The organism is Gluconobacter sp. OJA (assembly GCF_039638325.1).
In the GTDB taxonomy this organism is placed as follows: domain Bacteria; phylum Pseudomonadota; class Alphaproteobacteria; order Acetobacterales; family Acetobacteraceae; genus Gluconobacter; species Gluconobacter cerinus.
The window spans coordinates 2,042,844-2,100,514 of sequence record NZ_JBDIWI010000001.1; the positions used below are offsets into that span (position 1 = coordinate 2,042,844).

48 protein-coding genes (2 of these 48 cut by a window edge) are annotated in these 57,671 nt (G+C 57.9%); 31 read left to right on the top strand and 17 right to left on the bottom strand.

Annotated features, from left to right (window positions below; translation table 11 throughout):
- The 4 genes from ABDK75_RS09280 to ABDK75_RS09295 all read left to right on the top strand — a co-directional run.
- Positions 1-124: the final stretch of a CarD family transcriptional regulator gene (locus ABDK75_RS09280; RefSeq protein ID WP_046899564.1), read on the top strand. Its footprint begins 464 nt before the window's first position; the window shows 124 of its 588 coding nt (coding positions 465-588); its start codon lies beyond the left edge, outside the window; the stop codon is at positions 122-124.
- 157 nt (positions 125-281) lie between these two features.
- A complete protein-coding gene (locus ABDK75_RS09285; RefSeq protein WP_064274068.1) occupies positions 282-1,082 on the top strand; it encodes an SDR family NAD(P)-dependent oxidoreductase in 801 nt (266 codons plus the stop codon).
- Between the two features lie 3 nt (positions 1,083-1,085).
- On the top strand, positions 1,086-1,466 hold the full coding sequence (locus ABDK75_RS09290) for a response regulator (RefSeq protein ID WP_099210234.1): 381 nt from the start codon (positions 1,086-1,088) through the stop codon (positions 1,464-1,466).
- A gap of 4 nt (positions 1,467-1,470) precedes the next feature.
- Positions 1,471-3,048 carry a tetratricopeptide repeat protein gene (locus ABDK75_RS09295; protein ID WP_346005665.1) on the top strand — a complete coding sequence of 526 codons (1,578 nt, stop codon included), beginning with the start codon at positions 1,471-1,473 and terminating at the stop codon, positions 3,046-3,048.
- Here ABDK75_RS09295 and ABDK75_RS09300 read toward each other — a convergent pair.
- Together ABDK75_RS09300 and ABDK75_RS09305 are read right to left on the bottom strand one after the other, a co-directional pair.
- Entirely contained in the window at positions 3,042-7,181 is a 4,140-nt protein-coding gene (locus ABDK75_RS09300; protein ID WP_346005666.1) for a translocation/assembly module TamB domain-containing protein, read from the bottom strand. The two genes, ABDK75_RS09295 and ABDK75_RS09300, sit on opposite strands and share 7 nt — an antisense overlap.
- Positions 7,181-9,292 carry a BamA/TamA family outer membrane protein gene (locus ABDK75_RS09305; RefSeq protein ID WP_211500145.1) on the bottom strand — a complete coding sequence of 704 codons (2,112 nt, stop codon included), beginning with the start codon at positions 9,290-9,292 and terminating at the stop codon, positions 7,181-7,183. The genes ABDK75_RS09300 and ABDK75_RS09305 overlap by 1 nt, the downstream gene beginning before the upstream one ends.
- A 215-nt stretch (positions 9,293-9,507) precedes the next feature.
- Between ABDK75_RS09305 and ABDK75_RS09310 the strand changes: the two genes are divergently transcribed.
- The 11 genes from ABDK75_RS09310 (at position 9,508) to ABDK75_RS09360 (ending at position 22,184) form a co-directional block, all read left to right on the top strand.
- The gene (locus ABDK75_RS09310) at positions 9,508-10,464 is read left to right on the top strand and encodes a 1-acyl-sn-glycerol-3-phosphate acyltransferase (RefSeq protein ID WP_086634078.1); all 957 of its coding nucleotides are present in this window, start codon (positions 9,508-9,510) and stop codon (positions 10,462-10,464) included.
- Positions 10,465-10,705: 241 nt separating this feature from the next.
- Entirely contained in the window at positions 10,706-12,115 is a 1,410-nt protein-coding gene (gene miaB / locus ABDK75_RS09315; RefSeq protein ID WP_083956298.1) for a tRNA (N6-isopentenyl adenosine(37)-C2)-methylthiotransferase MiaB, read from the top strand.
- Positions 12,109-13,293, top strand: a complete 1,185-nt coding sequence (locus ABDK75_RS09320; protein WP_046899571.1) for a PhoH family protein — start codon at positions 12,109-12,111, stop codon at positions 13,291-13,293. The genes miaB and ABDK75_RS09320 overlap by 7 nt, the downstream gene beginning before the upstream one ends.
- A complete protein-coding gene (ybeY, locus tag ABDK75_RS09325) occupies positions 13,262-13,750 on the top strand; it encodes an rRNA maturation RNase YbeY (protein ID WP_064274062.1) in 489 nt (162 codons plus the stop codon). The genes ABDK75_RS09320 and ybeY overlap by 32 nt, the downstream gene beginning before the upstream one ends.
- Positions 13,747-14,685, top strand: a complete 939-nt coding sequence (locus tag ABDK75_RS09330) for a hemolysin family protein (protein WP_064274061.1) — start codon at positions 13,747-13,749, stop codon at positions 14,683-14,685. The genes ybeY and ABDK75_RS09330 overlap by 4 nt, the downstream gene beginning before the upstream one ends.
- 58 nt (positions 14,686-14,743) lie before the next feature.
- Positions 14,744-15,373 carry a thioredoxin domain-containing protein gene (locus ABDK75_RS09335; RefSeq protein WP_086634075.1) on the top strand — a complete coding sequence of 210 codons (630 nt, stop codon included), beginning with the start codon at positions 14,744-14,746 and terminating at the stop codon, positions 15,371-15,373.
- Positions 15,374-16,012: a thioredoxin domain-containing protein gene (locus tag ABDK75_RS09340; protein ID WP_346005668.1), complete on the top strand. Its 639-nt coding sequence runs from the start codon at positions 15,374-15,376 to the stop codon at positions 16,010-16,012. It abuts the gene before it with no gap.
- A gap of 28 nt (positions 16,013-16,040) precedes the next feature.
- The gene (locus ABDK75_RS09345; RefSeq protein WP_346005669.1) at positions 16,041-20,564 is read left to right on the top strand and encodes an AAA family ATPase; all 4,524 of its coding nucleotides are present in this window, start codon (positions 16,041-16,043) and stop codon (positions 20,562-20,564) included.
- 113 nt (positions 20,565-20,677) lie between these two features.
- The gene (locus ABDK75_RS09350) at positions 20,678-21,364 is read left to right on the top strand and encodes a metallophosphoesterase (protein ID WP_046899576.1); all 687 of its coding nucleotides are present in this window, start codon (positions 20,678-20,680) and stop codon (positions 21,362-21,364) included.
- Entirely contained in the window at positions 21,354-21,668 is a 315-nt protein-coding gene (locus ABDK75_RS09355) for a chorismate mutase (RefSeq protein ID WP_046899577.1), read from the top strand. The genes ABDK75_RS09350 and ABDK75_RS09355 overlap by 11 nt, the downstream gene beginning before the upstream one ends.
- Positions 21,669-22,184 (top strand): histidine phosphatase family protein, encoded by a 516-nt coding sequence (locus tag ABDK75_RS09360; protein WP_339405319.1) that lies wholly within the window; start codon positions 21,669-21,671, stop codon positions 22,182-22,184.
- 18 nt (positions 22,185-22,202) lie between these two features.
- Here ABDK75_RS09360 and ABDK75_RS09365 read toward each other — a convergent pair whose 3' ends face one another.
- On the bottom strand, positions 22,203-23,948 hold the full coding sequence (locus ABDK75_RS09365; RefSeq protein WP_346005672.1) for a Hint domain-containing protein: 1,746 nt from the start codon (positions 23,946-23,948) through the stop codon (positions 22,203-22,205).
- Positions 23,949-24,212: 264 nt separating this feature from the next.
- Here ABDK75_RS09365 and ABDK75_RS09370 point away from each other — a divergent pair, with 264 nt between their 5' ends.
- Positions 24,213-25,514 (top strand): citrate synthase, encoded by a 1,302-nt coding sequence (locus ABDK75_RS09370; RefSeq protein ID WP_211496451.1) that lies wholly within the window; start codon positions 24,213-24,215, stop codon positions 25,512-25,514.
- Positions 25,515-25,539: 25 nt separating this feature from the next.
- Here the strand turns inward: ABDK75_RS09370 and ABDK75_RS09375 are convergent, their stop codons facing one another.
- Entirely contained in the window at positions 25,540-25,776 is a 237-nt protein-coding gene (locus ABDK75_RS09375) for a hypothetical protein (RefSeq protein ID WP_046899580.1), read from the bottom strand.
- Positions 25,777-25,950: 174 nt separating this feature from the next.
- Between ABDK75_RS09375 and ABDK75_RS09380 the strand changes: the two genes are divergently transcribed.
- Both ABDK75_RS09380 and murI read left to right on the top strand, forming a co-directional pair.
- A complete protein-coding gene (locus ABDK75_RS09380) occupies positions 25,951-26,697 on the top strand; it encodes an orotate phosphoribosyltransferase (RefSeq protein ID WP_016737749.1) in 747 nt (248 codons plus the stop codon).
- Positions 26,698-26,702: 5 nt separating this feature from the next.
- The gene (gene murI, locus ABDK75_RS09385; protein WP_346005673.1) at positions 26,703-27,539 is read left to right on the top strand and encodes a glutamate racemase; all 837 of its coding nucleotides are present in this window, start codon (positions 26,703-26,705) and stop codon (positions 27,537-27,539) included.
- A 49-nt stretch (positions 27,540-27,588) separates the two neighbouring features.
- On the opposite strand, the gene ABDK75_RS09390 is transcribed toward murI, so the two are convergent.
- The gene (locus ABDK75_RS09390) at positions 27,589-28,644 is read right to left on the bottom strand and encodes a polyprenyl synthetase family protein (RefSeq protein WP_346005675.1); all 1,056 of its coding nucleotides are present in this window, start codon (positions 28,642-28,644) and stop codon (positions 27,589-27,591) included.
- A gap of 147 nt (positions 28,645-28,791) precedes the next feature.
- Here ABDK75_RS09390 and ABDK75_RS09395 point away from each other — a divergent pair, with 147 nt between their 5' ends.
- The gene (locus ABDK75_RS09395) at positions 28,792-29,631 is read left to right on the top strand and encodes an SAM-dependent methyltransferase (protein ID WP_346005676.1); all 840 of its coding nucleotides are present in this window, start codon (positions 28,792-28,794) and stop codon (positions 29,629-29,631) included.
- Positions 29,632-29,649: 18 nt separating this feature from the next.
- Here the strand turns inward: ABDK75_RS09395 and ABDK75_RS09400 are convergent, their stop codons facing one another.
- Positions 29,650-30,675, bottom strand: a complete 1,026-nt coding sequence (locus ABDK75_RS09400; protein ID WP_046899852.1) for a ribonucleotide-diphosphate reductase subunit beta — start codon at positions 30,673-30,675, stop codon at positions 29,650-29,652.
- 266 nt (positions 30,676-30,941) lie between these two features.
- Between ABDK75_RS09400 and ABDK75_RS09405 the strand changes: the two genes are divergently transcribed.
- Positions 30,942-33,512: a hypothetical protein gene (locus tag ABDK75_RS09405; protein WP_346005677.1), complete on the top strand. Its 2,571-nt coding sequence runs from the start codon at positions 30,942-30,944 to the stop codon at positions 33,510-33,512.
- 66 nt (positions 33,513-33,578) lie between these two features.
- Here the strand turns inward: ABDK75_RS09405 and ABDK75_RS09410 are convergent, their stop codons facing one another.
- Positions 33,579-35,432 (bottom strand): ribonucleoside-diphosphate reductase subunit alpha, encoded by a 1,854-nt coding sequence (locus tag ABDK75_RS09410; RefSeq protein WP_232309134.1) that lies wholly within the window; start codon positions 35,430-35,432, stop codon positions 33,579-33,581.
- A 439-nt stretch (positions 35,433-35,871) separates the two neighbouring features.
- On the opposite strand from ABDK75_RS09410, the gene ABDK75_RS09415 reads away from it, so the two are divergent.
- Positions 35,872-36,303, top strand: coding sequence for an OsmC family protein (locus ABDK75_RS09415; protein WP_346005678.1), 432 nt, complete (start codon positions 35,872-35,874; stop codon positions 36,301-36,303).
- Positions 36,304-36,319: 16 nt separating this feature from the next.
- Here the strand turns inward: ABDK75_RS09415 and aroC are convergent, their stop codons facing one another.
- Together aroC and fabI are read right to left on the bottom strand one after the other, a co-directional pair.
- Positions 36,320-37,402, bottom strand: a complete 1,083-nt coding sequence (gene aroC, locus ABDK75_RS09420) for a chorismate synthase (protein ID WP_063902980.1) — start codon at positions 37,400-37,402, stop codon at positions 36,320-36,322.
- A 1-nt stretch (position 37,403) separates the two neighbouring features.
- A complete protein-coding gene (fabI, locus tag ABDK75_RS09425) occupies positions 37,404-38,255 on the bottom strand; it encodes an enoyl-ACP reductase FabI (protein WP_015074825.1) in 852 nt (283 codons plus the stop codon).
- Between the two features lie 291 nt (positions 38,256-38,546).
- Here fabI and pdxH point away from each other — a divergent pair, with 291 nt between their 5' ends.
- The 7 genes from pdxH to ABDK75_RS09460 all read left to right on the top strand — a co-directional run bounded on the left by pdxH (position 38,547) and on the right by ABDK75_RS09460 (position 45,220).
- Entirely contained in the window at positions 38,547-39,149 is a 603-nt protein-coding gene (gene pdxH, locus ABDK75_RS09430) for a pyridoxamine 5'-phosphate oxidase (RefSeq protein ID WP_086634064.1), read from the top strand.
- Between the two features lie 42 nt (positions 39,150-39,191).
- A complete protein-coding gene (locus ABDK75_RS09435; RefSeq protein WP_046899585.1) occupies positions 39,192-40,076 on the top strand; it encodes a universal stress protein in 885 nt (294 codons plus the stop codon).
- A gap of 75 nt (positions 40,077-40,151) precedes the next feature.
- Complete coding sequence (locus ABDK75_RS09440; RefSeq protein ID WP_346005679.1) at positions 40,152-40,862, top strand: polysaccharide lyase family 7 protein; 711 nt, start codon at positions 40,152-40,154, stop codon at positions 40,860-40,862.
- Positions 40,863-40,933: 71 nt separating this feature from the next.
- Positions 40,934-42,781, top strand: coding sequence for a glycosyltransferase N-terminal domain-containing protein (locus ABDK75_RS09445; protein WP_346005680.1), 1,848 nt, complete (start codon positions 40,934-40,936; stop codon positions 42,779-42,781).
- Entirely contained in the window at positions 42,778-43,761 is a 984-nt protein-coding gene (gene lpxK, locus ABDK75_RS09450) for a tetraacyldisaccharide 4'-kinase (RefSeq protein ID WP_346005681.1), read from the top strand. The genes ABDK75_RS09445 and lpxK overlap by 4 nt, the downstream gene beginning before the upstream one ends.
- On the top strand, positions 43,758-44,672 hold the full coding sequence (locus ABDK75_RS09455; protein ID WP_346005682.1) for a lysophospholipid acyltransferase family protein: 915 nt from the start codon (positions 43,758-43,760) through the stop codon (positions 44,670-44,672). The genes lpxK and ABDK75_RS09455 overlap by 4 nt, the downstream gene beginning before the upstream one ends.
- A 164-nt stretch (positions 44,673-44,836) precedes the next feature.
- The gene (locus ABDK75_RS09460) at positions 44,837-45,220 is read left to right on the top strand and encodes a hypothetical protein (protein WP_174694759.1); all 384 of its coding nucleotides are present in this window, start codon (positions 44,837-44,839) and stop codon (positions 45,218-45,220) included.
- A 116-nt stretch (positions 45,221-45,336) separates the two neighbouring features.
- On the opposite strand, the gene ABDK75_RS09465 is transcribed toward ABDK75_RS09460, so the two are convergent.
- Positions 45,337-46,617, bottom strand: a complete 1,281-nt coding sequence (locus tag ABDK75_RS09465; RefSeq protein ID WP_346005852.1) for a penicillin-binding protein activator — start codon at positions 46,615-46,617, stop codon at positions 45,337-45,339.
- Between the two features lie 149 nt (positions 46,618-46,766).
- Between ABDK75_RS09465 and rsmI the strand changes: the two genes are divergently transcribed.
- Positions 46,767-47,600, top strand: a complete 834-nt coding sequence (gene rsmI / locus ABDK75_RS09470) for a 16S rRNA (cytidine(1402)-2'-O)-methyltransferase (protein ID WP_046899856.1) — start codon at positions 46,767-46,769, stop codon at positions 47,598-47,600.
- 3 nt (positions 47,601-47,603) lie between these two features.
- Here rsmI and ABDK75_RS09475 read toward each other — a convergent pair whose 3' ends face one another.
- The 3 genes from ABDK75_RS09475 to ABDK75_RS09485 form a co-directional block, all read right to left on the bottom strand.
- The gene (locus ABDK75_RS09475) at positions 47,604-48,236 is read right to left on the bottom strand and encodes an outer membrane lipoprotein carrier protein LolA (RefSeq protein WP_346005683.1); all 633 of its coding nucleotides are present in this window, start codon (positions 48,234-48,236) and stop codon (positions 47,604-47,606) included.
- A 127-nt stretch (positions 48,237-48,363) separates the two neighbouring features.
- Positions 48,364-49,740 (bottom strand): glutamate--cysteine ligase, encoded by a 1,377-nt coding sequence (locus tag ABDK75_RS09480; RefSeq protein ID WP_346005684.1) that lies wholly within the window; start codon positions 49,738-49,740, stop codon positions 48,364-48,366.
- 75 nt (positions 49,741-49,815) lie between these two features.
- Entirely contained in the window at positions 49,816-50,556 is a 741-nt protein-coding gene (locus tag ABDK75_RS09485; RefSeq protein WP_346005686.1) for a 16S rRNA (uracil(1498)-N(3))-methyltransferase, read from the bottom strand.
- Positions 50,557-50,592: 36 nt separating this feature from the next.
- Between ABDK75_RS09485 and ubiA the strand changes: the two genes are divergently transcribed.
- Positions 50,593-51,504 carry a 4-hydroxybenzoate octaprenyltransferase gene (ubiA, locus tag ABDK75_RS09490; protein WP_346005687.1) on the top strand — a complete coding sequence of 304 codons (912 nt, stop codon included), beginning with the start codon at positions 50,593-50,595 and terminating at the stop codon, positions 51,502-51,504.
- A gap of 5 nt (positions 51,505-51,509) precedes the next feature.
- The gene (locus tag ABDK75_RS09495; protein WP_346005688.1) at positions 51,510-52,178 is read left to right on the top strand and encodes a 50S ribosomal protein L11 methyltransferase; all 669 of its coding nucleotides are present in this window, start codon (positions 51,510-51,512) and stop codon (positions 52,176-52,178) included.
- Here ABDK75_RS09495 and ABDK75_RS09500 read toward each other — a convergent pair.
- The 4 genes from ABDK75_RS09500 to ABDK75_RS09515 form a co-directional block, all read right to left on the bottom strand.
- A complete protein-coding gene (locus ABDK75_RS09500; RefSeq protein ID WP_046899597.1) occupies positions 52,147-53,535 on the bottom strand; it encodes an MFS transporter in 1,389 nt (462 codons plus the stop codon). The genes ABDK75_RS09495 and ABDK75_RS09500 overlap by 32 nt on opposite strands.
- A 6-nt stretch (positions 53,536-53,541) precedes the next feature.
- A complete protein-coding gene (locus ABDK75_RS09505) occupies positions 53,542-54,954 on the bottom strand; it encodes a sugar porter family MFS transporter (protein WP_346005689.1) in 1,413 nt (470 codons plus the stop codon).
- 184 nt (positions 54,955-55,138) lie between these two features.
- On the bottom strand, positions 55,139-56,530 hold the full coding sequence (gene der / locus ABDK75_RS09510; RefSeq protein ID WP_046899857.1) for a ribosome biogenesis GTPase Der: 1,392 nt from the start codon (positions 56,528-56,530) through the stop codon (positions 55,139-55,141).
- A gap of 4 nt (positions 56,531-56,534) precedes the next feature.
- Positions 56,535-57,671, bottom strand: partial view of a PQQ-binding-like beta-propeller repeat protein gene (locus ABDK75_RS09515; protein WP_099210287.1) — the 3' portion only. It continues 258 nt past the right edge of the window; 1,137 of the gene's 1,395 nt are visible here — the last part of the coding sequence; the start codon falls outside the window, past its right edge — the gene reads right to left on this strand; the stop codon is at positions 56,535-56,537.

Here is a 57,671-nt window from a genome sequence, read left to right on the forward strand (position 1 = left end):
CTTCTCCGAGCGTAAGCTTTTCGAAGCTGCACAGGAGCGCTTTGTTGCGGAAGTTGCCGTTCTCGAAAATACGGACCCCGCAACGGTCCTCGAGAGCCTGACCAAGACCATGAAGGCCGCCTGAGCCTTCCAGAATTCTGTGATGTTTTCGCGTAATTACGAAAACATCACAGTTTGAAAAGCATCCTTCAGGCCGTTTCCGCGTTGGCGACACGGAAGGCCGCTCCCGGATGCCCTATCCCATCTTTAAATCACTGACGTTCAAGGAGAGGTGAGGACCTATGCCCGCCCCTTACAGCAATCGTTTCGCCGGCAAGAAAGTACTCGTTACGGGTGCGTCCCAAGGTATTGGTGAGGCAACAGCCTTACGCTTTGCAGAAGAAGGCGCTCAGGTTGCGCTGAATGGCCGCAAGGAAGACAAGCTGATTGCTGTCCGCGACAAGCTTCCAAAGGTTTCTGGCGGTGAACATCCGATCGCCACGGGTGACATCTCCAAGGAAGAAGACGTCCGCCGCCTGATGCGCGAAAGCATTGAGGCCATGGGTGGACTGGATGTGCTGGTTTGCAATGCAGGCTATCAGATCCCTTCCCCGTCCGAAGACATCAAGCTGGAAGACTTTGAAGGCGTGATGGCCGTCAATGTGACGGGTGTGATGCTGCCCTGCCGCGAAGCCATCAAGTACTGGCTCGAAAACGGCATTCAGGGCGCGATCATCGTGAACTCCTCTGTGCACCAGATCATCCCGAAGCCTCATTATCTCGGTTATTCCGCCTCCAAGGGCGCCGTAGGCAACATCGTCCGCACGCTGGCTCTGGAATATGCAAGCCGAGGCATCCGCGTGAATGCAGTCGCACCAGGTGCAATCGTGACGCCGATCAACATGTCCTGGATCAACGATCCAGAGCAGTACAAGAACGTGGCTGACCACATTCCGATGAAGCGCCCGGGCGAAGGACGTGAGATCGCGGATGCCGTCACATTCCTGGCCGCCGAAGACAGCACCTACATCACGGGTCAAACCCTCTTTGTTGATGGCGGCCTGACGTTGTATGGTGACTTTGAAAAGAACTGGTCCTCGTAATTTATGACATCTTCCCTCACTGTTCTCATCATTGAAGATGATTTTCTGATCCGGACCTGTCTTGTGGAGTTTCTGCAAGACAGTGGGATTACAGTGAGGGAAGCCAGTAACTGCGCGGAAGCCATTGCCTGTATTTCCGCTGAACGCAGCCTTGATGCTCTCGTGGCAGATATGTCTCTTCCTGATGGCGACGGCATGAGCCTCAGCCATCAGGCCAGAGAAAAATGGCCTGATCTCCCCGTGATTTACATTAGTGGTCATGGGGACCTTCGGCGGGATGAAGCCTCTGACAATCCGGCTCTGGCCCGCTTTATCTCCAAGCCTTATTCGCTTGCAGCCATTCTGAAAGCACTTCGGGAGATGGCTGAACCTGTTTCAGGATAACACTGTGACGGCTAGCCAAAGTACTTCTACGACAGACGGTGAGGCCCTCACCCGCGCTGAAAACGCCATACAGGCAGGCTATCCGAAACAGGCACTGGACATTCTGGGGCCACTCCCCCCGAGTGACGCCGTTCATCTGGCGAAGGGCCGCGCTTTTTTCCGTTCCGCTCAGTACGCGCAGGCTGCGATAGAACTTGAAGCCGCGAGCAAGCCTTTCGGCGGCCATGCCATCACTGCCCTCATTGAGGAAGCAGCCTCTCTCCGTCGCCGGGCTGATCTGCTCCTGCTTATCAAGGAGTGCCGTCGCCTCTCCCCGCAAGACACACGTCTTCTGGATGCCTACGGCACAATTCTGATGCATATGGGGCGCTTCGATGAAGCCGATGTCGCCTTCCGCGAGAGCCTGCAAAGACGCCCTAACGATAAAAATACCCTTAATCTTCTCGTCATGAACCTGACGGAACAGGGCCGGTTTGACGAAGCGTTGTCCATTATGGATGACCTGCGCCGCCAGCATCCGGAAGATTGGAAGATCGGCTGCAATACAGCTGCGATCCTCAACAATATCGGTAGGCTGGAAGAGTCAGCTAACGTCTATCGAGAGACCATTCCGCTCGCTCCATACGAACCAGCCCTGCGACTGAACCATTCCATTGCCATGCTCAAGAGCGGTCGAATGGCGCAGGGATGGACAGAACATGAGTGGCGCTTTGGCGTCCCCGGGCACACCAACCTGCCCAAAGACACCCTCCTGCCCAACATTTCCCCGACTCTCAATCTTCAGGGCAAGCGCGTGCTCGTCACGCAGGAGGAAGGACTGGGTGATACGTTGATGTATCTTCGGTACATCCCTGCGCTGGCACGAACAGGCGCAGTGGTGCACATCTGGGGATCTTCAACACTGGCAGATCTGTGCCGTCGCGTTGAAGGGGTAGCCGTTGTTCAGCATGGCGGCGAGGCCCCTGCTTTTGACTATCACTGCCCCTTCATCAGTCTTCCCCGCGCATTTTCAGCCACACCTGACGCCATGGGCGCTCCCGTTCCTTATCTGACGGCTGATCCTGGCAAAGCGTCTCAGTGGAAGAAATCCCTGAAAGCTGATCGTAATCTGCGTGTTGGTCTGGTCTGGGCCGGAGGTGCACGCCCGGAAAACACTGGCGCGCAGATGGTGGACCGTCAGCGGTCAATGCCTCTTGCGGCGCTGGCACTGCTCGCGAATGTAGAAGGCGTTACGTTCTACTCCCTGCAGAAAGATGACGCAGCGCTTCAATGCCTGGATTTCCCGGCCCCGCTGGTGGACTTCATGCCCCAGTGTCTGGACATGGACGACACAGCCGCCCTGGTGTCGTGCCTTGATCTGATTATCTCCGTGGATACGTCCATGGTTCATCTGGCTGGGGCGTTAGGTAAACCGGTCATCATGATGGACCGCTTCAACAACTGCTGGCGTTGGCTCCACGAGCGCGAAGACAGTCCGTGGTATCCACAGATGCGGATCGTCCGCCAGACTCGTTTCCGGGAATGGTCGGACGTCGTGACCCGCGTAAAGGTCCTTCTGGAAGACGCCGTTCAGGCTCAGTAATCAAATCCGTAAGACAGACCCACACTTGAGCCGGGATCGTTCTCTGGCGTGGTAAAGCCTGTCACCTGACCGCCCGTCCCGACTGTCGTATTGAGCTTCAGCCGCTTGGTCAGATCAATCTGGACCTGAGCCTGCGTACCGGAGCCAGAGGTGGCCTGTTTTGCGCCAACATACACGCCCTTCATAACATATTTGCCCGCTTCCACGCTGGTCCCACCGTTATCAACGCCACCGCCGCCACCAACAGCCAGTCGGTCCAGGCCAAGGGCATTCCGCACCTTCCCAAGTGGATCGAATGATGACCCGCCAGCAAGCTGTGCGACGGCGGCAGCAAGCTCTGCAAGCTGCGTCGTGGAAAGTGAATGGGCATCCGTTCCGAACAGCAGAATGGCCATGACTTCATCACGAGGCTGAGTCGGTACAGACGAGAAGTCGATCTTCGGCGCACTGGCATAACCCGTGACAAGAAGGCTCGCGAGTGTTCCCTTGGCATTACGGTCCGCACGGAAATCCAGTGTCGGGTCCAGCTTGTGATTGACGCCCGTTCCGTTGAACGCGACGCGACCATGCGTGAAGTTCAGATTAATTCCGGCCAGATTGAAGTTGCCCCGCTTGAGATCGAAACCGCCTGTAATGGACGGGGCGCTACTCGTGCCGCGCACATGCAAGCGGCCCTGCATTTCCGCATCCAGGCCATGGCCCTGGACCACAAACTGTCCCGGCGAAATTACATCAATCCCCAGCCCGATGATGAGGCTGCTGGTATTGTCAGGCGCTTTCTGCCCCGGCCGGACTACGTCAAGCTGCGCGACCGATGCTGGCATCGAGTTTGGAATATTGACCGTCACGCTTGGCAGGACAATTTTCCCATCCACATCCACGCGTGTCGTAGCCTGCCCGTGAATGTGCAGGTCCGTGTTGATGACAGCTGTTACAAGATCACTTGAGACAGGGCGGGCCTTGTCGGAAATAACCTTGATGTCCACCGGCAGACCGGGACGGAAAATTCCAACCGTTCCATCAAGTGCGATCGTTCCGGGCCCGGCGTGAGCCAGAACATGCTCTAGGGTAAGGCTATCGCCCGAGGCGACAACGGCACCATTGATGTCCGTCAGACGAACACCCTGTGCATAGTGGTCAAATGAAACGTTCTGGAGCTCTACACGTCCCGTTGCTCGTGGCTGGCTGGCTGTGCCGGCGACGTTCAGATTGATGCCAACCTGCCCTTTCGCCGCCATTCCGCTTGCACCGAGCACGCCATTGGCAACGGAAAGATTGACATGACCTGTTGTCGCCAGTGCAATCGCTCCCTCCTTGGAAAGGGGCGCCGTTCCCCGAACAGCCAAGGCAACTTTCGGTCCTGCTCCAAGCGTCACATCAACTTTGGCCGTCTTTCCGGCCAGACCGATATTGGCCAGAATTTCGGCTGCTGGCAGTGATGCTGCGGGGCCTGTCTGCATTTTCAAGCCATGCGCCGTCAGCGCGACAGTCCCGGTAGGAGCGTCAATCGTTCCCGCCAGATTGGCCTTCGCAGAAATGACACCACTTGCAGCAAGTTCGGGGGCAAAGGGCTTGGCTATGGCCGGGGTCAGTCGGTCAACTGTCGCCGTTAGAGCCAGGCGAGGTTTGATGGAGCCGGCAATATCAATCGTCGCGGGCGCAACACCCTGTGGGGCCAGTGTCGCCCGCAGATGATCGACCCCCATGATATCTCCGAAAGAGACATTCGCAGGGCCACCCAGCCGGATATACTCTTCCTTGGCCATTGCCGTCAGACGGTCCACACGCACCGTCTTTTTGGGCAGGTTTAGCAGAACCGCCGCATCCACGTTGGCCGGAGAGCCCATGACGTTCTGAAAAGCGCCATTCAGGGTCACCGCCATGGCAGACTGAGGACCTTTGACTGTGGCATGAGCCTTGCCGGTGATGTCCTGAGAGCGGACACCCGTTAGATCCAGCGTCAGATCTGGAGCGGGATCGTCAATCGGGTTGGAAATCGTTCCTTTTAGATTGAGAGCCTGCACACTGGCCTGAGCCATGGCGAGGGCACCGTCCAGTCCCAGCTTGACCTGCGGTGGCGCGCCCTGCGGTTCAGTCGTATGGATGGACAGCGCCAGATGACCTTTGATGGCCTGCCCAATCAGTCGCTGGAAATCCGAAAGATTTTTAATGCTGACGTCCAGATCGCCCAGCGGCACTTTGGCGCCATTTGGAAGGCGGAGTTTCCCCTGACCCGTCAGGCTGTTCCAGCTCAACTTGTTCAGATCGAGATGGAAAGCACCGTCATCCGTTTTCTGAACAGCTGTATCCAGCGCCAGCGGGGCATGATCCAGTGTTCCATGTGCCGTCAGGGTACCTTGCGGCCGGCCGGGCAAATGCTGGAAATCAGCATCCAGCGCGACTGGGCCCTTGGCGACATCCTTGGTGCCGAACTCACCCTCAAGCCCTGCTTTGACAGCCAGATCATCGGTAGGCCCATCAGCCGTTGCCGTCAGGGTCATGTTGCCCAGAAGTGCTGGGCTGGCCTGCCGCAGATCAGGAAGAGCAACCGTTGCTTTGGTTTGCATCGTGTTGCCATGCGCCAGATCAACAACCGCAGACACCAGAAGATGAAGCGCCTGACCGTCCAGACCAAAACTCTTCACCGTCAGAACATTGGCGGGTGACTTGCTGAGCTGAAGCGCCAGATGACCATCCTTGCCAATCAGATGGAGAGCCTGTGGCTGACCACCCGTAACAGAGATCGTCCCTGAGCTCTCGAGTGTCAGATCATCATGGTCGGTCACTGGCATGGCGAAGTCAGCCGCAAGGGCCGCGCTACCACTCAGATCCGTACTTCCGATCGCTGCAAGAGGATGCAGATCTGGCAGCGCCAGTGTCACATGCCCCTTCGCCGCTGGCTTGACATCAACATTGGCCGCGACGTGCATCAAAGGATGGTCAATCCTGGCGACAACCGGAAGTGTCGTTGCCAGAGGATGAGCCGTCACATCCAGTGTCAGAGGCGCCGAAGCCAGAAGCGTTGGCTGGCTTCCGGGAATCCGCAGGCCATCCAGAGCAGCTTGCAAATGTGCAACGGTATCTTCTGGCTTTGCGGCTTCCGTGCCGTCGAACGTCGCGTGCAGATGGCCGATGGATGCGCCACCCGCAGTCAGAGCATCAATATCCAGCAGCCCCTGTCCGGCAGGAGCCTTGAGCGGACCATGTAGATCCGTGTTCAGGGCAATCGCATTCCAGCCAATGCCAGGCTTCAACGTCATCGCAGGGGCATTGGCCTTGACGTGCAGGTTTGCGATGTTGGTGTAGAGATTGATCTGCCCAGTTGAAGATGCCGTGATCGGTCCAGCACTCAGGCCGAAATCAAGGGCCGCCGCCGTGCGGGGGCCTGCAAGGTTCAGATGCATGTCCACAGGGTCAAGCTGCGGAAGCTGTCCGAGTGTGGTTGCAAAGCCGTTGACACCTTCCTTGAAGGTAACGGCGAGAGCCAAACGATCTTTCGGCGTCTGGGCTGAAAGCGTAAGTCCCCCGGCCGCATCCAGACGGGCCAGTTGCAGGGCAATGTCCATCTTGGGGAGTGTCTGCATCGTCACGCCATTCAGGAATGGCGCGATAGACGCAATATGAGCGTGACCGTTCAGGCTGAATAGCGTTGCCTTACCCGTGAAATCAGGACCAATTTCGATCCGACTGACTTTCAGGACATCCAGATCAACCTGAATATTCAGCTTTGATGGGCTGGAACTGGCTTGGGTTTCAGTCGTCTCTGCCGTTGTGTCAGAAATTGGTTTGCGCAGAAGAGCGAGGCGGTCAGCGCTCAGAGCCTTGACGTGTGCATCCATGCCCACAAGGGACAGGGGCGACCAGCGAAGTTCAAAATTATCCAGTTCGAGCCAGACGCCCTTGCTGTCCTTCACTGCAAGCCGCGCAAGCTTCAGATGCTGCGGAAGCGCACCGGACAGACCAGAGATCTGCACCATTCCACCCGTGAGTGGACTGACCTTCTGTTCAATCAGGCGTTGGCCCGGACCGATGTTGATCCCGATAAGGACGACAACCAGCGCCAGAACAACCAGCCCGAGCGGAACGCCAATGACGAGAGAGACGATCCAGAGAATAATCCTGCGGGCGCGCATCAGAATGTCTCTCCAAGACCAATATACAGTTCCCATTTGTCGCCGTAGGCCGGTCTGTTCATCGGCAGCGCGACATCGACACGAATTGGCCCGATAGGAGTGAAATAGCGCACCCCTCCGCCATAACCCACGCGAAGTGTTCCCTGTCCGGGGCGGGAACCTGTGCCGACCTGTCCGGCATCCACGAACCCTGCCAGACCGAGGTTCATGGGCAGTCTCTGCCTGAACTCAACTGTCCCAGCATCCAGAGAGGTGCCACCGATCGCATATTTCGTGTGACCATATTGCGGGCCTACACCCTGATATCGGAAGCCACGTACTGTCGCCGGTCCACCCGCATAGAGCCGTTGATCTGGCGGGATCTGATACGTCGAAGCGCCCTGCACAGACCCAACAGTTCCACGAACTGCGATAACGCTCTTGCCCGGCTTCGTCAGGCCGATCTTGGCCAGATCGAAATAAGTGGAGACCTGCGCGGACAGTAGTGTGAAGAACGATGTTCCGTTCTCCAGCGACACAGAAGGTGTGGCAGACAGAGAGGCCCGAACACCATGCGTGGCCGGATCAATCGGATTTTCCAGCTGGGTGCTATCGTAGGCCGCACTGAGAGGCGCCGATACGATGAAGTAACTCCGCGTGTCTCCGAACTGCTGGATCTGCTCCTGCATGCCCATCAGGCCGCCGGACACATACCAGAACTTGCCGAGACGACGTCCGATGCCACCACGGATGAGGAAGGCGGTCTGATGATAGGAGTACAGAAGCTGACGAATAGCTTCGACACGCAGACTCAGGTTTTGGTTCTTATGCAGGAAGTCCGGTTTGCTGAAGTCCGCATAAACGTCATAGCCCAGCCCCTGCTGCGCTGATCCTCCAAGACCCGTAATAAGAGCTGTGAGCTTGAGCTGCTCTGCATTGCCCAGCAGATTATGGTGCGTCCAGGTTGCACCGGCACGCCCACCGAGATCCGTCGAATACCCTGCCTGCACCGCAACAGTGCGTCTTTTTGCTTCCTTGAAGCTGAAATTGACCGGCATGGCCTGAAGAACGCCAGGCATGAGCGTCTGGCTTGCGGGAAGTGTGATGATGGGCGGCGCGTTATGCACCTGAACGGAAGAGAACACGCCGACTGCTGCCAGATCCTGACGGGCAGCTTCAATCTTGGAGGGCTGGTAAAGCTGCCCTTCCCGGATCGTCAGACGCCGCCGCAGAAAGGACTGATGCACACGCTTGAGGTCATCCATCCCGATTGGACCGATGACAACCTTCGGCCCTTTCCCCACACGGAAGACGATATCAAGGGTCTCATCATGCGGTTGGAGGTAGGCCAGCGGCGTAGAGACATCCGCGACGGCGTAACCCTCTTCCTGCAACTGGGTCAGCAGGTTGCCTTGCGCAGCCAGAACGTCCGAAGCAATAGCGGGCTGGCCCGCCTTGAGCTTAAAGGCCTTCTGTTCATCAGATGTAAGCTCGACCGGCACTCCCTGCCCCGCAGCCTGCCCGGAGGTATCAACCGCTCCCATTTTATCGGCAGTCTGAGCTTTACTCGAGACCGGCGCCGCACTTCCTTTGGGGGATGGCGCTGTTTTCGAAGCGCCAGAAACGTCCGGTTGAGGCTCTGCTTTCGGTGGCGGTGTCGTCAGGATAATTTTCCCAAGGCGGAACTGGTTCCCCTTGCTGACGGAAATCGTGATGGTAACTTTGGCGTCTTTGGGAAGAGTGTTCAACACGTCCGGCACGGCCGGATCACGTCCGTCTAACTCTCGTGCTCCCGCCTTGATAAGAATTGTAACCGTTCCGGCATAATACCCCTGAGACTGCAGTGCCGTGTCCACACGGTCATAATCTGACCGGATACGGCCAGCGAGGGCATAGGGCCCGACGGCATGCGTATTCTGAAGCGATTGCAGCTGGGAGGACGCATTTACAGCGGCATCAAGATCAGCATTCTTCGTTGGCTGTATCGTGACCTTGTAGGGAACAGCCTGTTCAGCAGTTTCGCCGGCGACAGGCGCCGTATCTGCCTTGGCCTTGGGCGCATGACAGCAGACTGCCATTGCCCCAATGGCAAGAGAAAGGGAAACAGCAGATGAGCGACCGCGTGACTTCACCGGAGGTCCTGATAATCCGTTTTGAGAAATGATCGACCCCGAAGAGGCCGAACCACGAAAAGCGAACCGATCGGATGTGGCCGCATACCCTTGTGGCAGTACCCCACGACGCACTGTCAAGTCCATGACAGAAAGACCTTTCGAGGCAGGTATACAATGTTCGTAAGACAAACGAGATTGTCTCCAGCGCCTGAAATCCTTATCACTCAGCACCCATGCCCCATCCTGATGCTCAGCCACCACTCGGCCGCCGTCGCCATAACCGACCGATCATTGACGAAAGTGTCAATTTTCCGGCCGAACAGGCAACGACCCAGTTCTCTGCTTTCAGCCGCACTGCCTGTGTGGCAAGGCTTGCAGCTGTTCTGATCTGGGCATTCTGGGTCTCTATCATCCAGTTCGTACTCATTCGCCTTCCTGGCTCCGGCAAGATTCGGGTGCCTCGGATCTTCTGGCGCATGATCAGCCGTATTCTCGGCTTGCAGATCCGCATCGTCGGCACGAGAGCCGGAAAAATCCTGAACGCCAAGGACGTCCAGCGCGGAGAACGTCCTATTATTTATGTCGCGAACCATTGCTCGTGGCTGGATATCCCTGTTGTTGGCGGCACGCTTCACACTGTTTTTGTTGCGAAAGGTGAAGTTGGCTCCTGGCCATTGATCGGCACCATCTCACGGCTGGGCAGAACAATATTTGTAAGCCGCAACAGGCAGAATACTGGCAAAGAGCTACAGGAAATGACCGAACATCTCTGGAATGGAGATGACATCGTTCTGTTCCCTGAAGGAACATCAACGGACGGCTCCCGTGTTCTGCCCTTTCTGTCCTCGTTCTTTGCTGTCGCAAAGCCTGGACGGCTTGATCAGGCTGGCATGCCAAAGCCTCCACCAACGCTCGTCCAGCCTGTGTCTATCGTTTATGATCGCCTGGAAGGGTTGCCAGTCGGCCGCAGTCGCCGATCCGTTTTCTCCTGGTATGGAGACATGGATCTGACGCCTCACCTGTGGTCTTTCTGCCAATGGCGCTCGATGCGGGCCACAATTCTGCTCCATCCACCACTAGACCCGGAAAATTTCCGTTCCCGGAAAGAGCTGGCAAACGCCACATTCAAGGCCGTCAGCGAGGGCGCGGCAAAGCTCAGACAGGGACTTGTTCCTGACGACCAGAACTGAGCCCGAGTTATCTTTGGACCAACCCAAGGTTTGTCTTGACTTGCAGGGGAGCGCCGCGTCACTTTCAGTTTCATTGATGGGAGCAATTCAGCGTCCATCCGGAGATGGTGATGCCGCTTCAGGCCAGTCTGACATGCCGGTCCAGTCTCATGTTTGACCTTTCCTCTGTCAGGATGGGCTTGACCCCGCTGCCCGCAGCCCTGATGTGTGTGCCTGATATTGCCAGCCCCGGATTGAAACCTTGACCACCGAGACTTCCGCCTCCGCGCCCGCCCCTGCCGAACGTGCCCGTCATGGCCTGCATGTTATTACGTGGGGCTGTCAGATGAATGTCTATGACAGCGCGCGTATGGCGGATGTTCTTCGCCCGCTGGGATATGGCCCTGTCGACACGCCTGAGGCTGCTGACATGGTGATTCTCAACACCTGTCATATCCGTGAGCGCGCAACGGAGAAAGTTTTCTCCGAACTCGGGCGTCTGCGCAAAATCCGTGATGAGCGGATTGAGAATGGTCAGGATCGCAGCATCATTGCTGTCGCTGGATGTGTGGCACAGGCCGAAGGAGAAGAAATCCTTCGCCGTGCGCCGTACGTCGATCTGGTGCTTGGGCCTCAGACGTACCATCGCCTTCCGGAAATGGTGGCTCGGGCCGCACGCGCTGGTGGCGCTGTCATCGAAACAGACTTCCCGGCCGAACAGAAGTTTGACTTCCTACCCGCCGAAGCTGCGCCGCAATCTTCAGGCAATCTCACTGCCTTTCTGACCATTCAGGAAGGCTGCGACAAATTTTGTTCCTTCTGCGTCGTTCCTTACACGCGAGGCGCTGAAACCAGCCGCCCCGTTGCATCGGTCATGGCAGAAGCCCGCCGGATGGTTGCTGCAGGCGTGCGGGAAATCACCCTGCTGGGCCAGAACGTCAACGCCTATCACGGTGACAATGGCCAGGGTGGAAGCGCGACACTGGCTGAGCTGGCTGCCGAGCTGGGCCAGTTGGATGGGCTGGATCGCATCCGGTACATGACTTCACACCCGCGCGATGTGGACCAGAGCCTCATTGACGCGCACCGTGATAACCGTGCCCTGATGCCGTTCCTCCATCTGCCGGTTCAAAGTGGTTCGGACCGCATCCTGAAAGCCATGAACCGTGGCCACACGGCGGATGAATATCGCGAGAGTGTCCGTCGCCTGAGGGAAGCTCGTCCAGATCTGGCACTGTCTTCTGATTTTATCGTGGGACATCCCGGTGAAACAGAAGAAGACTTTGAAGCGACAATGCAGCTTGTCCGCGATATCGGCTTCGCCATGGCCTACAGCTTCACATATTCCCCCCGTCCCGGCACCCCAGCCGCTGGCCAGCCTTTTCAGGTGGCCGAAGACGTAAAAACCCGTCGTCTGGCAGAGCTTCAGGCCCTTCTGCGTGAACAGCAGGATGCGTTCAATGCAGACATGGTCGGCACGGTTCAGGATATTCTCATTACGGGGAAAGGCCGCAAGCCAGGTCAGCTCTCTGGCCGGTCTCCGTATCTCCAGCCCGTTCATTTCGAAGGGCCGGACCATTTGATTGGCACCATCGCCAAGGTCGCCATCACCACTCGCATGACCAACTCACTTGGTGGAACCCTCATCCGGGAGACAGCCTCCGCTTGCTGACAACACCCCCGACGCGCTCCGTCGCCGCCCCTGGTGGTACCGAAGGCAATCGCACCGTCGCATTGCGCTTCAATGACAATATTCTCCTTCAGAGACTTCTGGGAGATCATGACAGACACCTCGTCCAGCTTGAGGAGGGGTTCAATGTCAGGCTTTCATGCCGCGGCAACAAAATCGCCATTTCAGGCGAAACGGATGCCGTAGGCCGCGCTCAGGCGGCTATCGTTGCGCTGTACAATCAGCTCGAACAGGGCGGCACCATCGACAGCTCGCAGGTTGATGGTGTGATCCGAATGACTGCGCTGCCTACACGGCATCACGAACGCCAACGCGCTGCTGTTCCCCCGGCCCCACCCTCCAGGCAGCAACAGCCTCGTCGCGAAGCAGGTCAGCACAAACCTGCCCCTCAAAATTTCCAGACCTCTCCGACGTCTGCTCCTCTGACCGATCTTCCGGCCATTCGCACCAAGCGCGGTGTGATTGCTCCGCGGTCTCATGGGCAGGCCGCATACATGGAAATGCTTGGTCGGACTGATCTGGTTTTCGGAATTGGGCCTGCCGGAACCGGCAAAACCTATCTGGCTGTTGCTCAGGGCGTTGCCATGCTTCTTGCCGGACAGGTGGACCGGATCATTCTTTCCCGCCCGGCTGTTGAAGCCGGCGAGCGTCTGGGCTTCCTGCCCGGCGATATGCGGGAAAAAATCGACCCCTATCTTCGTCCGCTTTACGATGCCCTGAATGACATGATGCCGGGTGACCAGGTCGTGCGACGGATGGGCACGGGCGAGATCGAAGTTGCCCCGCTGGCTTTCATGCGCGGCAGAACGCTCGCCCATTCTTTCGTCATTCTGGATGAAGCCCAGAACACGACCCCAGCCCAGATGAAGATGTTCCTGACCCGCATGGGTGAAGGTACACGCATGGCTGTTACAGGTGACCTCAGTCAGATTGATCTGCCCAACGGGGTATCATCTGGGCTAAGGGAAGCCGTCGAGACCCTGGAAGGTATCAAGGGAATCGGCATCACTCGCTTTACATCCGTTGATGTGGTGCGCCATCCGCTGGTCGCCCGTATCGTCGATGCCTATGAACAGAAAGCGCCTGCCCCCCTGGATAATTTCCGGGATCGGCCGCGCCGGGATAACAATGGAACCTCCAAGTCGTCACGCCGGTACTGACATCATCATCGAGGACGCCAGATGGCGCTCCTCGGTCTCTGATACAGAGCGCACGATCCATCGTGCGCTCACCGCCGTCGCCCGTCAGGGTGGCCCGGATTTCAGCCGGTCTCCTGCTCCGTCGATTCTTCTCTCGACAGATCGGATCGTAAAGCGGCTCAATGCCCGCTTCCGCAACAAGAACAAACCCACGAACGTTCTGACGTTCGAACCGGTCTCTCCCCTTCACGGCGGAGACATCATTCTGGGTTACGAGACAGTCCGGAAAGAAGCGGATGCTGCCCATCGCAGCATGCGCGCTCATCTGTCCCATCTCGTGGTTCATGGGGCCCTGCATCTTGCAGGATACGATCATTATCTTCCCGGCGAAGCCCGGGACATGGAAGGGGTTGAAACCCGCACGATGCGCCAGCTTGGTTTTGGCGATCCATGGCGACAGGCAGGAAGACGGGCATGAGCGAAGACATTACTGACCGTTCAGACGACGGTAGAAAGAATTCCCGCGGATTGTTCGGACTGTTCGGCCGCCGCAACCGTGATCAGGGTCTGCGCGAGTCCATCGCTACACTTGTCCACGAAGCCGCCCAGCCTTTCGAAGAGACGGGAGATGAGCCGGAACTGGACAGGCAGGAACGTGCCCTCATCATGAATGTCCTGCGCTTGCGAGACATCACGGCAGATGACGTGATGATCCCCCGCGCAGATATCATTGCCATGTCCGAGAGCATCTCCTTCAACGATGCCCTGGATCACATGCGTCGGGAAAACCATTCCCGTATGCCGGTCTATCGCGGCCAGCTCGACGATATCGCCGGCATGATCCATGTGAAGGATCTGGTGGCGTATGTTGATGACCCTGAGGCGTTCGACATCCGGCCGCTTCTTCGTCAGCCTCTGATGATTGCTCCGACCATTCCGGTGCTTGATCTGCTGCTACAGATGCGTCAGCGCCGGATGCACATGGCCCTCGTCATTGACGAATACGGCAGCATCGACGGCCTCGTCACGATCGAAGATCTGATCGAGACGATTGTGGGTGATATCTCGGACGAACACGACGACCCTGTCACGACCCCGTGGGTAGAACGCGCGGATGGCTCTTTCGATATTGATGCCCGTCTGCCCGTCCGTCAGCTTGAGGAACGGCTGGGGGCTGTTCTCACGGATGCTGAGCGCGAAGCCGAGATCGAGACGGTTGGTGGACTTGTCTTCCGTCTGGCGGAGCATGTGCCAGCAAAAGACGAAGTTCTGACCCATGAGAGCGGGCTGGAATTCCGCGTTCTGGATGCGGATGCGCGCCATATTCGAGCATTGCGAATGCGAGTACCGGAAGGCTGGGAAAAGAAGCCCCTGCCCGATACGGGACAGCAAGACGACGAACGCGGGTCTTGACGTCTGAGCCAGATCAGCGTTGTGAGTAGGACATCTTGTCCGTAGTGGAGCCTTGTCCATGACCCTTGGCCGTCGTGCATTTCTCGTTGCCGGGCCTGCCCTTGCGGCAGTTGCGTCATTTTCTTCTGCGCATGCAGAAGAAAATGGACTTCCCTCGACTGATCCCCGGATGGGTCCGCGCGTTCTGGGATCGCCAGATGCCAAGGTTCAGGTCGATGAGTGGTTTTCGCTCACCTGTTCTCACTGTGCTCACTTCGCACAGACCATCTTTCCCCAGATCAAGACCAACCTGATCGATACCGGAAAAATCCGGTATCGCTATCATGACTTCCCCTTGGATCAGGTCGCGCTTCTGGCCGCCATGCTAGCCCGGTCTCTTCCTGCAGATCGCTACGCCCCTTTTGTGGACGATCTCCTGCGGACACAGGATCAGTGGGCATTTGCTCAAAACATCGATCCCATACAGGAACTGAAGAAGCGCGCTGTCCTTGCTGGCATCTCAGCGGCTGAATTCGACAAGATCAATGCCGACAATGCCCTGCGTGAAGCCATTGTGAACCGTCAGGACCGCGATGGTGCTTTCCTTCAGATCCAGGGTACTCCTTATTTCCGCATCAATGACGTTCCGGCTCCGGATGTCGTCTCCAGCTATGATGCGTTCGCCAAAGCAGTTGCAAAGGCTTCCTGAATGACCCGTCCCATGATTTCCCGCCGTTTCATCCTGTCCGCAGCACCAGCGCTGGCTGTTGCTGGTACGGTAGCCCGTGCAGCAGATGCGCCGCCTGCCCTGCCTGCCAATGACCCGCGCATGGGACCGCGCATCATTGGCAATCCGAATGCCAAGGTGCTGGTGCAGGAATGGTTTTCCCTGACCTGCACGCATTGCGCCCATTTCGGAACGGAAGAATTCCCGAAGATCAAGGAACAGCTCATTGATACCGGTAAGATCCGCTATCAGTTCCATGATTTCTGCGGAGACCGCGTCGGCCTGACCGCCGCCATGGTAGCCCGTTCCCTGCCGGAAGACCGTTACGTGCCTTTCATTGGCGCGTTGCTTTCCAGCCAGATGCAGTGGGCCTTCGCTTCGGGTGGCGACCCGATGCAGCGGCTTCAGCAGATGTCGGCTCTGGCAGGCGTCTCTGCCGCGCAGTTCAAGAGCATCAGCGAAGACACGGCGTTCATGCAGGCCATGTTCAATCAGGTGCAGAAGGATGCGGACACCTATAGCATCCAGGGCACGCCGTATTTCCGCTTCAACAACACGCACTACGATCAGGACCCGGAAACCTACGAGAAGTTTGCCGATCTGGTTTCCAAGGCGTCCTGACCTCTTTCAGGGCGTTTCATAAACACCGATGTCAACTCACACCACGACGATCAGCCGCCTGACGATCGGCGGCTTCAAAAGCTTCGCCGATGAGGTACGCGTTGACATCCTTCCGGGCCTGACGGGCATTATCGGCCCGAATGGCTGTGGCAAATCCAATGTTGTCGAAGGCCTGCGCTGGGCCATGGGTGAGACGTCCGCCCGCGCCCTTCGGGGTGGCGAGCTGGACGATCTGATCTTTGCAGGAACAGGCGCACGTTCCGCCCGGAACATCGCTCAGGTCACGCTCCATCTGACCGGCGCGAAGGGTCTTGCCCCTGCTCCGTTTCAGGATGCTGAAGACCTCGAAATCACGCGTCGTGCAGAGCGTGGCTCCGGCAGCGAATACCGTATCAATGGCCGCGTCATGCGTGCGCGTGACGTACAGACGCTTTTTGCTGATCTGGCGTCCGGTGCGCGCAGTTCCGCCATCGTCAGCCAGAACCGTGTTGGCCAGCTTATCGCGGCCAAGCCGGAAGAGCGTCGCCTTCTGCTGGAAGAAGCCGCTGGCATCACCGGCCTTCATGCCCGCCGTCATGACGCGGAACTGAAACTCCGCCAGACCGAGACCAACCTCTCCCGTGCGGAAGATCTGCGCCTTCAGATTGAAGAGCGGCTCGGCAGTCTCGAAGAACAGACCGTTCAGGCGCGGAAATATCGTGAGCTCTCCGAGAAGCTACGTGAGGCCGAGGTTCAGCTTCATGCACTTCTTCATGCTCGCGCCAATCTCGCCGTGCAACGCAGCAAAGATGATCTGGCCAAAGCCCGAGAGGCCCTCTGCAAAGCCGAGCAGGAAGCCGAACATGCGACCATTGCGGAGTTCGAAGCCCGCAAGGCCACCCCACAGGCCAGAGAAGAAACAGACCGTCTTCGCAGCGCTCTTGAACGACTAAAAGTCCAGTCCGAAACGGCACGAGTGGACGTCACACGTGCGCGGGAAGCAGAGGCCGAAGCACTGGCGCGCTTCCAACAGGCGGAAGCGGATTTTACCCGAAGCACGGAACGGCTCTCGCAAGATCGAGCCGCCCAGGCGGCCGCTCTTGCAGATCTGGAAGCGCAGGAAAAGGAACACGCCCAGCTTCCTGAACAGCGCGCTCAAGCCACCGAAGAGCAGAACCGGCTCGCAGCACTTGAGCGAACTCAGGCAGCGTCTCTGGAAGAAGCGGTCCGTCTGCGAGACGCAGAAGCAATCCGTCGCGATGGGCTGAAAAGCGCTCTGGATGCTCTGACAACGCGGCTTGATGTTGAAACAGGCGCTCTTCAGGCACTTGAAGCAGAACTGACCGCGCTGGAGAAAAATCGGCCTAACGATGATGCTCTGGAGAGCCTGCGCCAACAGGTCGATGTCGCCATCAGTGAGGCTGAAGACGCCAGACAGATCGAAGCTGCTGCTCTCGCCACGCTTCAGGATGCGCGTCTGGCAATGGAATTGCAGGGCCGTACACTCGAAGACGGACGGCAACGCCTGACTGTTCTGGAAAAAACCGAGGCGGATCTGAATCGCCGCCTTCAGGCTACGACAGACCGCCTGACTCAGGACCACACCGCTCATGCCCTGACGGCCACCGCTCTACTGACGGATGCACAGCGCGCCGAGCTTCAGGCTCAGCGGGAAAAGACCCTGCAGGCATTGGAAGATATTTCCGCTCGGGAACGCGCAGCGCGGCAGGCTCTGGATGAGGCCAATGCGGCATGGCTTGAAGCCCGCGCGAAGGCTGAGGAAGGCGTTCAGCGCCATAAGGGTCTTCTGCGTGCGAAAGACAACGCCCAGCAGGTCGCCAGTCAGGCAGCGCAACGCGCAGAAACGACTCTTCGGGAGCGGGATACCGCCGCGAAAGCTCTCGTACCGGACACTGACGTAGCAGCCCTTAGAGCAGCTGTTACGGATCTGGAAACGAGACTGAATGCTCTTCAGAACGCTCTTTCCGAGGCCGAAAAAGCTCTTTTTTCCGCGTCCAAAGCGGAGAGCTCTACCCGTGAGGTCCTGACCCGCACAGAAAGCACGATCCTGCGCCTTCGTTCGGAATGTGAAGGGCTGGAACAGACACTTGCAGCCGTCGCCGCGCAGCCAGACCCGTTGGAAGACAGACTTGATATTCCGGCGGATCTGGCACGGGCCGTCGCTGCGGCATTGGCGGATGGGCTCGATGCCTCGCTCGCGCCCACGACCGTCGCAGCCGACCGTCGATGGCTTGCTCTCACAGCACTAGTAAGCCCACAGATTGACTCCTGCCCGCCCCTCTCGTCTCTGGTTGCGGCGCCAGACGCCGTTAAACGTTGTCTGGACGCCGTTTTCCTGTTGGATGATCCCGGTAGAGGTGCCGCTCTTCAAACACATCTCCAGCCCGGTCAGGCGCTTGTCTGCCGGAATGGTGCTCTGTGGAGATGGGACGGTTTCATTCGCTCGGGAGACGCGCCTGATGCCGGAGCCGCCCGTCTGGAGCAGAGACAACGTCTGACACAGGCCCGCGCCCTTCTCGCTGAGCAGGAAAACGGGCTTCCGGCCGCACAGAGCGCTTTCCAAGAAGCCCAGCGCACTCGCGTCGAAACGGAACAGACCTTGCAACGTCTTCGGTCGGAACGTTCGGGGCTGGAGCCTGAACTGAGCAAGGCCCGCACGCAGCTCTCGTCACGCGAACAGCAGGCTGCGCTGGCCAAAGGTCGATGGGACGAAGCAGAACGTCGTTTATCAGACGCAGAAGCCGCTGCGAAAAGCGCACGCTCGGACGCTGACAAAGCAGCGGCCGATTATGACGCTCATCCTTCTCCGGCAGCTCTGACGGACACGGCTGAACAGGCGGCTCAGGTCGTGGAGGAGGCTCGAACAGCTCTCACAGCATTGACGCGGGATCTCCAGACAGCCCGGACAGAGGCCGAACAGGCTGATCGTACTTTGGACCAGGCTGTTCTGCGTCATGAGACGGCACAGACACGCCTTCAGGAACTGGAAGAGGCCCTGAAAAGGCTGGAGCGGGACATTGATGCTCTTCAGACAGAACTTGAAGTTACAAGAACCGCCACAGACCGGCCGGATCTTCTGGATCTGGAGCGCCGTGACGCGGTCGCCCGTCAACAGCATCAGGACGCCCGGCAGAAGCTTGAAACCGCGAGCAAGACCACGGGCGACCTCCGACAGAAGGCAGATCGCCTTTCTGCCGAATTGCAAACCCTGGACCAGTCCGCCACGGCAGCCCTCGCCCGGCGCACGGCACTTGCTCCACGTGCGGCGGAGCTCAAAGCGCTCGTCGACAAGCTCACAAAGGACCATCAGGCACAGGACGCTGCCATTGCAGAGCGTCCAGACCCGGCGCTTCTGGAACAAAACGTACTAGGTGGCACCGCGGAACTGCAAGAAACCCGGAAGGCGCTTCAGGCGGTTCAGGAGAGCCTGTCTCGTCTTGCGCTGGAAGATATGCGCCTGAACGGGAGTATCGCGGCGCTCAGAGGACGGCTATCCGACCTTGAGGGACAGATTTCTCTGGCCGCTCAATCCCATGCGGAACTGGAAGAACGCCGGAACACGCTCGAAAACGCTTGGAACAAAGCAGCCCATAGTCCGGTTCGCCTCGAAGCTGCCTTAAAGCAGCAGGATCTGGATCTCGATAAGACTCAAGCGGCTTACGATGAAGCCCGCGCCAAAGACGAAGCCACCGATCAGGCTGGTCAGGCTGCGCAGGAACGTCGCCGAGAAGCTGATCTGGCCCTGTCCTCCGCACGCGAAGCCATTGCCCGCCATACGGAACGCGCCGAACAGGCCGTGGCAGCGCGTGAGCGTCTGTTGACGGAAAGCGACCCGCCAGAAGGGGGCGTTTATCCCTCTGATCTGTCCGAGCAGGCTGAAACGTCCACCCGCCGTCGGCTTTCCCGCCTCACCCGGGAACGGGATGATCTGGGCGCCGTCAATCTGCGGGCCGAGACAGAATATCAGGACGCAAAGCAGACCGCCGAGACCATCGCCCGAGAGCATGAAGAACTCACGGCCGCCATCAACCGGCTACGTGGCGGCATCGGAACCATCAACCGTGAAGGGCGCGAAAGGCTTCTGGCCGTCTTCACGGAAGTGGACCGGCATTTTCAGTCGCTGTTCTCACGAATGTTCGGAGGCGGTCGCGCACATCTGGGTATGGTCGGCAGTGATGATCCACTGGAGGCCGGCCTGGAAATCTTTGCCCAGCCGCCGGGGAAAAAGCTCTCTACCCTGTCCCTGCTCTCTGGTGGCGAGCAGGCTTTGACGGCCCTTTCTCTTATATTCGCGACGTTCCGCTGTAACCCTGCGCCAATCTGTGTGCTCGATGAAGTGGATGCTCCGCTCGATGACGCCAATGTGGAACGCTTCTGTTCCCTGTTGACCGATATGACTAAGGAAGCAGGCACGCGCTTCCTTGTCGTGACCCATCATCAGCTCACCATGGCGCATATGGACAGGCTTTATGGTGTTACGATGCAGGAACGTGGTGTAAGCCGGGTATTGTCGGTTGATCTGGGGCGTGCTGCCGCTCTTGTCGAAGGCTGAAGTCTTTTTTCTTCAATCGAAAATTGACGTTAAGGCGTTGAAGCCTTTTGATAGACAAAACGCCTTGAAAGACCGAACCCATTTTCGTCGAACCACCTCTCCCCGCCCCAATCATGACGCGAATCCGTGAACACGGTCTTCGTGTGGTGGGAGACGTGCACGGTGATCTCAACGCTTTCCGTCACGCGACAGCGACGGAACGTTTTATCATCCAGCTCGGGGATCTGGTGGATCATGGGCCGGACAGCGCAGGTGTGATGGAGCTCATGCTTGACCTGCTTGAAACCCAGCGCGGCCTCTTCATTCTTGGCAATCACGATCGGAAGCTCGGTCGTGCCCTGGAAGGGCGGCGTCTGCGCCGAGACCCACCCCTTGAAGAAACGCTGCGCCAATTTGCGCTTCCCGAGTACGAAGGGCTTCAGCAGCGCACTTATGACGCCATTGCGGCGGCCCCGACATGGCTCCAGCTTGGCCGCGCGCTGTTCGTACACGGCGGCTTCCATACAGCGATGCTCTCAGAACCCGCAGTCCCGGGTCTGGGCGAAATGTCCGCGCCCCTGTCCCGCGCCCTTTTTGGCGAAACCACCGGCCGCATGCAGCCGGACGGATATCCCGAACGCCGACTGACCTGGATCAACCGCATTCCGGACGGAATGACGGTCTATGTCGGCCATGACCGCCGCTCGACTGACGGACGCCCCTGGCGCCGGACGGGGCGTCTTGGCGGCACGGCTGTCTTCACGGATCTGGGCGCAGGAAAAGGCGGCCACCTTGCATGGATCGATATCAATGACTTCTGACAGCTCTTCCGCCCTCGCAGAACTTGAGCGCCTGCGTGCCAGCATCGACAATATCGACGCCGCCCTGATTCATATGCTGGCAGAGCGGTTCCGCTGCACCAAGGCTGTTGGCGAACTCAAGGCGCGTTCCAGCCTGCCCGCCGCAGACCCTAATCGGGAAGCCCGGCAAATCGAACGCCTGCGCCAGTTGGCACGAGACGCGCATCTGGACCCCGATTTTGCTGAAAAATTTCTCGCATTTGTCATTCGTGAGGTCATTCGCCACCACGAAGCCATCGCTGCCCAAGCCAACGGTACCCACTGAATGACCGAACGCCTGCTCCTCATCCTGCGGCATGCTGAAGCAGGCCCGCACCTTTATTCAGGATCGGGTGATATTGAGCGGCCACTGACACCAATGGGCCATCAACAGGCGGCCAGAATTGGTGCCCAGCTTGCAAAGCTGGAGTTACCAGGGCCTGTTCACGTGCTTTGCAGCCCTGCACGCCGAACACGGGAAACGGCAGAGGGCGTGCTCTCTGCTCTTCTAACCGCGGCTGTTCCACAGCTTGAGAGCAACCTCTATGGGGCTGGCCTCGACACGCTTTATGGCTTCATTCACGCCACACCAGCAGATATCCGGACGCTACTCCTGATTGGGCACAACCCGGCCATAGGAACACTGGCTCACGACCTTGCTGGGCCGGCTCTCCAAAGCGATACTTTTGCGGCTCTGAGACATGGTTACGCGCCGGCAACCCTAACTGTCTTTCAGACACAGGAAGACTGGATGAATATCCGGCCTTCCACTGTCAGAGCCAGTCAGGTTCTTACCCCCTGACTGGCGTACCCGACTCGCTCAGGCGCAAAGAAGACTGATGCGTTTTTCAGCGGCCTGAAGTTTTACATAGGGGCCAGCTTCAAGAATTTCGATCTCCAGAACACCCGCGTCAGTGGCCGAGCGTGCCCCGAGTTCGAGATGAGCATTGCCATTCGTCCAACGTATTCCTGACGGATCTGCTGGATACCATCCCTCAGCATCTGCGGGCTGGCGCGCCATAAGTTCTTGCATTCCATCTCCATCCCAAAGACGGATCGTGCGCGTCAAAACGCCGAGCATCCGGCGGTCATCCAGATAGGGACCAACCGAATCACACAGCCGAGACGCGCGTGACACCAGACGAACCGTGCGCGCACCCGTCGGAAGTGAAAAGAGGAGCCTTCCTCCGACCTGACGCATAGGAGCAATATGTTGCCCCGAACGTGTTTCAAGATGGAGATCATGTACCCACGTGGTCTCAGATTCAGACGCCACGTTCAGGCCAAGCTGTTCAGAGCGCTGAGCCAAACGAGCATGAACAGGCTCTACGACCAACCGATCCGTCACCAGTGGTGCAGAAGCGTCGTGCTCCCAGCTTTTTGCAACAGTCGAGAAGTGAGCAATGCTTCCTGGCTGAGCAAAGCTGTTGCGATTTCCTGTGTCGAGATAGCTCTCTGTCGTCAGACCGTTCGCCACAATCACATCATGGTTGGCTGTCTCGACATGGTAGTAGTCATAGGACGTGATGTCAGTTGCGTAGGCAATGCTGCTGCCATTCACGAGCATACGCACAGGAATGAAAACACCATTGAGATAAAGGCAATGCTCTGGCGTCAACAGCAGATCCGTATGAGGAACGCGCTCAGACACGGCCCCTTTGCAGATGCGGACCGGATAGCCAGCTTCATCCAGATGCGGCCCTTTACGAACCTGTGCTTTCTTGCGTCCTACCCAATTCAGACGTTCAACCTGCTCGGTGCCGTCCCGGATGACCACAACTTCGTCCCCGGCACGCAGATCTTCAACAACGACCTCACCACTCGGTGTCTGGATAAGGCTTCCTCCAAGAAAGCAGACCGGGCCTAGCGAAGCGATTGTTGAACCGTCATCATCTTTCGTCAGGGTCACGCCATTGCTGCTGTAATCGCCCTGCATCCGCGTGGAATAAACGACATTTCCACCAGAAGTCACGTTCAGATAATAAGCGCCTCCACTACTGACAAAGGTCGCTGTTTCCCCGTCCGAATAGCTGAGCCCATCAAGGTCAATCCGCCCGCCTGACGACAGGATCGTCTCGGTCAGGATGCCCCCGCTTTGCAGCGTCAGGACAGCGCCCGACGAAATAACGGTCGTATCTGCAACCGCTCCGGATGCAACGTAGAACGACGCTCCACTGCGAACTTCAGCATGGTCAACAATCGAGCCAGACAGAGCCGAGAGGGTAGCGCCGGGGTTCAGCTGTGTGTGGGTCAACTTCCCGCCCGAAGACGTAACCTGCATTCCCCCGCTGCTGACGGCTACATTATAGGCATGACCGCCGTTCGTAACAGCCTGGAGTCCCCCGGACAAAACAGTCGCGTTGTAGGAAGTACCCGCGGATCCGACTGTCAGGGTTCCACCATTGCTGATGGTCAGAAAACGATCTTCCCCTTCGTTAGAAACAGCACCACCGCTCACAACGGTCACTCTTTGAATAGAGCCACCATTTTCAACGGTCAGAATGTTACCCTCTCCGCTGACGGTACCCCCGGAGACTGCCTGACCTGAAGAAACTATCTGAGACATGAAGATCCTGTTTTGACGGAAAAAGAAATCGTAGGTTTTCTAAACCTGACGATGTGAAGAGCGCGGGTTGTAGCCGAAACGCATTCAAAAACACAATTTTATTAACAAAAACTTTAAGACGCGCAGTTTCACGGCGGTTTTTAGGTTTTTCCGCTTTTTTTTGAGGCCATCGACGGCCTGACAGATGGTGTCTCTGGACAGGGAAAACCCCTACACCCTAGACTTTAGTCCTTTCCGTCACTCTGCCAGACAGGCGCCTGTTCCATGCACGATCCAAAGTCCGAAACTGCTACCCTTCATGCTGGCGGCGCTTCCATGCAGGCGCCCCTCCTGAAAGGCACCATGGGGCCGGACGTCGCAGACCTGCGTGGAATCCAACAGAATCTGGGTATTTTTTCCTTTGATCCGGGCCTGACGGGAACGGCAACCTGCACCAGCAAGATCACATTCATTGATGGCGATGCAGGAACGCTTCTTCACCGCGGCTATCCCATTGAAGACCTCGCCCTGAATGCAAGCTTCACGGAAACAGCCTACCTGCTGCTTTACGGAGAACTGCCGACCACTCCGCAGTATCAGGCGTTTCAAGCTGACATGAACACCCACCGGCTGCTCAACGAGCAGATCCGCAATTTTTTCAACGGTTTCCGCCGTGATGCCCACCCGATGGCCATTCTATGCGGGACTGTTGGTGCGCTGTCCGCATTTTATCATGATGGTCTGGATATTTCACAGGCAGAAGACCGGGATCTCTCTGCCCGAAGGCTGATTGCCAAAGTGCCGACCATTGCTGCCTGGGCTTACAAATATTCCATCGGAGAGCCTTTCATCTATCCAGATGAAGAGATGTCGTTCTCCGAGAATTTCCTGCACATGCTTTTTGCCCGCCCGGGCAATCACTACCGGGTCAATCCGGTTCTGGCGCGCGCCATGGACCGTATCCTGCTCCTGCACGCCGATCATGAGCAGAACGCATCGACCACGACCGTTCGACTTGTTGGTTCTACCGGCGCGAACCCTTACGCCTGCATCTCGGCCGGTATTGCTGCGCTTTGGGGACCGGCTCATGGGGGAGCCAATGAAGCAGCATTGAACATGCTTCAGTCTATCGGAACACGTGAGGGCATCCCTGCTTTCCTGGAGCAGGTTAAAGATAAAAATTCCAGCGTTCGTCTGATGGGCTTTGGCCATCGCGTCTACAAGAATTTTGATCCTCGCGCGAAAATCCTACAGGCAACGTGCCATGAAGTGATTTCCGAGCTTGGCCTGGAGCGCGATCCTCTGCTCGACCTGGCTAAGGAACTGGAAAGAGTGGCCACAGAAGACGATTATTTTGTCAGCCGTAAGCTCTATCCGAATGTGGATTTCTACTCAGGTCTCATCCTGAAAGCTCTCGGGATTCCGACAAGCATGTTCACTGTTCTCTTCGCGGTTGCGCGGACAGTGGGGTGGGTCAGCCAATGGAAAGAAATGATTGAAGATCCGGCCGGGCGGATTACGCGCCCTCGCCAGCTTTATGTAGGGGAAACAAAGCGGGAGTTTGTTTCCATGAGTGACCGGGGCTGAAAGGCCCCCCGTCATACGGGCTGGATTAGCAATCGCAGCCCGGAGTCTGGCCATCAGCCTTGCGGACAACGTGATGGTCGATCCATTCCGCAACAAGGCGGCGTGCTTCCGTGATGGAAGATTCAGGATGATGGATGCGGTAAAGCGTCGTGCATGCAGCAAAGGCCTGCATGTCCGGCTGACCGACCTCACGCAGTTCCTGATAGGCTGTGACAACGGCACGTTCGCATTTCCGGCCGATCCGGCTGGTTTCGATGCTCACTTTTGATCCTGCTTCAGAAGAGGAAAAACGGTCTTACTCCTTAGGGGGCAAGGCCTGACTGCGCAAGCATAGATTGGGTCTCCCTATAACAGCAACAAGTGCGTACGAATTTGGCACTACCCTTTGTGTCTTGTGGCCGGTAAACCACAGAAAACGACGTCAGTGGAGAGCAGCATGACACAACATGGAGAGAGCCCGATCGCGGGTCGCACCCAGTGGGACCGGGACGCAGCCCTGACCACCGCCCGCATCCTTCTGGAGATCAAGGCAGTCAACTTCCGTCCGGAAGAGCCTTACACCCTGACGTCAGGCTGGAAGTCCCCGGTCTATATCGACTGCCGCAAGATCATCTTCTTCCCCCGCGCCCGGACCAAGATCATGGAACTGGCCGTCGAGAAGATCGGCCGCCACATCGGCTATGAGAGCATTGATGCGGTTGTCGGCGGCGAGACAGCAGGTATTCCGTTCGCTGCGTGGATTGCAGACCGCATGATGACGCCGATGGCGTATGTCCGCAAAAAGCCGAAGGGCTTTGGCCGTAATGCGCAGATCGAAGGTGATGTGCCCGATGGCATGCGCACACTGCTGGTCGAAGACCTGACGACGGATGGCGCATCCAAGATCCGATTCGCCAATGCCCTGCGCGATGCAGGCGCCATCGTGAATCACACCTTCGTCGTGTTCTTTTATGGCGTGTTCCCCGGCGCCCACAAAACGCTGGCAGACATGGACATCTCCCTGCACGCGCTGTGCACCTGGTGGGATGTGCTCGAAGCCTGTGCAGGCGGCGATTATTTCTCTGAAAAGGACAGTGCCGAGGTTCGTCGCTTCCTTGAAGATCCCTGTGGCTGGTCCCGCAAGCACGGTGGTGTTGGCAGCGCCGAAGAAGCGCTGGCGCTCAAGGCCAAAGCAGAAGGCTGACGCCCGTGGGCTCTCCTGCCCTTTTGTCCCGATGCCTTGTTTTTGACTCGGGCATCGGAGGGATGGGTGTCGTTCAGGCTCTGCGCGACATCCTCCCCGCCCTCACGATCGACTATCTGGCTGACACCGCGCTGTTTCCATATGGGGAACAACCTGATGACCGCTTGACCGGCCGCATCGTCAGCCTGCTCGAAGCAGCCTGCCGTGACGTCCAGCCAGATGTTCTGGTGATTGCCTGCAATACGGCGAGCACTATTGCACTGCCAGCACTCCGGGAACGTCTCTCCATCCCCGTTGTCGGATGCGTCCCCCCTATCCGCTGGGCTGGGCGTGTTTCCACAACACGGACCGTTGGCCTGCTGTCCACGTCCGCAACAGCCCGGCGCCCCTATGTGCTGGAACTACATCAAGAGTTTGCCTCGGATTGTCGTCTCATCACCCATGGTGCACGCGGACTGGCTGATCTGGCTGAACGCGCCTTTCTGGGCGATGCCATTCCGGATGCAGACGTCGAACGCGAACTGACGTGCCTGTTCGAACAGCCTCATGGCGAGGATATCGATACCGTCGGGCTTGGCTGCACACATTACACGTTTCTGATGCCAGCTTTTCAGCGCCTTGCACGCCCAAACCTGAACTGGCTCGACCCGGCACCAGCCGTCGCGCGACAGGTTCGCACTGTTCTTGAGACCCTCGCCCCAATCGCAACAGACAACGCTGCAGCACCGCCCCGGCTTTTCATGACAAGCGCACCATTCAATGCGCCACGTCTGGAAGCCGCCGTCAGCCGTTTAGGTTTTTCGGAATGGTCTCTTTTCAGCCCGCTTCCACTGACGGCCTGAGAACAAAGTCTGCATCAGCCCTGAAAGGACTGACGCAGAACAGGTTTTTTTAGCGCGCCCGGTTCACCGTGAACTGAACCGTCTCGATTAGAAGGCGACGCAATTCGCTATCCGGGAAAATGGACAGGGCTTCAACAGCCGCATCTGCATAGACCTGCGCCCGGGCGATCGTCGTATTGATCGCACCGGTTTTCGCAATCAGGTTCAGAGCGTGAGGCAGATCTTCCTCAGTCTGCTCACCTTCCCCGATAACGCGCTCCCAGAACACACGCTCGTCCGGTGATCCGGCTTCATAGGCGGCCAAGACCGGCAGAGTGATCTTGCCTTCCCGCATGTCATCGCCAACGGTCTTGCCCAGAACCTGCTGGTCCGCGGCATAATCGAGGGCGTCATCAACAAGCTGGAACGCCATACCCAGATTGGTGCCAAACTGCTCCAGAGCATCCTCTTCGGCATCGGGACGCTCGGCCACAACAGCACCGACGCGGCAGGCCGCCGCAAATAGCGCAGCCGTCTTGCCGTGAATGACTTCGAGATACCGCTCAACAGGCGTCGTGAGATCGTTCTGCACAACCATCTGAAGGACTTCGCCTTCAGCAATCGTTGCAGACGCATCTGACAGGATCGCCATGACCTTCAGGGAGCCGTCTGCCGTCATAAGCTGGAACGAACGGGCGAACAGGAAGTCCCCCACCAGAACGGACGCCTTGTTGCCGAACACGGCATTGGCCGAAGCCAGACCGCGACGCAGCGTGCTCTCGTCCACCACATCATCATGCAGCAGAGTTGCGGTGTGAATGAACTCCACGCAGGCTGCGAGCCCGACATGACGCTGATGATCAGGGCCTGGCTGATAACCACACAGCCGTGCTGAAGCGAGCGTCAGAAGGGGACGAAGGCGCTTGCCGCCAGCAGCCACCAGGTGAGCGCCAAGCTGCGGGATCAGGGGGACAGGGCTCTCCATCCGCGCGATAATGGCGCGGTTGCAAGCCAGCATGTCCTCTTCGAGATAGGCTGACAGCGCTGACAGTGCGCTTTCGCCACCTGTACCCTGAACCACAGCTTTATCAACGGTCACGGCAGCATCCGGTGCGGCAGAATCCAAGGGTCTTTACTCCAGTTCCTGCACACTATCCCAGGACTGCCCAGGACCGTGCAGGCACGATATGATGTGGCGTATCCCTGCTCGTTCTTCCTGTCTGGAAAAGCGACCAGGCCATATTAACGCCGGACGACAGGTTGGAATGACCATATGAGCGGCAGCAGGAAGGTGGTCAACCCATTGCAGCCCCCTAAGGCCCATCTGAAGAGCACTTCCCCCCTTTCTGAAAACGAAAGGGACGGAACATTGCTCAACGGACGACTCCACTACCGACAATTTCGGAAGGGCTATCGCACGGGGCTTGAGCCCGTCCTGATGGCGGCAGCGGTCCCTGCACGAGCCGGAGAGACTGTTCTGGAGGCAGGGTGCGGTGCAGGCGCAGGCTTGCTATGCCTTGCAGCACGTGTTGCTGGCGTGAGCGGTATTGGGCTTGAAGCAGATGCGGACACAGTGAAACTGGCAGCTCACAATTTCCTGAACAACCCGTTTCCAGACTCGCGAACATCGCTTTCGGCTCTTCAGGCCGTGCTCCCGGCGATCCCATCATCTTTGCGAGCTCTGGCTCCGACAGCCAATGGTCGCTTCCATCACGTGATGGCCAATCCTCCTTGGCACAGCGCGCATGGTACGCCCTCCCCCGACGAACGACGGCGGCTGGCCCTCAGCGCAGAAGACACCGACCCACAGGCGTGGATCCGCAGCCTTACCCGCTGGGTTCTGCCCGGTGGTACACTGACGTTTATCGTATCCGCAGCAATCACGGACAGAGCCTGCCAGACGCTTTTGGAAAACGGGGGCGGTTCACTCCAGCTCTACCCCTTCTGGCCCAAACAGGGGCGGGAAGCGAAGCTGGTGTTGATCCAGGCCATCCACGGCGGCAAAGGCATCTTTCGCCTGCGTCCGGGACTCATTTTGCATGAAGAGGATGGCCGCTTTACCGATGCGGCCGAACGGGTTCTGCGACGGGGAGAGAGCCTGCCCGAAAGCTGACTCCTCCCTATCCCCAAATTATTCGAAGACGCTGCCTTCGAAGGCTTCTTCCCAGGTGCCGGACGTAGAGGCACGGGAGTATTCCGTGGAACGGTTTTCGAAGAAGTTGGCGTGCTCAACAGCGTTCAGCATGTCATCAATCCACGGGAGCGGATTTTCTTCCTCACCATAAACCGGATCAAGACCAAGCTGCGTCAGACGACGATCCGCAATGAAGCGGATGTAACGCTTGACGTCTTCCGAGGACATTCCCTCAACCGGGCCCATTTCAAAGGCCAGATCAATGAACGCGTCTTCATGCTCAACGGTCGTGCGGCAGATTTCCTTCAATTCTTCACGGAAATCTTCCGTCCACAGTTCCGGATTCTCACGAATGAACGTGCGGAACAGACGGATCATGGACAGGCAGTGCAGCGTTTCATCACGCACGGACCAAGAGACAATCTGCCCCATGCCCTTGAGCTTGTTGAAGCGCGGGAAGTTCAGCAGGATCGCGAACGATGCGAAAAGCTGAAGCCCTTCCATGAAGGCACCGAAGGCCGCCATGGTCTTTGCGATCTCACGCTTGTTGTCGATGTTAAACGACTGCATGAAATCGTATTTATCCTTCATCTCCTTGTACTTCAGGAAGGCCGAATACTCTGTTTCTGGCATCCCGATGGTGTCGAGAAGATGGGAATAGGCCGCAATGTGGATCGTCTCGATGTTCGAGAACGATGACAGCATCATCAGCACTTCAGTCGGCTTGAAGACCTGGCTGTAATATTTCATGTACGCGGAATTCACTTCCACGTCGGCCTGCGTGAAGAAGCGGAAGATCTGCGTCACGAGATGCTGCTCGGCTTCCGTCAACGTACGATGCCAATCCTTCACGTCATCAGCCAGCGGCACTTCTTCCGGGAGCCAGTGAACGCGCTGCTGGGTTAGCCAGGCGTCATAGGCCCACGGGTAGCGAAACGGTTTGTACACCGGGTTCGCAGTCATCAGGTCATAATGCTGCTCGGTCGCTGGCGTTTCGCCAGCATTCGGGGTCGTGTTGCTCATGACCTTACTTTCCTCAAAGACACGTTCTTCCTGTGGCCGCGTTTCATCCGATCCGGACAAGACAGACACGCGAAAATTCGTGTTTTTCAATACCTTAGTCCGACTGAAGACCATCGCAGGGGCGCAGCGACGCACAACCCAGGTCATTCAGAATCATTCTGAGGCAGATCATAACGTCCGACGCTGCATCAGTCGACAATCCATTCGCTTGTGGGACGAAAACACGGGGGTTATGCAATCAACACAACCCTCCACCTGGAGCTTCCATGCCCCCGAAAACGCGTCGCTTCTGGCCTCGCTCTCACCTTCTCGCGCTGATCTTCCTGCCAATCTGCATCTATCTGCCGGAATGGCTCGGATTACGCTCCAGCGACCCAATGATGACGACGTCACTGATGGTGCAGAACTCCGCCAGTGCCGCGAAGGGACTGATACCGGGACATCCAGGCTGGATCGACGGTTGCGCAGGCGTTTTCGTAGAAGCCCTCGGCCGACTTGTGGCGCACGACTGGGTACATGGGGTCATTCCCTGGTGGAATCCCTACAGCGGTGTCGGCATGCCTTTGGCAGGCGAATACCAGCCTGCCGCATTTTTTCTACCATTCGTGCTGTTTCTGGGGCTGCCGAATGGTCTCCTGATGATGAAGTGCACTCTGCAAATCATCGCGGGCCTGTCCACATATGCATTTTTGAAACAGCTGCGCCTCGATCCGCGCGCCGCGCTGATCGGTGGCCTGCTTTATGCTTTCAACGGCACCTATGCATGGGCGTCGGACGGCCCGTCTGAACCCCTCGCCTTTCTGCCTCTCGCTCTCTATGGCGTGGAACGTGCCCGAACCGGGAACTGGGGCTGGCTTGCTCTAAGCCTGACCTATCTCCTGTTGGCAGGCTTTCCCGAAACTGCCTTTCTTTTAGGACTGATCGCGCTCGGGCTTGCAGTTCTACGCTTTTTCCAGACTGCTCCTGGCAGCAGATCCCGCTTTGCCCTTCACATCTGCCTTGGGGGCCTCACCGCAGGTTTGATTGCCGCCCCACAACTCCTCGCTTTTCTGACATTCCTACCCCATGCTGACATCGGCGTTCACGGCGGCATCAATGATGAGACCCTGCCGCATCAGGCATGGTCGATGCTGCTATTCCCCTACATCAACGGCCCCATATTCTACGGCTCCGAATTGGATGCATGGTATGCCCTAGGAGGCTATTGCGGGCTTACTCTTCCGTTTCTGGCTTTATGCGCTATCGGGGGCAACAACGAGCGAGGGCTGCGCTTCCTGCTGCTCGGCATTTTCCTGGCTGTCGTGGGAAAACAGGCAGGTGTTCCGGGGCTCACTCAACTCGTCGATCTGGTGCCAGGACTTGGGCACACCGTATTCTTTCGCCTTTGCGAACCCATGGTGGAAAGCTGTCTGATTCTTCTTGCAGCCTTCGCCCTGGATGACATGTTCCGTGGTGTGTGGCGCCGCAGAGCAATCATCCTGTCTGCTTGTTTGATGAGCGCCCTGATTGTCACGACCTATGGTCTGGATCATCAGTTCCTGACTAAACTTCGCTCGGTTTCCGAAGGACCAGTTTCCTCCCAAATTTATGCGGTGGGATCGCTGATTTTTGGCAGCCTCTGCTTGGCTGTTGTGGTTTTTCTTGCAGTGAGCAGGAAACATCCGAAAATTATTGGAACGGTTCTCTTTTGTGAGACCCTTTTATTGTTCGGATTTCCTCTTCTAAGCGCCTATCCGGAACAACCCCATCCAGACCAACGCCTGATTACAGCACTACAGGGTGAAACCGGACTCCAGCGCTTCGTGACCATTGGCCCGATTGAGCCAAATTATGGTGCTTATCTGCGGATCGCCTCTATCAATCACAACGCCATTCCCACGCCGAAAGCATGGATCGAGCGCCTGAAACAGGACTTCGGCTCAAAAGTCGACGCCGTAACCTTTAATGGCTCCTATCCTTTTGCTGAAAATGGGGATGCCTTTCTGGAAGCCTCTTTAGCCCGGCATCCTGATCTATTTGCCAAACTCGGCGTATCAGCCCTGCTGGTTCCTCCGGGACATGGCATGCCAAGCATCGCGCCATATCCTCTAGAAAACCGCCAGCTAAACGGTTTCCCACTGACGCCAGGTACCTCAGAAGTCACAATCGATATTTCATCATGGGAAAAGCCGGTCAGCCGCTTGGCAACGCTGCAATTGGGCACTTACGCCGGAAACTCGAACGGAATTCTGATTCTGTCCATTTGTTCCGACACGCAATGCGCAACGGGTCAGACACGACTGAAAGAGGCAACAGACAACGGTCTGACGTCGATCGAACTGGATAAAATCATTCCTGCCGATGCCCATACCCTGACGTTAAGCCTTAAAGAGGCCACCACAGACGTTATGATCTGGTCCACCGTGAAGGATCATGTGGCTTGGCCGCGCATCCGCTTTGAGACAGAGGCTGTACGCGAAGCCATGATGCCCATCCTGCACACGGGAACAGGAGATCTCATCCGACTGAAGAACGCTGCCCCCTATTTTGAGACTGAAGCAGCCTGCACCCTTACTCTGAAAGACCGGGAGACGCTTGCCGCAAACTGCCCGGCGCCGACTTATCTTATCCGTCGCGAAGTGGTGCTGCCTGGATGGACGGCCGAGGTGAATGGCACTGCCATCGTCCCGGAAGTGTGGGACGGGTTATTTGAACGTATCCCGCTTCCTGCAGGACCAACCCGGATCCACTTTCATTTTGCACCTCCCGGCGCAACATTCGGATGGATCGCTACAGCACTGGGGCTCATCCTGCTCTGGTTGGGTTTCCGTCGTGTTAGAGCGCCTGATACGCCGTGAGAGCAAAAAAAGCCCGGCTCCCCAAATGAGGAGCCGGGCTTTTCAAACCGATAGTCCCAACCTGCCTTACTGACAGGCGAGGCACTCGTCGTAATCGCCACTGCTCATTTTGCCACGCGGAGCAGCCTGCACGGTAGCTTCGTACTTCTCGTCGTCCAGAATGTCACTCTTCACGGCCAGCGTGGAGACCGCATCGGCACGCTGCACCGACAGGGAACGGCAATAATACAGAGACTTCAGGCCTTTCTTCCAGGCCTGGAAGTGGATCTGATGCAGGTCGCGCTTATGCACATCCGCCGGCAGGAAGAGGTTGACCGACTGTGCCTGACAGATGAACGGCGCACGGTCGGCGGCATGTTCAACAACCCAGCGCTGATCCAGCTCAAAGGCCGTCTTGAAGACGTCTTTCTCATCCTGCGTCAGGAAGTCCAGATGCTGAACGGAGCCTTTGCTCAGGGTGATGTCAGACCACACCTTGTCCGTGTTCTGGCCGCGCTCTTCAAGGATCGTGGTCAGATGGCGGTTACGGACCGAGAAGGAACCAGACAGGGTCTTCTGAAGGAAGACGTTGGCACTGATCGGCTCGATGCCGGGGCTGGCATTACCCGTGATGATGGAAATGGACGCCGTCGGAGCAATCGCCAGCTTGTGCGAGAAACGCTCCATAAAGCCGTATTCTTCGGCATCCGGGCAAGGACCACGCAGTTCCGCCAGCTTCTTTGAAGCCGCATCGGCCTGAGCGCGGATGTGCTGGAAGATCTTTTTGTTCCAGACCTTCGCCATCACGCTCTCGAACGGGATCATCCGGGCCTGAAGGAAGGAATGGTACCCCATCACGCCAAGACCGACAGAGCGTTCCCGTGCAGCGGCGTACTTGGCACGCGCCATGTCGTCCGGGGCACGGTCAATGAAATCCTGCAGAACGTTATCGAGGAACAGCATGACGTCCTCGATGAACTGCGGATCGTCTTTCCACTCGTCCCAGGTTTCCAGGTTCAGGGAAGACAGGCAGCAGACAGCCGTCCGGTTCTTGCCATGATGATCGATCCCGGTTGGCAGCGTGATCTCGGCGCAGAGATTGGAGGTCTTGACCTCAAGACCGGCCAGCTTGTGATGCTCGGGACGGGCGCGGTTCACATGATCCGAATAGATGACGTACGGCTCGCCCTGCTCCATACGGGCCGTCAGGATGCGGATCCACAGCCCGCGAGCAGACACCTTGCGGATGATGCTGTGATCCTTCGGGGATAGCAGCGGCCATTCCTCGTCCGCTTCAACAGCGCGCATGAAGGCGTCTGTGATCAGAACGCCATGATGCAGGTTCAGGGCCTTACGGTTTGGGTCACCACCCGTCGGGCGGCGCATTTCCGTGAATTCTTCAATTTCAGGATGCCAGACCGGCAGATACACAGCCGCAGACCCACGACGCAGGGACCCCTGCGAGATGGCGAGTGTCAGGCTGTCCATCACACGGATGAACGGAATGACGCCGGACGTCTTGCCGTTACGACCGATGTTCTCGCCAATCGAGCGCAGATTGCCCCAATAAGACCCGATGCCGCCGCCCTTGGATGCCAGCCAGACGTTTTCGTTCCAGAGGCCGACGATACCTTCCAGGCTATCTTCGGCTTCGTTCAGGAAGCAGGAAATCGGCAGACCGCGGGACGTTCCACCGTTAGACAGAATCGGTGTAGCTGGCATGAACCAGTGGCGCGAAATGTAATCATAAATACGCTGGGCATGGCCCTGATCCGCCCCGTAATAGGACGCAACACGCGCAAACAGATCCTGATAATGCTCGCCCGGCAGAAGGTAGCGGTTGTTTAGTGTTGCCTTGCCAAAATCCGTCAGAAGCGAATCACGTGAACGATCCACACGAACGGCATGATGACCCGGAAGCTGCACAACATCATCGAACATGTCCGGCGTTTCTTCCCCCTCCCCAACAGCACGCTCGCCAACAGGGTGGTCAACAGGCGGAAGCACGTCATGCGGGCGGTCGGCCGTATGTGGCGTGTCCATCGTCACGTCATGAAGTGTCATTGCGCTCTGCTCCGGCAGTCTGATTTTTTCGATTTGATGACCCTCCAATTCCACACCCGCGCCCGTCACTGCAAGCGAACTCTTCTCTTGCAAATTGGAAAGAGCTGTGAATTTGGAGTCATCCATATCTAGGGGCATAAACGATCCACACCCCTATATATTGGGGCAATCGCAGAAAACCGCCATAGGTTCCCATTCATCCCCAAGGGGGCTTTTCCTGAGTGGCATCACAACCACACCACACGGTTTTTTCACGGCAACGTTTCCTGTCTGGTCACGTTGGAGACAGCATCCCCAAACACGCGGAGAGCGTCTCATGACCATCAACAAGAAAGCTTCGGCCCACTGGAGCGGCACCATCAAGGAAGGCAAGGGCACCATCTCAACGCAGAGCGGCGCCCTTCAGGACCAGCCTTATGGTTTCAACACGCGATTCGAAGACAAGCCCGGCACCAACCCGGAAGAACTGCTCGGCGCAGCCCACGCCAGCTGCTTCACAATGGCGCTATCTCTGATCCTTGGTGATGCTGGCTTTACAGCCGACTCCCTCGATACGGAGTCGACAATTTCCCTGGATAAGGTTGGCGATGGCTTTGCCGTCACGAAGGCCCATCTGACGCTTCGTGGTGTGGTTCCGAACGCGACCGAGGCCGACTTCTTGGATGCTGCCAACAAGGCCAAGATCGGCTGTCCGATGTCCAAGGTTCTCAATACAGAGATCACCTTGGACGCCAAGCTTTCCAGCTAAAGCCTGAAGGCTGGGATCAGTTATCCCAGCCACACTGCGCATGATTACGCAGCAGATGGTCTGCCAGAACGCAGGCCATCATGGCTTCCGCCACAGGCACGGCACGGATACCGATGCACGGATCGTGTCGTCCCTTGGTGCGAACCTCCACCGAATCCCCTGCACTATTGATGCTCGGCACGGGCGTCAGGATTGAACTGGTTGGCTTGATGGCAAAGCGAGCCACGATCGGTTGCCCCGTGGAGATACCTCCCAGGATACCGCCCGCATGGTTCGATGCGAACTGCGGCCCTGGTGCGATCGGATCAGCATTTTGCTCACCGCGAAGAGCCGCGACGGCAAAACCATCGCCGATCTCAACGCCCTTCACGCCATTGATGCCCATCAAAGCACCAGCGAGATCAGCATCGAGCTTCCCATAGACTGGCGCGCCAAGACCCGGCGGCAGGCCTTCCGCAACAACCTCAACAGTCGCCCCGATGGATGAGCCATCCTTGCGAATGGAGTCGAGCAGCTCTTCCCATGGACCAACGCTTGCTGCGTCCGGACACCAGAGCGGGTTGCGCTCCACTTCGTCCCAGTCCCAGCGGGTTGGATCAATGGTCTGACCGCCAATCCCTGTCAGAGCCGCGCGAATCTTCACGCCTTCCCCGACCAGTGTTTTCAGCAGCACACGCGCGACAGCACCCGCCGCGACACGCATGGCCGTTTCACGCGCAGACGAGCGGCCGCCGCCCCGATAATCACGGATGCCGTATTTCAGATCGTAGGCGATGTCCGCATGACCCGGACGGTAGCTCTGGGCAATCTCACCATAATCTTTCGACCGCTGATCGGTGTTCTCGATCATGAGCGAAATAGGCGTGCCGGTCGTCTGGCCTTCAAACACCCCCGACAGTATCCGGACCTGATCCGGTTCCCGACGCTGGGTCGTGAAGCGGGACTGCCCCGGCCGACGGCGGTCGAGCCAAGGCTGGATGTCCGCTTCGGACAGCTTCAGGCGGGGCGGACAGCCATCCACGACGCAGCCGATGGCTGGTCCGTGGCTTTCACCCCAGGTGGTGACGCGAAAGAGTTGCCCGAAGCTGTTGTCTGACATGTCAGTCCCCGGAGCTGACAGCGGCGATGTCAGGAGCTGCCGGGTTCTTCATGCCAACAGTATGGTAGCCGCAATCCACATGATGGATTTCGCCCGTCACGCCGCTGGAGAGGTCGGAGAGCAGGTACATGCCCGAACCACCAACGTCCTTCAGGGTCACGTTACGCTCCATCGGAGCGTTGAGCTGGTTCCAGCGCAGGATGTAGCGGAAGTCACTGATGCCATTGGCCGCCAGCGTCATGATCGGGCCTGCGGAAATACCGTTCACGCGGATATCGTCACGGCCGAGATCAGCGGCCATGTAACGCACGGAGGCTTCAAGAGCAGCCTTGGCAACGCCCATGACGTTGTAGTGGGGCATGACGCGCTCGGCACCGAGATAGGTCATGCTCAGGAACGAACCACCAGCATTCATCATGGCAGAAGCGCGACGGGCGACGGACACGAAGGAATAGCAGGAAATGTCCATGGCTTGGAGGAAAGCATCACGCGGCGTGTCGATGTAACGCCCGCGCAGGTACTGCTTGTCAGCAAAAGCAATGGCGTGAAGCACGAAGTCAATCTTGCCCCACACCTTTTCGATTTCATCGAACGTCGCATCGATTGCTGCATCATCGCTGACATCACACGGCAGAACCAGATCAGAGCCAACGCTTTCCGCGAGGGGACGCACGCGCTTGCCAAGAGCTTCACCTTGATAGGTGAAAGCGAGTTCCGCGCCCTGTGCAGCACAGGCGCTCGCGATAGCCCAAGCGATGGAATGCTTGTTGGCGACACCCATGATAACACCGCGCTTGCCCTTCATGAGGGTGCCGGTCACGGGAGCCGGGATGTTGTCTTCTGTTTCAGACATTGAAGGTTTCCTGAATCGCGTTGGCGTGTTAGCGCCGTGGTCGCACAAGAGATGCCAGCAAACAAGAGTAACACGACACTCAATGCCTCTTGGACGGCAGTTTCCAGCCGTAGTGTGGATTTCAGGCCCATGAGGCAGGTCAAGGCAACTGCTCCTGCTTCCTCTATATAATGCCTCTGACGCCATAATTCGGAGCCGGAACCTGACAGGGTCTGTTCCGGGACCCGGACAGAGCCGCTATGGTTCTCACATCGCCCTTTCGGGCTGTCCCCGCTGCTTCAGGAGACTTCCATGCCCTCTCTGCCCCTCATCGATCTGACTTCTGATCCATTTGCCCTGTTCGCAGCCTGGATGTCAGACGCAGAAGCGTCTGAGCCCAATGACCCCAACGCCATGGCCGTTGCAACATCCACGCCAGATGGCCACCCTTCCGTTCGCATGCTGTTGCTCAAGGGCGCGGACGAGCGCGGGTTTGTCTTCTATACCAACGTGGAGAGCCGCAAGGGTGGCGATCTGCTGGCCAATCCGCATGTCGCTCTGTTGTTCCACTGGAAGTCCCTGCGTCGGCAGATCCGGATCGAAGGACCGGTTACGCAGGTCAGTGACGAGGAAGCAGATGCTTATTTCGCCAGCCGGTCGCCCATGTCCCGGCTGGGGGCCATTGCATCTGACCAGTCACGCCCTCTGGATGAGCGCAGCACCTTTGAAGAGCGCCTGAAGGCCGCAGAAGAAAAATATGGCAATGGCCCTATTCCACGCCCGAACAACTGGACAGGTTTCCGCGTTGCTCCAGACGCCATAGAGTTCTGGCAGGACCGGCCTTTCCGCCTCCATGACCGAGCATTATGGACTCGTGATGGATCTGAATGGAACGTCACGCGTCTTTATCCGTAAAGATAGAGAACACCCTTTTCCCAAGGTGGGGAGCCTTACGTTATGCTTATCGAAATCAAGAACATCCTTCTCCCCCTCACCGGGGCCGACGATCTGGATTCAGTCATGTCGGTGGCCCTGGATTTTGCCCGTCGTTTTGATGCACACCTGTCTGCTGTCGTTGTCGGATCAGATCCGACCGAAGTTGCCACACTCGCTGGCGAAGGCATTTCTGCCGGAATGGTGACGGAAATGATTGATGCGGCGGCCACGGAAGCTCACCGCCGCGCCATCAGGATCCGACACAGCTTCGACAGCTTCGTGCATAATAACGGACTTCGCCGCGTCGAAGCCTCGAAAATCGGCATGTCCATTGGCGGTGGTGTCAGTGCCAGCCTCGAAGTGCTGGACGGCACGGAACATGATGCCCTGACATGGCGCTCACGTCTGGCAGACATGACGCTCGTGCCCAATCTCATTTCAGCCACTGACCCGCGCGCATCAGAAACACTGCATGCCATTCTTTTTGACAGTGGGCGTCCTCTGGTCATTGCTCCGCCAATTGCTCCCAAAACGGTAGGCAGCCGCATTGCCATTGCCTGGAACGGAACGCCCGAGTCTTCGCTTGCACTCCGCTGCATCCTGCCATGGGCGCATACCGCGGAAGGCGTTCAGGTTTTGACATGCCAGGAATATCAGCGTCGCGGCCCTACGGGCGACGATGTTGTCCGTTATCTGCGTCTGCATGGCATTTCCGCTACGACACGCGCCTGCGACCCCATCAATAAGGATGTCGGTGCTGGCCTGTTGAAGGGGGCTGAAGATTTTGGCGCCGATATGCTGAGCATGGGGGCCTACTCCCACTCCCGTCTTCGCCAGATGATTCTGGGGGGCGTGACCCGTCATATTCTTGAGAACATGAAACTCACGGTTCTCATGAGCCGCTAATCATGCGTCCTTTTCGGGAGTTCTGCGTTGAAACAGTCATCTGACGTCACAACCAGCCCCCCGGAAGGACACATTATGATCTCCCGACTTGCCGGCCCCGCTTTTTGCCTGAGTGCTCTGATCGCCATGCCGGTGCATGCCATGGATGTGCCGCAAGCGCCGGACATTTCGGCTTTTACACTTCAGGAGCCTGCCAAGCGTCTGGGCCTGCATCTTGTTCCGTCCACGACACTCAACTCTGGCTACAACACAGCTTTTTATTTCCGTGATCAGCAGACAGGTGCCCTGACGCTCACGACTGACGGCCTCCAGCCAGTCATTCGTGGAAAGGTCGCTCCGGAGACTCTTTTGCGAGAAAATACCGCTTGGTATTTTCAGCAAACGAATTCTGACATGACGGCAACTGTGCACATTGACCACCTTCCACGAAATGGAAAAGTGGTCATTGGCCGTCTGGCAAGCACACAGCATCCAGTGGCGGAGCTAAGTGTTCAGGGCGACCGGGTCTTTGCACTCGTGGATAATGGCACATCCAAGCAGAGCGTTGTGGTCGGCACGGTTTATCCGCATCAGACCATTCGCTATGAAATTCATACGTCTCCGAATGGTCTGATGCGCATCATCGTCAACGGAACAGAAAATCACTTCTCATTGCCCTCTGCCGCGATAGCACAGGGTGTATGGTTCGAAGCCGTGGCTGGCGAACAGGGTTGGCACGCGCCAACTCACTCCGATATGGCCCGGGTAACCTTCACCGGCCTTCAGGTTCATCACGAAGCAGCCTGACAGTCTGTCACAAAGTTTTGCGAGCGCCATCTGACCATGCTACCCGACTGCTCATGATATCGCCCGCTCGCATGATCCATGTCTGGTTAGGTGCCTGTCTGCGCTCCACCCACTGGAATGTCGGAGGCACCAAACAGGCCAGAGCGCTTCTGACGCAAGCTGATCAGGGAACAGTTCTTGCCCTCTGGCACCGTTCCCTGACACTGGCTCCAGCGCTTTGGTTCTGGGCCCGGGCGATCGAACCACGGGTGAAGCTGCGGGTTCTGATTTCCCGCAACGCGGATGGACGCCTTATCGCCGACGCTATTCGTCCGTGGGGAATCATTGGCATTCATGGCTCCACCTCTCGCAAAGGGAAGGACAAAGGCGGCGCGGCGGCACTGAGAGTCGCTCTTCGGGAACTGAAGCAGGGTGCCTTTGTCGCCATTACTCCAGATGGCCCGCGCGGCCCGGCAGAAGAGGTGCAGCCGGGCATTCTCGTGCTATCGCGGATTTCCAGACGCCCCATTATTCCGCTGGGTATGGCCTGCAACAGCATTCGCCTGCCCTCGTGGGACGGCCTTACATTCCCACTCCCCTTTGGGCGCGGGTCTGTCGTGGTGGGTGAACCGCTTCTTGAACCGGATACCGAGACGCTCCGTGTTGCACTCAATGCCGTTGCGGAGCAGGCGGAAGCTAACGTCCGCAATCAAAATCTTTCCGTCATGGATCGGTTGTGGGGGGGCGTAGGTAGCCTTCTGGCTCCTGCTCTGACGATCATGCTGCGGGTACGTCTGAAGCGAGGACGGGAGCTGCCAGACCGCCTTCGTGAAAGAATGGGGCTCGGGGGCGGTCATCGCCCTGAAGGTACACTTCTCTGGATACATGCTGCCAGCGTGGGGGAGACCCTGTGTGCGCGACCATTGCTTGATGATCTTCTGGAGAAACGCCCAGATCTGCATGTCCTGTTTACAACTGCCACGGTGACGGGCGCAGAAATTGTCAGCCGCCATCCAGAATTCGGGCGCCGCGTCTCTCATCGTTTTATTCCTCACGATGTGCCGCGCTGGTTTGGCCGTTTTCTCAAGCGTTGGAAGCCGGACGGTGCTGTCTTTGTAGAAAGTGAACTCTGGCCCGGTATCATTGCCGCCTGCTACCGCAAGGCTATTCCCGTCATGCTGGTCAACGGTCGCCTCTCGGATCGCTCGGCTCGCCGTTGGAAAAAAGCCTCAAGCCTGACTGGACGCATGTTTTCTCGCCTTTCCTGGGTTGCAGCCCGAGGCCCGGAAGATGCGGCACACTTCCGCTCCCTAGGCACACAAGCCGTTTATGAAGATGGAGACCTCAAACAGGACGCTCCTCCTCTGTCATGCGACTTCGCTGAATTGGAACGCCTTCAGGCCGTGATTGGAAATCGTCCGGTTTTCGTCGCGGCTTCGACTCATCCTGGTGAGGAGGAACTGGTTCTGGCAGCAGCAACACTCGCCAGAGAAAAACAACCCGACCTTCTGACGATCCTCATCCCCCGGCATCCAAAACGCGGCGAGGAACTGGCTTCGCGCTTTGATCTGCCCCGGCGATCCGTTGGGCAGGAGCCGAGCAACAAGACTCATGGCTGGATTGCCGACACATTGGGGGAACTGGGCCTGTTCTACAGACTCGCGAATTGCTGCTTCCTGGGCAACTCTCTCGCGGGGAAAGGCGGTGGCCACAATCCTTTCGAACCACTTCGCCTGGGCGTTCCGACTGCAACCGGCCCTCTTATGGAAAACTGGCGGGAAGCGGTTAACCTGCTGCACGATTATCTTCACATCGTTAAGGATGTCGATAGTCTGAGCCAGTGGATCACTGAACCTCATGTCACGCCTTCACCCACAGTGCTTCAGCGCTCCGTGGTGTCCAGACTAAGCCCCCGCATTCTGGAGACACTTGAACGATGAGACTACGGGCTCCGCGATTCTGGTCCGTCCCGAGGGTAGGCCCTGCGGCATTCATGCTGCGCCCTTTGGCAGGAATCGCGACCCGTTTGACCCGTCGCCGTATGACCCGCGAAGGTTACCGAGCCGTAGTCCCGGTACTATGCTGCGGCAACGTGACTGCTGGGGGCACGGGAAAAACACCCCTGACACTGGATCTGGTCCAAAGACTGAAAGATCGTGGACATTCTCCGCATATTCTCAGCCGCGGTCATGGTGGCAGAGAGAAAGGGCCGCTGGAGGTCAATCCGGGACGTTCGAGCGCCCGTGATGTTGGCGATGAGCCTCTTCTTCTGGCAAAAGCCGCGCCAACATGGGTCGGAGCAGACCGGGCCCAGACCGCGAGACTGGCGATTGGCCAAGGCGCTGATTGCCTTGTGATGGATGATGGTTTCCAGAACCCGGGCCTTCACAAGGATCTGTCGATACTGGTCGTGGATGGTGCCGTGGGGTTTGGCAATGGGCAGGTTATGCCCGCCGGTCCTCTGCGTGAACCGGTGCTGGATGCTCTGAAGCGCGCGCAGTGCGTGGTCGTCATTGGGGAAGACCGTCACGGGCTGCTGCTCACCCTTCCCCCATTTCTGTTCAAAGCTCAGGCCAGACTGGTTCCGGGCCCTGAAATCCGCGGTCTGCAAGGCCGGAGAGTTGTCGCTTTCGCGGGGATCGGCCGCCCCGATAAATTTTTCACCATGCTGCAGGACGCAGGCGTTTCCCCTGTTCGCTGCCTTCCCTTTCCGGATCATCATGCCTACTCGGCCAATGACATCCAGCGCCTTGAAACGCTGCGTCGGGAATCCGGAACCACGCTCGTGACCACAGCCAAGGATGCGGTCAAACTTCCTCCCGCTTTCCGGGCGCAGGTCACCGTCATCAACGTTGAGCTTCTTTGGGCGGACCCAAAAGCGCCGGACTATATTCTGGATCTTCTGTTCCCTCACTCATGACTTCAATTCCACATCGGGCGGAAGCCCTGCTTGTGCGCGTCCTGCTGGGCTGGCTGCGCATTCTCCCCTCTGCGGCCGCGTCCACACTGGCTGGCTCTGTCGCGCGCCATATCGGGCCTCTTATTCCCGTTTCCAGAGTGGCCGACCGAAACCTGCAACTGGCCATGCCACAACTGACCAGGGAAGAGCGGCGCGGTATCGTCAAAGACTGCTGGGAAAACCTGGGACGCACCGTGGCGGAGTTTCCGCATGTGGGCCGATTGAAACAGAACACGCCGACCGGCCCAGGATGGCGTGTTGAAGGATCGGAATATCTGGAAGCCGCACGCGCAACAGGGCGCCCGGTCATTTTCTTTTCCGGCCATATTGGCAACTGGGAACTCATGCCCCCGGTCGTCGCGCGATTCGGTATGCCCTTTGCTTCCTTCTATCGGGCAGCCAGCAATCCGATTGTAGATTCCATCATCCACGCCCTCCGCCGCCGAGCTATGCGCATGGATGTTCCGATGTTCCCCAAAGGAGCCCGTGGAGCTCGCTCTGCGCTGAAGCACCTGTCTCACGGCGGGCATTTAGGCGTGCTTGGCGATCAGAAAATGAATGATGGCATCGAGGCCAGTCTTTTCGGTCGTCCCGCCATGACAGCCTCTGCAACCGCCGTGTTTGCCCTGCGGCATAAAGCCTTGATTGTAACCGGACATGTGCGCCGTGAAGGGCCTGCCAGACTGGTACTCGTTGTGGATCCCCCCATTGATCCACAGCCTACCGAGAATCGTCAGGCAGATGTCCTGAAGCTGACACAGCAACTCAATGATCGGCTTCAGGAGTGGATAGAGCAGGAGCCCGGCTCATGGCTCTGGCTTCACCGGAGATGGGACAAGGCGCTGTATCGGAATATGACAACAACATGTTGAGCCATGCAATTTTTGCATGGCAGGTTTGTCACAGTGGGGAAAGTTTATGTCGCGGAAAGGGGTTTTGGCGTCATTTTAGATTGTGAAAGGGGCCGTTTGGATTTTAGCCTGACCTTATCGCAATCCACGGGCTCCCCCGCCCCGCTCTGATGAGGACTTTCCTGATGGCGCAGGCAACTCCCCTATACGATCTTTCACCCGTTTCGATGGGCGGTAATGTCGTGACGTTGAGGCAGGGTGTTCTCCCTCGTCATCGCGAATATCTGTCGCGGTGGCTGGAAGCCGGAATGCGGATGGGTCTCTTCGATGCAGAAATCACACCGACGGATTCCGGGGTCACGAATTTCGATGGAACGACACCCATTGAGCATGTTCTGGTCTGGGTCCGTGAGAACCCGGATCCAGCCTACATGCTCCGCCCGCAAGGGATGCGCTGGGTCCTGATCGATCATCTGCGCAATCATGAACTGGGCAGCTATGCCAGCTTCGAGCTGGCTCTTCACACCATTCGCCCGGTTCTGCCGCTGGCCGAGACCTACGCAGCCTGATCTGCGCGGTCAGGATTCACCCCTGACACGCCAGTTGGCTTTCAGGAAAAGCCATAAAAAAACACGCGCCAATCGCCATGGACGCGTGTTTCTGTTTCTGAACCAGTAATATTTTCTCAGCTTGGACGGGCCGCAATGTCCCGTGATGCTGGAACAACGATGCGGGCACCACCGCCACGCTGAATCTGGAAAATAGCCAGCGCGCGCGTGACATGACCGTCGGCGCGCAGGCGGAACAGGCCATCCACACCCATATAGCCGTCCGGACGGGTCAACGCCTGAACGGTCGGGCCTCCCTGCTTCATCAGGTTGCCGGCAAGAGCTGCGGCATCATAGGCGAAATCCGTCACAGGTGATGGCGCCTGATGATAAACCGCCTTGTATTGGACCACGTACCCATTGCGATCCTTGGCATCGGGCGCAGCATACCAGGCACCATGCAGGGCACTGAGCTTGCCATCGAATGCCTTCCAGAGTGCTGGTCCCATGATCTGCACCTGATCTGACGTCACTTGGTCAGCGTGTAGCGCAGTGATGATGCGCCCTAGCTCCACACCGGTATCTGCCAGCAGAAGAGCGTCAAACGGAGGGGGCGGCACCACTGGCGCAGCAACTGGAGTTGCTGGCGGCTGCGCAGGCGTTGTCGAGTCGGCAGGCGAATCGGCCGTAGGATCAACAGCCGATGGACCGGTCGGCGTCGAAACCACAGGTGCCGGCGGCTGGCGATTGGCAATATCTGAAAGGGATTTCAGGCCATCGTCGATGGTTTGCGCATCCATGGAATGGAAAACGATCTGCGGATCTTTCAGGCCGTCATCCCGGCAGGCCCGCTGTAGTCCTTCCGCCATGGCATGCCCCAGCGCGCTATCAGGCAAAAAGGCTGCAAAGTTCTTACGGCCCGTTGCACGTGCAGCATCCACCATCCGGCGAACCTGCTGCTCCGGTGTCAGGCCCATCACCCAGACGCCAGGACGAGCCTGTGTGGAATCGCTTGTGAACGCCAGAACAGGCTTGCCTGCTTCAATAGCCAGCGGCGCAAGAGCCGCAGTTTCTGTAGCCGTTAGCGGCCCAAGGAGCATGGCATCGCCACGTGTCAGGGCGTCATGGGCAGCCTGAGCTGCGCCACCGACGGCGTTACTGTCATGAACGTCCAGCACAGGCGAGCCTTGTGAAGACAGAGCCAGCTTGGCTGCATCACGCATTCGCGCACCGATGGCACCGTAGCGTCCCGTCAGGGGAAGGATAAGGCCAACGTCATGCGCACCAGGAGCCTGGCCAGAGCCGGGAATTCCACCCACGCCAGATGTCAAAGAGGAGTTTCCGCCGGAGCAGGCGGCCAGCGTCAGGAAGGTTCCTGCGGCCAGCCCAGTGCTTACACCCTTGCGCAGACGGCTCATCGGTCCAGAATAGACCCTTGAGTTCGTCACCGAGGATGCAGATGTCCGAAAAGTCATGTTCCGCTGAAACTCCCTTGAGCGATACGGCTGAAACGTTAACGGCCGCCCCGCCTTCGGAGCATGGCCCGAGAGTGGGGGGACAACTGATATTGGTTGCGACGCCGATCGGCAACCTGGCCGATATCAGCGAGCGCGCGATTGAAGCCTTGAACAGTGTTGAAGCTATTTTATGCGAAGATACACGCGTTACGGCAAAATTATTGATGTCGCGCAACATCTCCACTCCCACACGAACGCTTCACGATCATAACGAACAGGATCGCGCACCGTTCTTTGTGGAAAAAATGGTGGCTGGTGCCAGCTTTGCCGTGGTGTCAGACGCAGGTACTCCCCTTGTCTCGGACCCGGGCTATCGGCTCGTCCGGGCAGCTATCGCGGCTGGCGTTCATGTTACGGCCATTCCGGGTCCAAACGCTGTCATCACGGCTCTGACTCTTTCAGGCCTTCCCCCTCTTCCCTTCATGTTTCTCGGCTTTCCAGCCCCACGAAGCGAAGCCCGCAAGACAGGCTTCGCGACGCTTCGGGCCGCAGAACAGGCTGGCGTTCGTTCCACACTGATCTGGTATGAGGGGCCGCACCGACTTGTCGAGACACTGGAAGATCTGATCACCGTCTTCGGCCCTGACCGTGAGGCAGCGGTTGGCAGAGAACTGACAAAACGCTTCGAAGAGATGGTGCGGGGAACGTTGGCGGAAGTGCTCGCCCATTTCCAGGACACTGCACCGCGGGGTGAGATTACACTCCTGATCGGCCCCTCAGCAGAGGACGACAGCGGGGCAGACGATCTGGATACGCATCTCCGCGAAGCGCTGACCAGTCATTCGGTGAAAGATGCGGCCACTCTCGTGGCAGGAATTATCAAACTGCCCAAGCGCACGGTTTATGCCCGCGCACTGGAGCTTTCCCGCGAAACAAAGGACTGAACGTCAGTCCTCAGACTTCGGGAGCGTGAACAGAGATTGGGATACGCTCCCGCCAGTCCTGATGTCCGACAGTGCGATGCGCGTTGTTCGGCCCTGTGCATCCACGACTTCCCACCCCAAAAGAGCAAGTGGCGCTTCGGAGAACATGAGGGTCAGATTCCCCTCACCCGGGCTTTCTGTTTTTTCAACCTGAAGGTTGATCTGACCGTTCTTACGCTCAAATCCTGTTACCGTGACATCTCCTGAAAGCTTCAGATCAGGCCGTAGCAGCAGACCGAGGGGAGTACGGTCCAACGGTATAACTGTTACCTGTCCGACGCTCCGATCCTGAAAAACGACCTTGCCATCATTGGCGACAAGAAGAAGCGGGCTGGGACTGTCATAGTCGAAGCGCATGCGCCCCGGACGATCAAGCATGGCTGTCCCGGCAACAGCTTTCCCATCTGGCGCAATTTGTTGAAACCGCGCCTGAAGCGTTGTGATCTGCGCCAGCGTATCCTGAACGCGCGCAACCCAGCCCTGATCCACAGGACGGAGTTGTGCGGGAACGGCCTGAGCCATGGCAGGGAGCGGAAGAGCTGCTACGGATATGAAAGCGCTGGCTACAGCCGCGCGGAAGAAAAGACGGTTCATCATGCCTCTGGAACTGCCGATCAGGTCACGGGTTGCAAAAAGCTTCGCACCTGCATTCCATAACGTGTTCCTGCACAAACCGGAAACTGATCGCAGCAGGGCTTAACGCCCTACTCCAATACGTCTGACGTCAGATCGAGGCTTCGCGGAACAGCGGCTTCACATTTCCGCCCCATGCACCTTCATACAGGGCAAGCCAGTACTCAGCCTGGTTGGGGCCACCATCTGCAATCAGATGCAGCGGATCCAGAAACTGTGCTTCGTTGCGAACACGGGCACGAAGTCCCTGCTCCGCGAGAGCCACAACGCGCTTTGCCAGCGCTTTCAGGCCACCGGGGAAGTCAGCCTGCATGCCCTTGGCAGGAACATCCGCACGGAGTTGCTGATAAACCTCCCAAGGCTGTTCCAATACCAGCTTTTCAGCGGCTTCCAATGTTGCAGCATCGTAGAACAGGCCAACCCAGAGCGCAGACTGGGCAACCATCATCTCCGGACGACCGGCGTCCGCGCCACGCATCTCAAGGAACTGCTTGAGGCGCACGTCAGGAAAAACAGTCGTGAGGTGATCCTCAAAATCACCAATCGTCGGCGTCAGACCGTCCAGAGCAGGCTGCGCACTGCCTTCCAGCCAACGCCGGAAGGAGCAGCCGCTGGCATCAATGTTTTTCCCGTCCCGAGCGACAAAATACATCGGCACATCCAGCGCCCAGTCCACGTATTTCTCGAAGCTGAAATCTTCTGCGAAGAACAGAGATGGCTGCCCTGAACGCTGATTATCGGTATCCGTCCAGATACGGGCGCGATTGGAAAGGAAGCCGTTTGCTTTGCCTTCCACAAAAGGCGAATTCGCAAACAGAGCCGTAGCCAATGGCTGAAGCGCCAGCGATACACGCATCTTGCGGGCCATATCAGCTTCATCACCGAAGTCCAGATTGACCTGTACGGTGCAGGTCCGCGTCATCATATCCAGGCCCAGCGTGCCAACCTTGGGCATATAACTGCGCATGATGGCGTACCGACTCTTGGGCATCCACGGCATTTCGTCGCGCGCCCAGAGCGGCTGGAAACCAAATGGCAGAAAGCCCAATCCGAGTTCAGCAGCAGGACCGCGGATCAGATCGAAATGCTCCTGCATCTCGCTCTGCGTTTCCTGCAAAGAGACAACCGGCGCACCAGAAAGCTCGAACTGTCCAGCGGGCTCCAGAGAAATGGACCGCCCTTTCTGGCTGTTCTGCCCTGCCAGACCGATCAGCGCCTCACCATCGTGGATCGGAGCCCAGTCCGGCCCCTCCAGTTTCCGCAACAGCGCACCAATACCTTTGGGTTCATACTGAGGCGCTGACAACGGTGTACGCCCATCATCCTGCCCCGGCAGTACAAAGCCGAACTTCTCGTGTTCGGTTCCGATCTTCCATTCGGACCGCGGCTTGGAGCCCCGTTCCAGAACCTCGACGAGCTGCGCCCGATTCTCGATCGTTGCGCTATTAGACGTGCCGGGATTGGACATGGCGGTTTTGCCTCGATTTGCGATCGTTGTTCGATATTAATTGAACTTGTAGCACCTCAGACTGTCCTGTCACCCTCAGGCGCCACGACGCAGTGCAAGTCGCGCTAGTCCGGCGCAGACAGCCGTCTCGGCGCGCAGTACCAGCGGCCCCAGTGTCAGCGCATGAACAGCAGGATGCTTCTGAAGCATCGCCACCTCCGCATCGGAAAAGCCACCTTCAGGCCCAATGAGAAGCGCAGACGCGACCAAAGGACCATCCGCCCCAGGGCGTCGCTCAAGAGCCGCAAACAGCGGCTTGTTTTCAGGCCATTCCGCAAGAACGGATTTCAAGGGCTCCAGCGACTGGATTTCAGGAATATCCAGCCGCTCGCATTGTTCAGCGGCTTCACTGGCAATCAGGGCAAGGCGGTCGAGGTTCAGACGGTGCGTGTTGGTTCGTTCGGTTACGACTGGCCGAAAACACGTCACCCCGAGTTCAGTCCCCATCCGAATAACGAGTTCTGTCGCATCACGCTTGAGGGGCGCAAACAGCAGTTCCACGCCCTCTGTGACCTGAGGTGCGCGCTCTCGCGTTCCCAGCCGCACTGTCCCTTTGTCTTTTCGCAAGGTCTGGATAATGGCATTCCACTCTCCATCTCGCGCATTGAAGACACGTACCGGATCTCCAGTACTCTGCCGCATGACATTGCCAAGGTAGTGGGCCTGACTGGCGGGAAGAGGAAGTTCCAGCCCTTCCATAAAGGGAATATCCGGCACTTCAAGATAAAGACGGGGATCAGATCGGCTCATCCTTTTCCGATAGCGCGCAACAGCCATTGACGGAAGCGCATCTGCCCCTCATCACGTGCTTTGATGAGTGAAACCCGCCCCCATACCGATATCAGCCTGACAGGCTGGACCGGCCGCCTGCCTGAACCATGGCGGTCCTACGCACTTTTGGCCCGACTGGATCGCCCGGTTGGGACATGGCTGCTGTTTCTTCCTGGGGTTTGGGGATTATTCCTTGCACCGGATGCGCCACTCGGACGCCGCCTTGTCTACACGGCCCTTTTTGCGTTCGGCTCACTCGTTATGCGCTCTGCCGGATGCGTGGTGAATGACATCTGGGACCGCGATATTGATGCCAAGGTTGCCCGAACCGCGGGCCGTCCGCTTGCCAGCGGTGCGCTCTCCCTGAAGCAGGGCCTTAAGCTGCTGGCCTTTTTACTTCTGTGTGGTCTGGGCGTTCTGGTGTGCCTGCCCCGCGCATGCTGGCTTCTGGCACCCTTTGCTTTGCTGCTTGTGGCGCTTTACCCCGCGGCAAAGCGTGTGACGTGGTGGCCACAACTCGTTATGGGCTTCACGTTCGGTTTTGGTGCGCCCATGGGCTATGCCGCAGCAGGGGGTGGCCTGGATGGAAATGGCGCGCTGCTGTATGGCGCTGTCATCCTTTGGCAACTCGGCTTCGATACCATTTATGGCTTCCAGGACATGGAAGATGACGCCCGGATCGGTGTTCGCTCCACGTCTCGCCTGATGGAAAAGCGCGCTCAGCCCTTTATTGCCACCTGCTACAGCCTGATGCTTCTGGCACTGGGACTCGTCGCCATTCATGCCCATCTGCATCTGGGATTCTGGCTGTTCTTCCTGATTGCAGGTGGCCTCCTTCTCCAGCAGGCCCGCACGCTGAACCCATACGATGCGCCAAACTGCCTGCGACAATTCAAGCAGAACGTTCCAATCGGTTTCCTTCTGGCTCTGGCCTTTATCTGCGGAAGACTTTGAACATCATGTCAGTCAGACTGCAGGACCCCGCGGCATTTATCCGCGAGAATACGGCGGTCGAAACCGCCAGACTTGTTCCCGAAATTCCCCTGCATCTGGCAACAGACATCACCCCCATCTGGCAGGCCAGCGAAGCCTTCCTTGAAGCGCACGGTATTGAGCCCCCGTTCTGGGCGTTTGCATGGCCAGGTAGCCAGCTTATTGCGCGATATATTCTGGATAATCCGCAGCGCGTTGAAGGCAAAAGAGTTCTGGACGTGGCGTGTGGGTGCGGATTAGCCGCCATTGCCGCCGTAAAAGCGGGTGCGTCCACTGCTGCGGCCAATGATATCGACCCCATGGCTCTGGAAGCAACGGCCCTTAACGCTACGCTCAATGACGTGACAGTAGCGCTCTGTACGGGCGATCTTGTCAGCTCGAAGCCGGACTGTGATCTGCTGGTGATCGGAGACGTCTGTTACAACGAGGCTATGGCTGCACGCATCATGCCATGGCTGCTGGAATGTGCCCGGCACTGCGAAGTCTGGCTCTGTGATCCGGGGCGCCATTACGCCCCCAAGCTGGATCTGGACATCCTGATTCAACAGAACGTCCAGACCACTCAGGAGTTGGAAAGTACCGATCAGCGAACGACGACGCTCTTCAGTCTGCGAGGTATTTCCGCCCAAGACTGAGGGCAGATCCCGTTAGCGCGGCGATCATCGCGCCTCCAAGGCAGATGAAGGCTGGATGCGGGAAGATCGTGAAAAGAGCTGCGACGAGCAGCGCACCCGTCGTCTGGCCACCCAGTCGTGCGACGGACAGCATGCCACTCGCCCCACCTTCCCGCCCAGCCGGCGCAGAGACCATGATGGCCCGATTGTTGGGTGGCTGGAAAAGCCCGAACCCACATCCGGCCAGAAGCGTCCGCCACGCGATCGCAGCGTTGCTTGCGTCCAAGGGCAGCAACCAAAGCAACATAAAGCCGAATGCTGTCAGGAGCAGTCCGAGCGAGGAGAGAACTGAAGCGGGAAAGCGGTCAGCAATCTTTCCAACAACAAAAGACATCACCGCGACGCCAACAGCCCAAGGCGCAATCAGCAATCCAATCGTGGAATCTCCACGATGAAAAGCCGATGCCAAGGTGAATGGCATGGCGACGATGTAGAGGTTGGAGGCTACAAAACCGAGAAACCCGACCAGACACGCCAACAGAAAAGGCCGCCGCGCCAGCAGATCCACCGGGACAATCGGCTCACGCCGTCCCTTTTGGTACCGCAGAAGCAACCACCAGCAGATGATGCCCGCTCCCGTGAGCAACGATCCTGGTAGAAAATCGCCGTGCATCAGTCCGTCCAACCCGATGCCAAGCAAAGCGAAGGACGCTACAGTCAAAAGGGAACCCGGAATATCTGCCTGCGTCTCGCTCCGCGGTGTCTGTGGCAACGCGAAATGGGCCATGACGAGAGCGGCAAGCGCGAGTGGGAGATTGATCCAGAAAATCCAGGGCCACGTCGCGACCGAGAGGACGATCGACCCAATTGTCGGGCCAAGAGCGACGCCAATCCCAACAAACAAACCGTTCAGAGCAATGCCCTTACCAAGCTCTGCGTGGGGATAAATGAAGCGTACGAGCGCGATATTCACGCTCATGATGCAGGCGCCACCCACACCTTGAAGGGCGCGCGCCAATGTCAGTTCCAGCAGGTTCTGGGACAGGGCACAGCCAACGGACGTAATAAGGAATAGAAAAATCCCAATCTGGCTCATGCGAGCAAAGCCTACTCGGGAGCCAAAAGACGCGAGTGGGAGCAGGCAGGACAGATTGGCGAGCTGATAAGCGTTCACCACCCAGATCGCCCGAGAAGACGGGGCATTGAGATCATGGGCAATGGAGGGAAGCGCCACGTTTGCTATGGCGTAATCCAGAACGGAGAGAAGCAGCCCGAGAAGAACGGCTGACATGGCTTTGGCACGCTGGGCTCCGTAGAGCCCAGCGTGCCGTTGAGGGTCGACGCCGAGATCACTCTCATCCGCCGCCTTGGCTTTCATCACGATTTAACGTCCCAGATTTCTAAGTTTCTTGCCCGAAAACAGATTGGCCTCAATCGTCTCCAAAGAAACACCTTTTGTTTCCGGAACCATCATGAGCGTGACGAGAACAAAAAGTCCATTGAACGCTGCAAACATAATGAATGTTGATGCTGCGCCCATAGCCACCATGATCATGGGGAAGGTCTTGGAAATGGCCCAGTTTGCAGCCCAGTTCGTAACCGTTGAGCAGCCAATTCCAAAATCACGTCCGCGCGTTGGCTGAACTTCGGAGCACAGCGTCCAGACCAGCGGCCCCTCTCCGATTGCGAATCCAGCGACGAACAACAGAACAAATCCACACAGTGCAATCTGTGCCTCAAAGCTCGACGCGCCCACGGCCAGCAACGCACCTACGCCCAAGAGCGCAAAACCCGCGATCGCGCAGCTTAGAATAAGCAAAGGACGGCGCCCCCACTTGTCCACGCAGGCAATGGCAACACCCGTCAGAATCATATTCGTCAGACCAACGAGGGTCGTGGCCCAGATGGACGCGTTGACCCCGAAATGAGCGGCCTGAAAAACCCGCGGCGCATAATACAGGAGCGCGTTGATACCCGTGAGCTGCTGCATGACCTGCAGAAGCATTCCGAGATAGACGGAGCGCCGAAAGTTGGGATTGCTCCGGAAAAGGCCAAAGCCAGCGTCGCTGCTTTTGTGAAGACGCGCCTGAATATCTGCAAGCTCGGCTTCTGCCACTTCTTCGTCGGACCGAAGGCTATTGAGCACGCGACGCGCATGATCCTTGCGTCCCTGCATCATCAGCCAGCGCGGGCTGTGTGGCAGGATCAGGACAATGCCCAGAAACAGGGTGGCAGGAACAGCCATAATCCCCAGCATCCAGCGCCAATGCTGACCTGTTGCCAGCAGGCTGTCAGACACGAAGGCCAGGAAAATCCCGAGCGTGACCATGAGCTGATAGAAGGAAATCATGGAACCGCGCGCAGATTCCACCGTAATTTCAGAGATATAGAGAGGAGCGGCAAACGCAGCCAAACCGACAGCAAGGCCCAGGAAAACGCGCCCGACAATCAGCACCAGAGCAGAAGGCGCCAGCGCACACAGTAGCGTTCCTACGAGGAACAGAACCGCAGCCACGAGCATGGCTCCTGTCCGACCATAGCGGCTGGAAATCCGACCGGCAGCGAGAGAGCCGAATGCCGCCCCCGCCATCATCGAAGATACGATCCACCCCTGCAGGGCGTCACTCGCGTGAAAATCTGTAGCGATAAAGGGCAAGGCGCCAGCAACAACGCCGGTATCGAGACCGAACATCAGACCAGCGAGAGCTGCCATGATGCCCAATGCCGTGGCGCGCGCCGTGCTGCGTTGAGGCTCTCCTGAAGAGCCTTCACTGCGAACCGCAGCAATCCCGACCATAATCTGTAATCCTCATCTCTAACTCAGGCCTGATGTAGGGCTTGGCGGCTCTTCTAGGGCCGAACACCATGCACCGCCATAGGCTGACGAAGGATTAGGTATACGAAAATGGGGAGTTTTGCAGTCCTGTGAGAAGATTTTGTTCCGCTATGCGTTCATTGCATAACGGAACAAAAAACAACTCTTACTTATCCGCGTAAGGATTTGTCGTCCCGCGAAGCTGAATACGAATGGGCACACCAGGCATATGAAATGTCTCGCGCAGCCCGTTCACCAGATAGCGCTTGTACGCATCGGGCAGCATTTCTGCTCGGGTACCGAAAAGAATGAATGTCGGCGGACGAGCCTTCACCTGCGTCATATAACGCAGCTTGAGGCGGCGTCCATCAACCAGAGGCGGCTGATGACGGTCCAGCATTGCTTCGAACCAACGGTTCAGCTCACCCGTCGTGACACGTGAATTCCAGACTTCGTACGCTTTCCGGACAGCCGGAAGAAGACGGTTAACGCCAGCCCCCGTCAACGCCGAGAACGTGACGACCGGGATGCCACGAACCTGAGCAAGGGACGTCTCGATCCGGTCTGAAATGGCCTGACGTGTAGCAACGCGGTCTTCAACAGCGTCCCACTTATTGAGAGCCAGAACGCAGGCGCGGCCTTCCTTCTCAATCAGACGGGCAATTTGAAGATCCTGCTCGTGCACACCCAGTGTGGCATCGATCGTCAGCACAACGACTTCTGCCATTTTCAGCGCTTCGATAGAGGCGGAAACAGACATGCGCTCAAGATGCTGCTCGACACGGGCGCGCTTACGCATTCCTGCCGTATCAACAAGCTTGATCGGGCCATGTTCGTCATGCAGATCGACGGAGATCGAATCGCGGGTCAGACCGGCTTCGGGGCCGGTGATCATCCGCTCTTCACCGAGAAGGCAGTTCAGAAGCGTGGATTTGCCGGCGTTCGGGCGCCCAACAATCGCCAGATGAAGCGGGCCAGCCGGACGTTCTTCAGGCTCTTCGCCCTCTTCCGGCTCCTCGTCACGACGACGACGGCGCTCCTGCTTTGGAGCACCGGGAAGACGATCGACGATCTCTCCCATGAGGTCACTGATGCCCTCACCATGCTCGGCAGATAGCGCCAGTGGCGTGCCCAGACCCAGCGAGTAGGCCTCCAGTGCGGAATTGGTCCCAGCCTGCCCTTCTGCCTTATTGGCAATCAGCAGAACCGGACGGTTCTGACGACGCAGCCAGTTGGCAAAATGAGCGTCAGTTGGCGTGATACCGGCGCGGGCATCGATGCAGAACAGCACCAGATCTGCCATGGAGACGGCAGATTCGGATGATGCACGCATACGACCGAACAGCGTGTCCGGCGCAGCTTCTTCAAGGCCCGCCGTATCAATCACACGGATGCGGCGACCGCGCATGTGGGCTTCGCCCTCCTTGCGGTCACGCGTCACACCGGGCTGATCGGAGACGAGCGCCTGACGACGCCCGACAAGCCGGTTGAAAAGAGTGGATTTCCCGACATTCGGGCGCCCGGCAATAACAACTACGGGCAGATTCTCAGAGGTCATTCGTTCAGCCATAGGCCCGCAGAACAGCATCCTGGGACAGCGTCAGAACCAGACCGTCACAGACGATCGGCTGAACCTGGCATGGAGCCGTGGTTTTACGGGTCGATTCAATTTTGCCGGTTACGGCATCAACAATCACCATGCCTTCCTGCGGCAGGGTAGAGAAACAGACCAGCTTGCCGTTTACGAGCAAAGGCCCCACCCACTGGATGGCGTCCTTCTGCACTTCCTGTCGGCGGAAGCGGCGAAGCTGGGTAATCCAGCGTACGTGGCCGGACAGACGGTCCAGACAGGCAAGCTGCTGATCGGTGGACAGGACAAACATCCAGTCACCGCAGATTGTCAGGGGCGTCTGGCCACTGACTTCGCGCTCCCACAAGCGACGTCCGGAGCGCATATCCACAGCCACAAGAACGCTGGACATGGAAATGGCATACGCCGTGCCGTCCTTGATGACCGGAGCCCCGCGGATGCAGGAGAAATCCAGCATGGCGCCCATACCGTTGGCACCGCCAAGGCTATCGCTCCACACCATTTCACCAGAAGCCGCACGCAGCGCGACGAGGTCGCCACTGCCGAAGCCTGCCAGAACCACACCATCTACGATTGCAGGAGCAGCCTGCCCGAAGATGACGGTGTCCGCACCCGTTGCCTGATATGTCCAGACCTGTCGGCCGGTTGCGGCTTCAAGTGCGTAAAGACGCTCGTCAATTGTCCCGAAAACGACAAGACCATCGGCAATCGTAGGGGCTGAGCGCCCGGGTGTGCCGAGATCGACAGCCCACTTGATTTTGCCACTGGCAGCATCGACGGCCAACGCCTGCGCAACGCCATCCACGATGTAGAGGGTCTCTCCATCAAGTGCGACACCGCCGCCAATATTGGTGGAGCGGGACTTTTTGGGAGCCGGCTGATGGGACCAGAGCTGCTTCATGCCCGGCCATGTCCACGCCTTCACCACACCCTGTGCATCTGTGGTGAAAATCCGACCATTCCCGATCACCGGCGGGGACTGAATGGCCCCGCGGCTGTTCGGCATGATCGCCACCATGGACAGGAAGCTCGTCGGGTTCACCTCGGCGCCGATAGAGCGGCTCCACTTGATGTCCGAACCGTTCCAGACAGCATTGACGGCAACATG

What these genes read in the sequence shown, in the direction of transcription:
- ABDK75_RS09285 (WP_064274068.1), top strand. Translation starts at nt 282, where the DNA reads ATGCCCGCCCCTTACAGCAATCGTTTCGCCGGCAAGAAAGTACTCGTT.
- ABDK75_RS09290 (WP_099210234.1), top strand. Translation starts at nt 1,086, where the DNA reads ATGACATCTTCCCTCACTGTTCTCATCATTGAAGATGATTTTCTGATC.
- ABDK75_RS09300 (WP_346005666.1), bottom strand. Translation starts at nt 7,181, where the DNA reads ATGCGCGCCCGCAGGATTATTCTCTGGATCGTCTCTCTCGTCATTGGC.
- ABDK75_RS09310 (WP_086634078.1), top strand. Translation starts at nt 9,508, where the DNA reads ATGCCCCATCCTGATGCTCAGCCACCACTCGGCCGCCGTCGCCATAAC.
- ybeY (WP_064274062.1), top strand. Translation starts at nt 13,262, where the DNA reads ATGGAACCTCCAAGTCGTCACGCCGGTACTGACATCATCATCGAGGAC.
- ABDK75_RS09330 (WP_064274061.1), top strand. Translation starts at nt 13,747, where the DNA reads ATGAGCGAAGACATTACTGACCGTTCAGACGACGGTAGAAAGAATTCC.
- ABDK75_RS09335 (WP_086634075.1), top strand. Translation starts at nt 14,744, where the DNA reads ATGACCCTTGGCCGTCGTGCATTTCTCGTTGCCGGGCCTGCCCTTGCG.
- ABDK75_RS09340 (WP_346005668.1), top strand. Translation starts at nt 15,374, where the DNA reads ATGACCCGTCCCATGATTTCCCGCCGTTTCATCCTGTCCGCAGCACCA.
- ABDK75_RS09345 (WP_346005669.1), top strand. Translation starts at nt 16,041, where the DNA reads ATGTCAACTCACACCACGACGATCAGCCGCCTGACGATCGGCGGCTTC.
- ABDK75_RS09350 (WP_046899576.1), top strand. Translation starts at nt 20,678, where the DNA reads ATGACGCGAATCCGTGAACACGGTCTTCGTGTGGTGGGAGACGTGCAC.
- ABDK75_RS09355 (WP_046899577.1), top strand. Translation starts at nt 21,354, where the DNA reads ATGACTTCTGACAGCTCTTCCGCCCTCGCAGAACTTGAGCGCCTGCGT.
- ABDK75_RS09360 (WP_339405319.1), top strand. Translation starts at nt 21,669, where the DNA reads ATGACCGAACGCCTGCTCCTCATCCTGCGGCATGCTGAAGCAGGCCCG.
- ABDK75_RS09365 (WP_346005672.1), bottom strand. Translation starts at nt 23,948, where the DNA reads ATGTCTCAGATAGTTTCTTCAGGTCAGGCAGTCTCCGGGGGTACCGTC.
- ABDK75_RS09370 (WP_211496451.1), top strand. Translation starts at nt 24,213, where the DNA reads ATGCACGATCCAAAGTCCGAAACTGCTACCCTTCATGCTGGCGGCGCT.
- ABDK75_RS09380 (WP_016737749.1), top strand. Translation starts at nt 25,951, where the DNA reads ATGACACAACATGGAGAGAGCCCGATCGCGGGTCGCACCCAGTGGGAC.
- ABDK75_RS09395 (WP_346005676.1), top strand. Translation starts at nt 28,792, where the DNA reads ATGAGCGGCAGCAGGAAGGTGGTCAACCCATTGCAGCCCCCTAAGGCC.
- ABDK75_RS09400 (WP_046899852.1), bottom strand. Translation starts at nt 30,675, where the DNA reads ATGAGCAACACGACCCCGAATGCTGGCGAAACGCCAGCGACCGAGCAG.
- ABDK75_RS09405 (WP_346005677.1), top strand. Translation starts at nt 30,942, where the DNA reads ATGCCCCCGAAAACGCGTCGCTTCTGGCCTCGCTCTCACCTTCTCGCG.
- ABDK75_RS09410 (WP_232309134.1), bottom strand. Translation starts at nt 35,432, where the DNA reads ATGTTCGATGATGTTGTGCAGCTTCCGGGTCATCATGCCGTTCGTGTG.
- ABDK75_RS09415 (WP_346005678.1), top strand. Translation starts at nt 35,872, where the DNA reads ATGACCATCAACAAGAAAGCTTCGGCCCACTGGAGCGGCACCATCAAG.
- aroC (WP_063902980.1), bottom strand. Translation starts at nt 37,402, where the DNA reads ATGTCAGACAACAGCTTCGGGCAACTCTTTCGCGTCACCACCTGGGGT.
- fabI (WP_015074825.1), bottom strand. Translation starts at nt 38,255, where the DNA reads ATGTCTGAAACAGAAGACAACATCCCGGCTCCCGTGACCGGCACCCTC.
- pdxH (WP_086634064.1), top strand. Translation starts at nt 38,547, where the DNA reads ATGCCCTCTCTGCCCCTCATCGATCTGACTTCTGATCCATTTGCCCTG.
- ABDK75_RS09435 (WP_046899585.1), top strand. Translation starts at nt 39,192, where the DNA reads ATGCTTATCGAAATCAAGAACATCCTTCTCCCCCTCACCGGGGCCGAC.
- ABDK75_RS09440 (WP_346005679.1), top strand. Translation starts at nt 40,152, where the DNA reads ATGATCTCCCGACTTGCCGGCCCCGCTTTTTGCCTGAGTGCTCTGATC.
- ABDK75_RS09445 (WP_346005680.1), top strand. Translation starts at nt 40,934, where the DNA reads ATGATCCATGTCTGGTTAGGTGCCTGTCTGCGCTCCACCCACTGGAAT.
- lpxK (WP_346005681.1), top strand. Translation starts at nt 42,778, where the DNA reads ATGAGACTACGGGCTCCGCGATTCTGGTCCGTCCCGAGGGTAGGCCCT.
- ABDK75_RS09455 (WP_346005682.1), top strand. Translation starts at nt 43,758, where the DNA reads ATGACTTCAATTCCACATCGGGCGGAAGCCCTGCTTGTGCGCGTCCTG.
- ABDK75_RS09460 (WP_174694759.1), top strand. Translation starts at nt 44,837, where the DNA reads ATGGCGCAGGCAACTCCCCTATACGATCTTTCACCCGTTTCGATGGGC.
- ABDK75_RS09465 (WP_346005852.1), bottom strand. Translation starts at nt 46,617, where the DNA reads ATGAGCCGTCTGCGCAAGGGTGTAAGCACTGGGCTGGCCGCAGGAACC.
- ABDK75_RS09475 (WP_346005683.1), bottom strand. Translation starts at nt 48,236, where the DNA reads ATGATGAACCGTCTTTTCTTCCGCGCGGCTGTAGCCAGCGCTTTCATA.
- ABDK75_RS09480 (WP_346005684.1), bottom strand. Translation starts at nt 49,740, where the DNA reads ATGTCCAATCCCGGCACGTCTAATAGCGCAACGATCGAGAATCGGGCG.
- ABDK75_RS09485 (WP_346005686.1), bottom strand. Translation starts at nt 50,556, where the DNA reads ATGGCTGTTGCGCGCTATCGGAAAAGGATGAGCCGATCTGATCCCCGT.
- ubiA (WP_346005687.1), top strand. Translation starts at nt 50,593, where the DNA reads ATGAGTGAAACCCGCCCCCATACCGATATCAGCCTGACAGGCTGGACC.
- ABDK75_RS09495 (WP_346005688.1), top strand. Translation starts at nt 51,510, where the DNA reads ATGTCAGTCAGACTGCAGGACCCCGCGGCATTTATCCGCGAGAATACG.
- ABDK75_RS09500 (WP_046899597.1), bottom strand. Translation starts at nt 53,535, where the DNA reads ATGAAAGCCAAGGCGGCGGATGAGAGTGATCTCGGCGTCGACCCTCAA.
- ABDK75_RS09505 (WP_346005689.1), bottom strand. Translation starts at nt 54,954, where the DNA reads ATGGTCGGGATTGCTGCGGTTCGCAGTGAAGGCTCTTCAGGAGAGCCT.
- der (WP_046899857.1), bottom strand. Translation starts at nt 56,530, where the DNA reads ATGACCTCTGAGAATCTGCCCGTAGTTGTTATTGCCGGGCGCCCGAAT.